The 57,671-nt window shown below is 60.9% G+C and carries 48 protein-coding genes and 6 pseudogenes (2 of these 54 cut by a window edge); 29 read left to right on the top strand and 25 right to left on the bottom strand.

The genetic code is table 11. The features are described 5' to 3' along the window. Positions 1-325: pseudogene (locus OKW38_RS02295) on the top strand (SET domain-containing protein) (its annotated part extends 63 nt beyond the left edge of the window); the annotation flags it as partial. 173 nt (positions 326-498) lie between these two features. On the opposite strand, the gene OKW38_RS02290 reads toward OKW38_RS02295, so the two are convergent. Beyond that, on the bottom strand, positions 499-657 hold the full coding sequence (locus tag OKW38_RS02290) for a hypothetical protein (protein WP_167368858.1): 159 nt from the start codon (positions 655-657) through the stop codon (positions 499-501). Positions 658-774: 117 nt separating this feature from the next. On the opposite strand from OKW38_RS02290, the gene OKW38_RS02285 reads away from it, so the two are divergent. The 4 genes and pseudogenes from OKW38_RS02285 to OKW38_RS02270 all read left to right on the top strand — a co-directional run bounded on the left by OKW38_RS02285 (position 775) and on the right by OKW38_RS02270 (position 4,622). Continuing rightward, a complete protein-coding gene (locus OKW38_RS02285; RefSeq protein ID WP_429359811.1) occupies positions 775-1,752 on the top strand; it encodes an IS5 family transposase in 978 nt (325 codons plus the stop codon). 239 nt (positions 1,753-1,991) lie between these two features. Then, positions 1,992-3,018, top strand: a pseudogene (locus OKW38_RS02280) (IS110 family transposase). A gap of 1,152 nt (positions 3,019-4,170) precedes the next feature. Beyond that, complete coding sequence (locus tag OKW38_RS02275; RefSeq protein WP_429360668.1) at positions 4,171-4,449, top strand: HU family DNA-binding protein; 279 nt, start codon at positions 4,171-4,173, stop codon at positions 4,447-4,449. Then, a complete protein-coding gene (locus tag OKW38_RS02270) occupies positions 4,446-4,622 on the top strand; it encodes a DUF1016 N-terminal domain-containing protein (protein ID WP_429332863.1) in 177 nt (58 codons plus the stop codon). The genes OKW38_RS02275 and OKW38_RS02270 overlap by 4 nt, the downstream gene beginning before the upstream one ends. A gap of 138 nt (positions 4,623-4,760) precedes the next feature. Here OKW38_RS02270 and OKW38_RS02265 read toward each other — a convergent pair whose 3' ends face one another. The 5 genes from OKW38_RS02265 to OKW38_RS02245 form a co-directional block, all read right to left on the bottom strand. Further along, positions 4,761-5,774, bottom strand: a complete 1,014-nt coding sequence (locus OKW38_RS02265; protein ID WP_429359809.1) for a tyrosine-type recombinase/integrase — start codon at positions 5,772-5,774, stop codon at positions 4,761-4,763. Next, positions 5,767-6,744, bottom strand: coding sequence for a tyrosine-type recombinase/integrase (locus OKW38_RS02260; RefSeq protein WP_429359807.1), 978 nt, complete (start codon positions 6,742-6,744; stop codon positions 5,767-5,769). Before OKW38_RS02260 ends, OKW38_RS02265 begins: the two co-directional genes overlap by 8 nt. After that, positions 6,741-7,994 (bottom strand): site-specific integrase, encoded by a 1,254-nt coding sequence (locus tag OKW38_RS02255; RefSeq protein WP_429359805.1) that lies wholly within the window; start codon positions 7,992-7,994, stop codon positions 6,741-6,743. The genes OKW38_RS02260 and OKW38_RS02255 overlap by 4 nt, the downstream gene beginning before the upstream one ends. Before the next feature lie 415 nt (positions 7,995-8,409). After that, positions 8,410-9,123: a hypothetical protein gene (locus tag OKW38_RS02250; protein ID WP_429359803.1), complete on the bottom strand. Its 714-nt coding sequence runs from the start codon at positions 9,121-9,123 to the stop codon at positions 8,410-8,412. 64 nt (positions 9,124-9,187) lie between these two features. After that, positions 9,188-10,180: a hypothetical protein gene (locus tag OKW38_RS02245; protein ID WP_429359801.1), complete on the bottom strand. Its 993-nt coding sequence runs from the start codon at positions 10,178-10,180 to the stop codon at positions 9,188-9,190. Positions 10,181-11,103: 923 nt separating this feature from the next. Here OKW38_RS02245 and OKW38_RS02240 point away from each other — a divergent pair. Together OKW38_RS02240 and OKW38_RS02235 are read left to right on the top strand one after the other, a co-directional pair. Further along, positions 11,104-16,620, top strand: a complete 5,517-nt coding sequence (locus tag OKW38_RS02240; protein ID WP_429359799.1) for a trifunctional serine/threonine-protein kinase/ATP-binding protein/sensor histidine kinase — start codon at positions 11,104-11,106, stop codon at positions 16,618-16,620. Positions 16,621-17,110: 490 nt separating this feature from the next. Then, positions 17,111-17,395 carry a hypothetical protein gene (locus OKW38_RS02235; protein ID WP_429359797.1) on the top strand — a complete coding sequence of 95 codons (285 nt, stop codon included), beginning with the start codon at positions 17,111-17,113 and terminating at the stop codon, positions 17,393-17,395. Between the two features lie 316 nt (positions 17,396-17,711). Here OKW38_RS02235 and OKW38_RS02230 read toward each other — a convergent pair whose 3' ends face one another. Further along, complete coding sequence (locus OKW38_RS02230; protein ID WP_429359795.1) at positions 17,712-18,782, bottom strand: helix-turn-helix domain-containing protein; 1,071 nt, start codon at positions 18,780-18,782, stop codon at positions 17,712-17,714. Positions 18,783-19,283: 501 nt separating this feature from the next. Continuing rightward, positions 19,284-20,678 carry a serine hydrolase domain-containing protein gene (locus OKW38_RS02225; protein ID WP_429359793.1) on the bottom strand — a complete coding sequence of 465 codons (1,395 nt, stop codon included), beginning with the start codon at positions 20,676-20,678 and terminating at the stop codon, positions 19,284-19,286. A 132-nt stretch (positions 20,679-20,810) separates the two neighbouring features. Between OKW38_RS02225 and OKW38_RS02220 the strand changes: the two genes are divergently transcribed. The 3 genes from OKW38_RS02220 (at position 20,811) to OKW38_RS02210 (ending at position 23,431) form a co-directional block, all read left to right on the top strand. Next, positions 20,811-21,994, top strand: a protein-coding gene (locus OKW38_RS02220; RefSeq protein ID WP_429359791.1) for an IS3 family transposase whose coding sequence is annotated in 2 segments (ribosomal slippage) — positions 20,811-21,081 and positions 21,081-21,994 — 1,185 coding nt in all. Because the reading frame shifts where the segments join, the coding sequence is not laid out codon by codon here. Between the two features lie 678 nt (positions 21,995-22,672). Continuing rightward, positions 22,673-23,026, top strand: coding sequence for a BON domain-containing protein (locus OKW38_RS02215; protein ID WP_429359789.1), 354 nt, complete (start codon positions 22,673-22,675; stop codon positions 23,024-23,026). 75 nt (positions 23,027-23,101) lie between these two features. Beyond that, entirely contained in the window at positions 23,102-23,431 is a 330-nt protein-coding gene (locus OKW38_RS02210; protein WP_429359787.1) for a hypothetical protein, read from the top strand. Positions 23,432-23,472: 41 nt separating this feature from the next. Here the strand turns inward: OKW38_RS02210 and OKW38_RS02205 are convergent, their stop codons facing one another. From OKW38_RS02205 to OKW38_RS02190, 4 genes are all read right to left on the bottom strand, one after another. After that, positions 23,473-23,613 (bottom strand): hypothetical protein, encoded by a 141-nt coding sequence (locus tag OKW38_RS02205; protein ID WP_429359785.1) that lies wholly within the window; start codon positions 23,611-23,613, stop codon positions 23,473-23,475. Between the two features lie 119 nt (positions 23,614-23,732). Then, a complete protein-coding gene (locus OKW38_RS02200) occupies positions 23,733-24,488 on the bottom strand; it encodes a hypothetical protein (protein ID WP_429359783.1) in 756 nt (251 codons plus the stop codon). Between the two features lie 260 nt (positions 24,489-24,748). Further along, positions 24,749-25,231, bottom strand: a complete 483-nt coding sequence (locus OKW38_RS02195; protein WP_429359781.1) for a hypothetical protein — start codon at positions 25,229-25,231, stop codon at positions 24,749-24,751. A 626-nt stretch (positions 25,232-25,857) separates the two neighbouring features. After that, positions 25,858-26,919 (bottom strand): IS110 family transposase, encoded by a 1,062-nt coding sequence (locus tag OKW38_RS02190; protein ID WP_429359779.1) that lies wholly within the window; start codon positions 26,917-26,919, stop codon positions 25,858-25,860. A 224-nt stretch (positions 26,920-27,143) separates the two neighbouring features. Between OKW38_RS02190 and OKW38_RS02185 the strand changes: the two genes are divergently transcribed. The 3 genes from OKW38_RS02185 to OKW38_RS02175 all read left to right on the top strand — a co-directional run bounded on the left by OKW38_RS02185 (position 27,144) and on the right by OKW38_RS02175 (position 30,386). Continuing rightward, positions 27,144-27,932 (top strand): hypothetical protein, encoded by a 789-nt coding sequence (locus tag OKW38_RS02185; protein ID WP_429332862.1) that lies wholly within the window; start codon positions 27,144-27,146, stop codon positions 27,930-27,932. Positions 27,933-28,499: 567 nt separating this feature from the next. Continuing rightward, the gene (locus OKW38_RS02180; protein WP_429359777.1) at positions 28,500-29,132 is read left to right on the top strand and encodes a malonic semialdehyde reductase; all 633 of its coding nucleotides are present in this window, start codon (positions 28,500-28,502) and stop codon (positions 29,130-29,132) included. A 117-nt stretch (positions 29,133-29,249) separates the two neighbouring features. Next, complete coding sequence (locus tag OKW38_RS02175) at positions 29,250-30,386, top strand: IS110 family transposase (RefSeq protein ID WP_429359775.1); 1,137 nt, start codon at positions 29,250-29,252, stop codon at positions 30,384-30,386. Between the two features lie 508 nt (positions 30,387-30,894). Here the strand turns inward: OKW38_RS02175 and OKW38_RS02170 are convergent. From OKW38_RS02170 to OKW38_RS02155, 4 genes and pseudogenes are all read right to left on the bottom strand, one after another. Further along, complete coding sequence (locus OKW38_RS02170) at positions 30,895-31,596, bottom strand: transposase (protein WP_429359773.1); 702 nt, start codon at positions 31,594-31,596, stop codon at positions 30,895-30,897. Positions 31,597-31,988: 392 nt separating this feature from the next. Continuing rightward, positions 31,989-32,693 (bottom strand): annotated as a pseudogene (locus tag OKW38_RS02165) (IS110 family transposase); the annotation flags it as partial. Between the two features lie 31 nt (positions 32,694-32,724). Next, positions 32,725-33,750 carry an IS630 family transposase gene (locus OKW38_RS02160; RefSeq protein WP_429359560.1) on the bottom strand — a complete coding sequence of 342 codons (1,026 nt, stop codon included), beginning with the start codon at positions 33,748-33,750 and terminating at the stop codon, positions 32,725-32,727. Between the two features lie 75 nt (positions 33,751-33,825). Then, positions 33,826-34,251, bottom strand: a pseudogene (locus tag OKW38_RS02155) (IS110 family transposase); the annotation flags it as partial. A 950-nt stretch (positions 34,252-35,201) separates the two neighbouring features. On the opposite strand from OKW38_RS02155, the gene OKW38_RS02150 reads away from it, so the two are divergent. Beyond that, a complete protein-coding gene (locus OKW38_RS02150; protein WP_429359560.1) occupies positions 35,202-36,227 on the top strand; it encodes an IS630 family transposase in 1,026 nt (341 codons plus the stop codon). A gap of 473 nt (positions 36,228-36,700) precedes the next feature. On the opposite strand, the gene OKW38_RS02145 is transcribed toward OKW38_RS02150, so the two are convergent. Further along, positions 36,701-38,083 (bottom strand): hypothetical protein, encoded by a 1,383-nt coding sequence (locus OKW38_RS02145; RefSeq protein WP_429359771.1) that lies wholly within the window; start codon positions 38,081-38,083, stop codon positions 36,701-36,703. 258 nt (positions 38,084-38,341) lie between these two features. Here OKW38_RS02145 and OKW38_RS02140 point away from each other — a divergent pair, with 258 nt between their 5' ends. Continuing rightward, positions 38,342-38,536: a hypothetical protein gene (locus tag OKW38_RS02140; RefSeq protein ID WP_429289665.1), complete on the top strand. Its 195-nt coding sequence runs from the start codon at positions 38,342-38,344 to the stop codon at positions 38,534-38,536. A 64-nt stretch (positions 38,537-38,600) separates the two neighbouring features. Here the strand turns inward: OKW38_RS02140 and OKW38_RS02135 are convergent, their stop codons facing one another. Then, on the bottom strand, positions 38,601-39,215 hold the full coding sequence (locus OKW38_RS02135) for a sel1 repeat family protein (protein WP_429332251.1): 615 nt from the start codon (positions 39,213-39,215) through the stop codon (positions 38,601-38,603). Positions 39,216-39,359: 144 nt separating this feature from the next. On the opposite strand from OKW38_RS02135, the pseudogene OKW38_RS02130 reads away from it, so the two are divergent. Next, positions 39,360-39,887: pseudogene (locus tag OKW38_RS02130) on the top strand (electron transfer flavoprotein subunit beta/FixA family protein); the annotation flags it as partial. Between the two features lie 26 nt (positions 39,888-39,913). On the opposite strand, the gene OKW38_RS02125 reads toward OKW38_RS02130, so the two are convergent. The 3 genes from OKW38_RS02125 to OKW38_RS02115 all read right to left on the bottom strand — a co-directional run bounded on the left by OKW38_RS02125 (position 39,914) and on the right by OKW38_RS02115 (position 41,391). Beyond that, complete coding sequence (locus OKW38_RS02125) at positions 39,914-40,384, bottom strand: hypothetical protein (RefSeq protein WP_187638694.1); 471 nt, start codon at positions 40,382-40,384, stop codon at positions 39,914-39,916. Between the two features lie 351 nt (positions 40,385-40,735). Next, a complete protein-coding gene (locus tag OKW38_RS02120) occupies positions 40,736-41,125 on the bottom strand; it encodes a type II toxin-antitoxin system VapC family toxin (protein WP_429332253.1) in 390 nt (129 codons plus the stop codon). After that, the gene (locus tag OKW38_RS02115) at positions 41,122-41,391 is read right to left on the bottom strand and encodes a type II toxin-antitoxin system Phd/YefM family antitoxin (protein WP_429332254.1); all 270 of its coding nucleotides are present in this window, start codon (positions 41,389-41,391) and stop codon (positions 41,122-41,124) included. Before OKW38_RS02115 ends, OKW38_RS02120 begins: the two co-directional genes overlap by 4 nt. Before the next feature lie 658 nt (positions 41,392-42,049). On the opposite strand from OKW38_RS02115, the gene OKW38_RS02110 reads away from it, so the two are divergent. Then, entirely contained in the window at positions 42,050-43,180 is a 1,131-nt protein-coding gene (locus OKW38_RS02110; RefSeq protein WP_090803864.1) for an IS110 family transposase, read from the top strand. Between the two features lie 283 nt (positions 43,181-43,463). Here the strand turns inward: OKW38_RS02110 and OKW38_RS02105 are convergent, their stop codons facing one another. Together OKW38_RS02105 and OKW38_RS02100 are read right to left on the bottom strand one after the other, a co-directional pair. Then, positions 43,464-43,949: a CcdB family protein gene (locus tag OKW38_RS02105; protein WP_429359770.1), complete on the bottom strand. Its 486-nt coding sequence runs from the start codon at positions 43,947-43,949 to the stop codon at positions 43,464-43,466. Then, positions 43,949-44,191 (bottom strand): type II toxin-antitoxin system CcdA family antitoxin, encoded by a 243-nt coding sequence (locus tag OKW38_RS02100; protein WP_244145174.1) that lies wholly within the window; start codon positions 44,189-44,191, stop codon positions 43,949-43,951. Before OKW38_RS02100 ends, OKW38_RS02105 begins: the two co-directional genes overlap by 1 nt. A 432-nt stretch (positions 44,192-44,623) precedes the next feature. Here OKW38_RS02100 and OKW38_RS02095 point away from each other — a divergent pair, with 432 nt between their 5' ends. From OKW38_RS02095 to OKW38_RS02085, 3 genes are all read left to right on the top strand, one after another. Next, positions 44,624-45,031, top strand: coding sequence for a DUF2384 domain-containing protein (locus tag OKW38_RS02095; protein ID WP_187630312.1), 408 nt, complete (start codon positions 44,624-44,626; stop codon positions 45,029-45,031). After that, complete coding sequence (locus tag OKW38_RS02090) at positions 45,028-45,639, top strand: RES family NAD+ phosphorylase (RefSeq protein WP_429359768.1); 612 nt, start codon at positions 45,028-45,030, stop codon at positions 45,637-45,639. The genes OKW38_RS02095 and OKW38_RS02090 overlap by 4 nt, the downstream gene beginning before the upstream one ends. 441 nt (positions 45,640-46,080) lie before the next feature. Further along, a complete protein-coding gene (locus OKW38_RS02085) occupies positions 46,081-47,037 on the top strand; it encodes a CsgG/HfaB family protein (protein WP_429359766.1) in 957 nt (318 codons plus the stop codon). 146 nt (positions 47,038-47,183) lie between these two features. Here OKW38_RS02085 and OKW38_RS02080 read toward each other — a convergent pair. Continuing rightward, positions 47,184-48,402 (bottom strand): annotated as a pseudogene (locus tag OKW38_RS02080) (IS3 family transposase); the annotation flags it as partial. Between the two features lie 81 nt (positions 48,403-48,483). Between OKW38_RS02080 and OKW38_RS02075 the strand changes: the two are divergent. The 3 genes from OKW38_RS02075 to OKW38_RS02065 are packed head-to-tail and all read left to right on the top strand — an operon-like array spanning position 48,484 to position 49,831. Continuing rightward, positions 48,484-48,798: a hypothetical protein gene (locus OKW38_RS02075; RefSeq protein ID WP_187630310.1), complete on the top strand. Its 315-nt coding sequence runs from the start codon at positions 48,484-48,486 to the stop codon at positions 48,796-48,798. Between the two features lie 2 nt (positions 48,799-48,800). After that, a complete protein-coding gene (locus OKW38_RS02070) occupies positions 48,801-49,160 on the top strand; it encodes a DUF4810 domain-containing protein (protein WP_187630309.1) in 360 nt (119 codons plus the stop codon). Further along, positions 49,157-49,831, top strand: coding sequence for a DUF799 domain-containing protein (locus OKW38_RS02065; RefSeq protein ID WP_429359764.1), 675 nt, complete (start codon positions 49,157-49,159; stop codon positions 49,829-49,831). The genes OKW38_RS02070 and OKW38_RS02065 overlap by 4 nt, the downstream gene beginning before the upstream one ends. Before the next feature lie 564 nt (positions 49,832-50,395). On the opposite strand, the gene OKW38_RS02060 is transcribed toward OKW38_RS02065, so the two are convergent. Beyond that, a complete protein-coding gene (locus OKW38_RS02060) occupies positions 50,396-51,172 on the bottom strand; it encodes a GntR family transcriptional regulator (RefSeq protein ID WP_429359763.1) in 777 nt (258 codons plus the stop codon). 526 nt (positions 51,173-51,698) lie between these two features. Here OKW38_RS02060 and OKW38_RS02055 point away from each other — a divergent pair. The 6 genes from OKW38_RS02055 to OKW38_RS02030 all read left to right on the top strand — a co-directional run. Beyond that, on the top strand, positions 51,699-52,427 hold the full coding sequence (locus OKW38_RS02055) for a maleate cis-trans isomerase family protein (protein WP_429359761.1): 729 nt from the start codon (positions 51,699-51,701) through the stop codon (positions 52,425-52,427). Continuing rightward, on the top strand, positions 52,424-53,914 hold the full coding sequence (gene hydA / locus OKW38_RS02050) for a dihydropyrimidinase (protein ID WP_429359759.1): 1,491 nt from the start codon (positions 52,424-52,426) through the stop codon (positions 53,912-53,914). The genes OKW38_RS02055 and hydA overlap by 4 nt, the downstream gene beginning before the upstream one ends. 94 nt (positions 53,915-54,008) lie before the next feature. Continuing rightward, on the top strand, positions 54,009-54,866 hold the full coding sequence (locus OKW38_RS02045) for a transporter substrate-binding domain-containing protein (RefSeq protein ID WP_429359757.1): 858 nt from the start codon (positions 54,009-54,011) through the stop codon (positions 54,864-54,866). Between the two features lie 34 nt (positions 54,867-54,900). Continuing rightward, on the top strand, positions 54,901-55,527 hold the full coding sequence (locus OKW38_RS02040; protein ID WP_262421591.1) for an amino acid ABC transporter permease: 627 nt from the start codon (positions 54,901-54,903) through the stop codon (positions 55,525-55,527). 4 nt (positions 55,528-55,531) lie between these two features. Further along, complete coding sequence (locus OKW38_RS02035) at positions 55,532-56,374, top strand: amino acid ABC transporter ATP-binding protein (protein WP_429359756.1); 843 nt, start codon at positions 55,532-55,534, stop codon at positions 56,372-56,374. A 22-nt stretch (positions 56,375-56,396) separates the two neighbouring features. Further along, positions 56,397-57,671 carry the 5' portion of an amidohydrolase family protein gene (locus tag OKW38_RS02030; RefSeq protein WP_429359754.1) on the top strand. Its footprint extends 78 nt past the window's final position, so 1,275 of the gene's 1,353 nt are visible here — the first part of the coding sequence; the start codon lies at positions 56,397-56,399; its stop codon lies off the right edge, out of view.

Genomic DNA, 57,671 nt, shown 5'->3' with positions numbered 1-57,671 from the left:
AGGGGTGAGGTGATTTCCTGGCGACGGGCCCGCCCGCGCAGCACCGGCGAGACGGCATCGAGGGACACACGTTCTTTTTCGGGCTGGAGGACGGCCGGGTGATCGACGGCAGCCGCGGGGGCAACAGCGCGCGCTGGCTGATCACTGCTGCTCGGCGAACTGCGAGGCAGTTGAGGAGGCGGGGCGCGTGTTCAACCACGCGATCCGGGACATTACTGCTGGCGGCGAACTCTTTATCGATTACCGACTGGAGACGGACGAGCCACTTGATGGTGACCTGTGTCGGTACTACGCGTGCCTGTGCGGTGGTGCCGCCGCACCATGCTCGGGCCCGGGAAGCGAGCGTTACCCGGGACGGGCCGGGTCATGCCGACGCTGGCAAAGTCCCGGAGCACAGCTCGTCCGGAGTGGAGCGCGAACGGCTGGCCCCTGTCGCTTGCGCTGCCGGAATTGCCCGCAATGGGTGGACAGTCAACAAGGCAGGTGTCTGGCTGTGCATCAAGGCCTGCGGTGCAACCAGTCCCGCATCGGATGGGTGTCCAGCCAGCGGAGTTGCCGGCTCCTGTGATGTTCACGTCGGTAGTGCTCCGTCACGAGGATGGCAGCCATGATCAGAACGATCACTCCCAGCATGATTCCCGAAATTGATTCGGCCATGGTGACCTCCTGTCGAGTCGCAAACATGCTTACAGTTTAGGGCAACGCTGATTAAGTCCACCGATCCGGTACCTCAAGCGTTATAGAAATCGGATTGAACGAAGAAGGCGAAACAGGATGAAGCAGCAGACGTTGGCGATGGCAGCCGATCAGGGGGCGGGTTTCGAGACCCACCGCAAACGCACGCGGCGCGACGAGTTTCTCGACACGATGAACGCAATCGTGCCATGGGCGCAACTGTGCGCGGTGATCGAGCCGCATTATCCGAAGCGTGGCAATGGCCGCCCGCCAATTGGTCTGGAGCGCATGCTGCGGATCCACTTCGTGCAACACTGGTTCAATCTGGCCGACTTCGCTTGCGAAGAGGCACTTTACGACAGCGCCAGCCTGCGTCGCTTTGCCGGAATTGACCTGGGTTGTGAAGCCGTACCGGACGCGACGACGCTGCTCAAATTCCGGCGCCTGCTGGAGACGCACAAACTGGGCGAGCAATTGTTTGCCGAAGTCGGCCGGGTGCTGCAGGCCAGCGGCATGAAGCTCAAAAGCGGCACCATCGTGGACGCGACGATCATCGGCGCGCCGAGCTCGACGAAGAATGAGCAGAAGGCGCGCGACCCCGAGATGCATCAGACCCGCAAGGGCAAGCAATGGTATTTCGGCGCCAAGCTGCACATCGGTGTGGACAGCCAGAGCGGCCTGGCGCACAGCGCGGTGCTCACGCCGGCCAACGTGCATGACAAGCATCCACTGCCGCAATTGCTGCACGGGCAGGAGCGGCGCGTCTACGGCGACAGCGCCTATGCGAGCCAGAAGGAGCTGATCCACAGCAAGGCGCCCAGGGCGCGCGACTTTACCAATCAGCGCACGCGCCGTGCGGGCGGCGAAGTCGACGAAGTGCAACGGGGCAAGAACCGCAACAAGTCGAAGATTCGCGCCCGGGTGGAACATGTCTTCGCCGTCGTGAAGCGACTGTGGGGATTTACGAAGGTGCGCTATCGCGGGCTGGCAAAGAACGCCAACCGGGCGTTCGTCGCGCTCGCACTGGCGAACGTCTACCTGTCGCGCAAGAAACTGATGGCACCGGTACGCCCATAGTGGGCGAAAGGCGGGCAACGCGCCCGCCCAACAGGCCTGCGAGGGCCGAAAAGCAATGACCTAAGCTCGGCCTCATGACTTGGCGACGTTCAAATTGCTGACACGCTGCCGAATTCGCGGCTTGTTCAGCGAATGAAAGGGACTTCCCCGTCCCGCGGCTGCGGTGGAAGCCGTAAATGGGCATCGACGTGTCATCATGAAGTTTCGAACGTTCACCACACCAACAAGAGGAGAAGTCCATGCCTGTTGTCACTGTCGGAATCGATCTTGCCAAGAACGTCTTTGCGGTTCACGGAGTGGATGAAGCCGGCAAGGCAGTATTGGTCAAACCGCGTGTCTCACGGGATCAACTGCTCGCGCTGATCGCCCAGTTGCCGCCCTGTCTCATCGGCATGGAAGCGTGCTCGGGTGCGCATCAATGGGCACGTATGTTCCAGCAGTACGGTCACACCGTGAAGCTGATGGCGCCGAAACTCGTGGCACCGTACCGTATGTCGGGCAAGCGCGGCAAGAACGACGCGGCGGACGCAGCGGCGATCTGTGAGGCGGTGACACGTCCGAGCATGCGCTTCGTGCCGCTGAAGGACGAACACCAGCAGGCGACACTCTGCCTGCATCGAACGCGGCAGGGCTTTGTCGAGGAACGGACCGCAATCTACAACCGGATACGTGGCCTGCTTTCGGAATTTGGCGTGGTGCTGCCGCAAAGCCCGGAGCGTCTGCGAAGAGAGATCACAGTCCATCTCGATTCTTTGCCCAGCTGGGCCAATCGCTGCATCAGCGATCTCCTTGAGCACGCAGGCAACATCGAGGCCCGGCTCGCCGAATACGACCGCGCGATTAGCCAAATTGCGCGCGATGACGAGCGCAGCCGGCGGCTCATGCAGTTGCGCGGTATCGGCCCGACCACGGCGAGCGCACTGCTTGCGAGCCTGGGTGCCGGACATGACTTCCAAAATGGTCGCCAGGTGGGCGCGTGGCTCGGATTGACGCCATGGGCAGCATAGCAGCGGCGGCAAGCAGCGGCTTGGCAGCATCACGAAGGCAGGCGACGCCTATCTGCGCTGTCTGCTGGTGAATGGTGCGCGCGCCGTCATCGCGAATCTCGGCGAGAAGCAGGATCGCTTCAGCCGTTGGGCGAGAAGCCTCGTTGAGCGGCGCGGATATTGGCGCGCGGCCGTAGCGATCGCAGCCAAGAATGCGCGAATGGCGTGGGCGGTCCTCAAGTACGGCGAGGACTTCAAGCACGAGCCAGCCGCCGGGTGAGTTCCACCGATGTATTCGTCAACCGTTCACCAACGAGAAGCAACGGTACCCATGAGCGATTAAATGATCACTTTGCACTGCCAGCGGTGATGTGAAGCGGTTGGACCCGCGCGAGGTATACCTGATAAGGCTACAGGGATTCATTCCCGGTCAGCGAACGAGGCCCTTGCGCGCGTCTTTCATCAGGGTCCGGGCCGTCAGCCCAACATGACCGGTTGTAGTACCGCAGTCCTTCACCTTCTCACACGACGTCGGCAAGGCAACATTGCGACAACAGAAAACCACATTTGTGCTTGCGCTCAATGGGGAAGCCCTTGTAGTAGCCTTAGGTGATGTGCCGGCGCGTCGGGTACTCTACCTGTTCCTTCTTGCTGCCGCCTCCTGCCGCCTTGCGCAGCCCAAACCGGGAAGGATTCGAAGAGGCTGCCACGAGCATGGGCGCGTTGATGACCCGGGTTTAGCGCTGCTTGTCCTACTCGGCAAACGGGGGCGCTACCAGGGGCAGCCTGGTCTGCCGAACGGTGATCTTGTCATCATCGCCGATCGGCTCCACATGGCATCCTCCTCGACCGACCACATTCGGCTTCGCTCGTTACGCAGACTGAAATCTGGAGGTTCGAGTATCGATTCGACCCTGACATGTGCGTTCGACGCTCTCATAAGGGCGAATTCCTGCCGTCCCGATGGCAGATCCGCGTGTGACCTCATAGGACCTCCGGCGCAAAGGCGCCAAACGATTTGCCCGGCGCCATTACGTGCCGCCGCATCGCCAAGGCGCCCGATGCGGTTAGCGATGTCACGACGGACTGCAGGAGGAAAGCCTCAACGTTCCAGTGTCCGCGCTCCTGCAAAAGCTCGCCTTACCGGTTCATTTAATACCGAATGACGCAACTAACCGTCATGTTCGCCTGGTCCGCCCCTCCAACGTCGAGGCCGTTTCGCAATGACGGAGCCGCACACACCGACTTTTACCGCAGTGCCGCGACAGCGCTGCTGGCCGCTGGACGATTTTCCGTCTGTCACGCTCCGGCAGCCCGCGCTGGCCGGGAAAACGGAGGGGGCGGGCGCTACCTTGGGCACGTGCGTGCGCGTTTGCGTTCGGACCGCCCGTTGCCGTACGTTGCGGGTCTGGCCAACAACAACCGATCGAACATGAATAAACAGGAACTGATTGACGCGGTCGCAGCCCGCACCGGCGACACCAGGGCCGCCACCGGCGAAGTCATCGATGCAGTGCCAGGCGCCATCACGCGCGCGGTGACCGCTGGCGACACCGTGCAACTGTTCGGTTTCGGCTCGTTCCCGACGGGACAGCGTGCGGCACGCACCGGCCGCAATCTGTCGACGGGCGCTGAAATCCAGGTTGCCGCGGCAAAGTCGGTGAAGTTCACTGCCGGCAAGGTGTTCAAAGACGCGGTGAACGCACGGTGACGAAGACCGGCATCGCACCGGCCATCTACGCGGGCCTGCAGCGTGAAATCGCCGACGTAGTGGAGTCCGCGCGCGCGGCCGCCGCCCGCCGCGTCAACGCGTTGATGACGGCGACCTACCGGGAGATTGGCCGGCGCATCGTGGAGTTCGAGCAAGGCGGCGAACTCGGCTAGGCCAGCGGGTCGGTGGCACCCGGTCAACTGTCTCAGCTCGACCCCTATGTATAGATCTCAACTATGTATAGGTTGGCTCGAAGGCGGGTATCGGCCCCTGTTCCGCAGGGCTTGAGGGGCCGACGGATCTTTACATAGTTATAGCGTCTGTAAGAAGCGGATGAGCGAATCCGGCGCACGAAATCGCCGCATCTTGGTCGCGGGAGCTTCCAGCCGAGCGAGTGCCTTCTCCTTGATGGCGAGGTCTGCCTCAACGTAGCGGTGAGTGGTATTGGTGCTCTCATGTCCGAGCCAGAGTGCGATCACGTTGAAGGGCACGCCCGATTGCAGCAGGTGCATCGCCGTGGTGTGACGCAACGTATGCGGTGAAACCTGCTTGTTGGCAAGGCTCAGCAGGCTGGTCGCGGCGCGGGCGACGGCAAGATCCAAGCGTTGCCCAACATTACAGCGAGTCATCGCGCGCCCGTCGCGATTAGGAAGCAAGGCTGCTTCAGTTCGCAGTTGTGGGTTGAGGCGCAGCCATGCGCGGATTTCCTGCACAGTCGTCTTCCACAGCGGTACCGATCGTTGTTTGCGACCCTTGCCCTGCAGGTGCACGCAAGCCGCTCCGTCGAGTACGACATCGCTCACGCGCACGCCGATAATCTCGGACACACGAGCGCCGGTGTTGTAGAGCATCGCCATGAGTAGATGGTCGCGCTGCGAGGACCAGGTCGGTCCGGGTTGCCCCAGGACTGCCACCATCTCTTCGCGAGTGAGGAAACCCAGCATCGGGCGTTCGAAGCGCTTCATCGGCACCGCCAAGGCTCGCTCTACAACATGTAGCGAGGCGACATCGCGTCGGCCGGCAAACTTCAGGAATGCGCGCAGCCCGGTCAGCCGCAGATTGCGGCTGCGAACCGAGTTGTTCCGCTCGCGCTCCAGATGATCCAGGAATGCCAGGATCAGATCGGGCTGGATGTCCACGAGTTGCATCGCGGTCGGCTCCTTGCCCAGCTTGCGCCCGGCGAAGTCCAGAAACAGCACCAGGGCGTCGCGGTAACACGCTACCGTGCGCGAGCTGAGCGCGCGCTGTGTGACCAGGTATTCGGTAAAGAACTGCTGCACGAGCGAAGCGAATGAAGGCGGCTTGGGTGCGACGGCATTACGCATCGGGCACCTCCACCTGGGGCATGAACGACTCGAATCGCTCTGCAGCCAAACCCATCAACTCCGGAACCGCCGAGAGGTACCAATACGTGTTGGTCACCATGGCGTGCCCGACGTAGGTCGACAGCGATAGCATCGCCTGATCGATATCAACACCCTGCGTGTGCCATCGCATGATGCGGTGCACGACGAAGGTGTGCCGCAGATCGTGGATACGCGGGGCGTGATGGGTCCCGCGGTTGCGCCAGTTCAGGTTCTCGCGTAGCCCTTTGAAGACGCGATGTACCTGGCGCTCGCCCAGCGGCAGTCCCCGGCGTTGACCGCGCGTGCCGACGAAGAACGGTGCGTCCTCCTGCACGGACTCGCCAGACAGGTCACGCGTCAACCGATAGCGACGCAGGGTTTCGATCGTGGTGGGGTGCATAGGTACCTGCCGCGACTTGCCGAACTTGGTCTGGTGGATGGTGAGCATGCCGCGCGTGAGGTCGACATCCTCGATGCGCAGCGCCAGCGCTTCTGAGATTCGCAGCCCCGTGCTGGCGACCAGTCCGAACAGTGTCTCGAAGATGATTCCGCGCAAGCCCGGGGCCGGCCCAAGCTGTCGAGCGGCAGCCAGCAGATCAACGATCTCGCTCTCGCTATAGATATGCGGTGCCTGTCGCTCCGGCAGGCGACCGAAGATCGCATCGTCGGGAACCTCGGTACGCGGCTCGAACTGTTGCAGCCAGCGCATGAACGAGCGCAACTGTTTGAGTCGTCTCGCCCACGTGTGCGGGTCGCTGCTGCCATGGCTGTCGCGTCGCGCCCAATCGGCCATGACCTCCACAGTCAACGGTCCGCGGTGACCGATGGACTGAACGTGCCGTGCGAAGCTGCGTAAGGCATAAGCCGGGCTGCGTAGACCAAACCCGAGGCCGCGGCGCTCAGTAAGGTAGCGCTCAACGTACGCGTGCAGAGAGAGGACGGCGCTCATGATGGGCTCCCCGGCCACGGCAGCGCCACCTCGACCAATTTACGGCTGTCGAGCTTGGCGTAGATTAGTGTCGTGTTCAGGGACCGATGGCGCAGCACGTCGGCCACCTCCTTGAGGGAGGAGCCGCTTGCCAGCAGTCGGTTTGCCATGGTGTGGCGAAGCAGGTGTGAGCCTGTGTATGGCAGCCCAGCGCGAGCGTAGGCCTGGCGAATCGTCTTGCGCACGAGATCGGGGCCTGCGGGCTCGCCGCGTGGGGCGACGTGACGTACGAAGACAGCGCGATTGCGGGTCTTGGGACGTTCATCCTTCAGGTACGCGGCAATCGCTGCGCCGGTGGTCGATGGCAGCGGCAGTACGTCTTCCCGACGCCCCTTGGTGTGCCGGAGTGTGATCGTACCGGCGCGCCAGTCGATGTCATCAAGGCCGAGCCGCGCAACTTCACCGCTGCGAAGCCCAAGATCAAGGGCACATCGTACGATGGCGGTACGCCGCATCGGGCAGCGGCCGGCTTGGCCGAGAGACCCGATCAGCCGCTCGACTTCTTCGGTCGTCAGGGTCTTGGGCAGCGAAGCCAATTGCCAGTTGGCAGGATACGAGAGCGCGCCGATGAGCCCATGTACAAGATCGCCGAGTGACGCGCGGTAGCGGAAGTAGCCGCGCAGCGCGGCCACCACTGCGCCGGCACTCGCCGGCTTGCTGTAGAGCTTTGCCTCTTGGGCGAAGAAGCGGCGCACGTGCTCAGGCCTGACCATCGGGATGTCGATGACGTAGTCGCCGAACCGCGAGGTCAGGAACCGACCTACGATGCGTAGTGCCGACTCCCGGGTCTTGGGAGCGAGGCCACGAACATGATCCATGTACTCGTCGTACTGGCGTAGTTCTTCGCTTACCGGCGCTTTGCTCACGACCGGTGGGGTGATCACTCCTCGAGCGCGTAGCACTACCAGCAGATGCCCTAGTGCAGCGCTCAGACTGGGTCGATGGCGTTGAACGACACCGTCGCAACGGCAGGACGGAAGGTGCTCGTTCAGAAACTCGGCGAGCACTGATTCGTCGATGCGACAAACATCCACACGACGGCGATGAATCCATTGCGCAAAATGATCGATGCTGCGCACGTAAGTGGCAAAACTGTTCTTGGCGTAACCACGGTCCGCCAGATATTGCACGAACGCATCGACATGAGGCGCCAAGGGCCCCACGTCGAGCCAGTTGCTGAAGCTGCGTTGAGGCAGTCGGACGTTTCCCATGACGGTCTCCTGAAGTGGAACCACCACTGGACTCCGATACCAAAACTATGTCTAGAAGATCGCTGACCGGCCTGCCACCAGCCGCGCTGCGCCTACATTACGCGAATTCGAAGCCAGCAAACTATACATAGTTGAGATCTATACATAGGGGTCGCTATGCAAAGCTTTACATAGCGACCCTAAGCTGCCCCTCGCTGCCTTGAACTCGACGACAGCTGTGCGGCGGGAGCGGCCGGTGACCGCCTCGCCCTGTACTCGCGCTCGGCCACACAACCGTCATCGGTGGTGATATTGGTCCCGAGTATCCCCAATACCTTGAACAGCATGCCCCCTTCTTACCCCGCCCGGTTTTTGAGCGCGGGCATTCTGCTTGGAGAGCGCGGCGCTTGAGTAGCGGCAGAGCGGCGTGGGGCGCTTAGTCTGTTTCCCCGCTAAACCGCGTGAAGCGAAGCCGCTGGGCCCCCATGTGGGGATGCCAAGCAACTTTGAGCCCCTCGCGTTGTTGTCCCGGCAGGGCATACATCACGTTCACCGCCAAGTCACCCACGTGGTATAGCCACGTGGCAAACGCTACCTTGCCTTCCAGCTGCGCCGTATGGACGTCGGACCCACCTGCCATGACGACCGGCAGCGGCAGATGGCCAAAGGCAAGGTAGAGGTGCGGATGCGGGCGACCGCTCGTAATAGCTTCGCTGAAAGGCGCGATGTCGATGGGCATTCCGCCTTCGATCACCAGACAACCGAACAGCTTCGTGAAGTACAGGTGCACGAAGCGCATGGCGCGCCGCGTGTCGTAGGGAAATAGCCAGTTGGCGCGGAACGAGCCCTTGGCCAGCAACCTTGGCACTGCCGCGCGCAGCTCCCCCGAGCAGAGCTCCCAGGCGTAGTCATATGGCTGAGTGCGCGCGCTGTTGCAGGTCAGGCAGATGCGATGCGCGAATTTCAGCGTGTCCGACTTCAGGCTGCCGACGTGGATGTTGCGGCGTCTGGGCATTCCGGGGCGGTCACTGGCGTGGAAATAGAGGGGACGGCGCTGGGAGGGCTTGCCGAACAGCGCCTTCAGGTCAGATGCCTTGGCGAGGTGCTCGCGCGTTGCCGCCTCTTCCGCACCACAAATCCAGCATTTCATGGTCACCTTGGGTTGAGCATGACGAGCGCCGAAACTTCGGCCACTTTACCAGAGCGGGTTCAGTTCAACCGCACGGCACGAAATGACCGTCCTGGTCATACATGCCGTAGGCGAAGCGGACATGCCAGGCGGCCTGCACATTTTCGGGCAGCAACCCCACGGACATAGGCATCCCAGCGAACGGCTTCATGTGCTTGGCGCTCATATGGGCGACGAGCATCTCGAACGTGTCGAGAAGATGCGTCCTGACCTGCTCCATGAAGGAGGTAATCGGGCAGCGCGCGAGCAAGCTGCCCCGAAAGTCAACCTCGATGGTCGGTGGAGCAATCCCGCCGCCGGGGTCGGGCTCGAAGTCGCGAATGGTCGCGCCGGGCAAGTGATGCTCGAGGCAGTCGCGGGTGTTGCGCACGAGCTTCAGCACAGGGACCGCTAGTTCAAGCACCTTGCAAAACGGGTCGCCCTCGCCGTAGAGACGCTTTGCTAGCGACCGGAGGTCGTCCCAATTCTTCCCCTTCTGCTCGGGGAAAAACAGCCGCACGATGTCCATGAGCTTCACTACGAAGTGGTCGGCCTTCTGGGCAAAAGTCTTGCACTGGCTCTGAACGCCACCGATGGCAGGCACGGTCTGGCTTCTATCCTTCGCCGGGCTCGCTCTCACCTTGTCGATTGCGGCTTGCTCCGACGCTGCGAAGCTTTCGCAAGTCTCGTGCAACGCCGCCAGTTCCGCCAGCGCTTCGAGCGTCAGCTCCATTGCCTTCTCGATGTCGATGGATAGGAACTCCTTGCGAAACAAGACTTTCGCCTGCATGAATGTCCGTCGCAGCAGCTCGGAGTCAGTGCCAACGTCGAAAAGCTTTTGCTGGAAGACGGGGGGGAGGGCAGGATTTTTCCGGTCGGGGTCTACTTGGTCTGCCATCTGGACGCGGTAGGTGCACTTTTCAGTGACGATGTAGAGGAACTTGCCGAGCGACAGCATTTCCCTAATGGACGTCTTGTCGTCGGGATTGTTCAGGGTGAACGAACCTCCGGCATCTCTGCTATGGCGGGGATCTGTCATGGCTTCTCCTGATTCGCAACGACGCACAGCGTGGCTCCGGGCAACGACTTCCGCCGATCCAGCGGCCGCAATGGGGCGCCAATCAGCGCGCCAGCGCCGAGACGCGATGGACCGCTTCGGCCTTGACTTGCCACCGGCACCCGCTCGGTGTCCGGCAGCTCCTGGCCGACTGCTGCCTGCTGGCGTTCAAGGCTGGATTGCGTCGTCGCCGAGGCTCTGCATCAGAGTCTTCGCGTTACGCTGCCCCTGGTCCTCGTAATTGTTGTTCTCTACACCGACAACCGTTACCGGCGACATCGGAGGACCGTGAACGACCCACTTCTGCCGTTGGACGCCTCATCATGTAGACGGCAGCTTCCGAGGCGCAACGGTCATCCGTGCCTCCGCGGCTGCCAGTACGCTCCCTGCCTTTACCTACGGTCGCAGATCGCAAAGATCGTGTCTCACGGCTTTGTCCGGTGGCGTTTGCGAGCCGGAAAATTGTCGAGAGATGGGCCACGCTGACGGCACCCGCATGAAGTCTGAGGGAGGGCGGAGGGTCACGAACCAGGAGCGCCTCTGCAGCGAACCTCCGCGGCCCGGTTCGGGTCGGCCTTGGCCACGGCGCCGAAGCCGCGTCGGTGGCGCGCCAGGCCCCGCCCGCGCCAGCCCCCCCATTCGACGGCACAGTCCGAGTAGCGTGCAGATCCTCACCGCGGCCCTCCGACCCAATCCCGATGGCGCCGCGGTCGCCGAAGTGTATCCTGACGAGACGCTTGCGGCTGTAGAACGTTGCAGTCCATAGCGATGCCGTCGCGCGACTTCCTTTTCGAGCGCACCCGGCCCGTTAGGCGGACGGATGTTAACGTCCTCTTAACTCAATAACAGGCAGCAGTCCGACGGCAGAGTGCGACAGATAAACGCGTACGTATGGTTCCGGCGCGATGCGTAACAGCTTTCAAATCTTGTGGGACGATGGCGAGCGCGTCTTCTCTCGAGGGCGGCGCCCGGGCGATGGCGATGGCGACAACGTCCTGATTGCGCGGCCCGCCGCCGAACATCCACCACCGGCCAGCCTCGTTCGCCTCGCTCACGAGTTCGGGCTGAGGGATGAACTCGATGGCGGGTGGGCAGTGCGACCGCTGGAGCTGGTGCGCGAAGGCGGCCAGACCCTGCTGGTGCTTGAGGATCCTGGCGGCGAGCCGCTCGCGCGGCTGCTCAGCGCGCCCATGGAGGTGGGCAGTGTTTTGCGCCTCGCCGTCGGCATCGCCGCGGCGCTCGGCAAGCTCCATCAGCGCGGCCTCGTCCATAAGGACCTCAAGCCGGCTCATATCCTGGTGAACTGCGCGGACGGCCACGCGCGGCTCACCGGCTTCGGCCTCGCCTCGCGGCTGCCGCGCGAACGACAGGCGCCCGCGCCGCCCGAGACCATCGCCGGCACGCTCGCCTACATGGCGCCCGAGCAGACCGGCCGGATGAACCGCTCGATCGATTCGCGCAGCGACCTCTATTCGTTTGGCGTCACACTCTATCAGATGCTCACCGGCGCGCTGCCGTTTACGGCCGCCGACCCCATGGAATGGGTGCACTGCCATATCGCCAGAAAGCCGGTGCCGCCAAACGAGAGGGTGGAGAGGATCCCGGTTCCGGTCTCCCAGATCGTCATGAAGCTGCTCGCCAAGACGGCCGAGGCGCGCTACCAGACCGCGGCCGGCGTCGAGCGCGATCTGCAGCACTGCCTGGCCGATTGGGAGCGTCAGCACCGCATCGACGACTTCCCGCTGGGCGAACACGACACGCCCGACCGGCTGCTGATCCCCGAGAAACTGTACGGGCGGGCGCGCGAGATCGAAACCCTGCTCGCGTCCTTCGACCGCGTCGTCGAAGGCGGCGCACCGGAGTTGATACTGGTGTCCGGCTATTCCGGGATCGGCAAATCCGCGCTCGTCAATGAGCTGCACAAGGTGCTGGTGCCATCGCGCGGGCTCTTCGCCTCGGGCAAGTTCGACCAGTACAAGCGCGACATTCCCTATTCGACGCTGGTGCAGGCGTTTCAAGGCCTGGTGCGGCCGCTTCTCGGCAAGAGCGACACGGAGCTGGCGATCTGGCGCGGCGCGTTGCTGGAGGCGCTGGACCCGAATGCGCGGCTCATGACCGACCTCATCCCCGAACTGAAGCTCATTATCGGTGACCCGCCGCCGGTCCCGGAGCTCGAGCCGCAGCACGCGCAAAGCCGTTTCCAGCTCGTATTGCGCCGATTCATTGGCGTATTTGCCCGACCGGACCATCCGCTGGCGCTCTCTCTCGATGATCTGCAATGGCTCGACGCGGCGACGCTCGACCTGCTGGAGGACCTGCTGACCCGCTCGGACCTGCAACACCTGATGCTGATCGGCGCTTACCGGGACAATGAGGTCGATGCCCAGCATCCGCTGATGCGCAAGCTTGAATCGATTCGAAACGCCGGCGCGAAGATCGAAGAGATCACGCTTGAGCCTCTCGCCCCTGATGACCTCGAACAGTTGATGGCCGATGCGCTTCACTGCGAGCCGGAGCGCGCCGCGCCCTTGGCGCAACTGGTGCATGACAAAACCGCGGGCAATCCGTTCTTCGTGATCCAGTTTCTGCACGTACTTGCGGACGAGGATTTGCTCACCTTCGATTATGACGTGGCGTGCTGGTCCTGGAATCTCGATCGCATTTACGCCAAGGGTTACACCGACAATGTCGTCGACCTGATGGTTGGCAAACTGACCCGCCTGCCGGCCGACACGCAGCAGGCGTTGCAGCTACTGGCCTGTCTCGGCAACACCGCCGCGATCACGATGCTTGCGATCGTTCTCGGGACTTCGGAGGAGCAGGTGCATGCGGCGCTGTGGCCGGCGGTCCGTGAGGAACTGATCGAGCGCCTGGAAGGTTCGTACAGATTCATCCACGACCGGGTCCAGGAAGCCGCCCATTCGCTGATCCCGGAAGCATCCCGCGCCGAGGTCCACCTCCGGATCGGTCGCTTGCTCGCGGCACACACACCTCCCGGGAAGCGGGAGGAGGCGATCTTCGACATCGTCAGTCAGCTCAACCGCGGCGCCGCGCTGATCACCGACCAGGAGGAACGGGACCAACTCGCCGAGTTCAACCTGATCGCAGGCAAGCGCGCCAAGGGGGCCACCGCCTACGCCGCGGCGCTCGCCTATCTCGTCGCTGGTGCGGCGCAGTTGGCGGAGGATTGCTGGGCGCGACGGCATGAGCTGATCTTTGCGCTGGAGCTGAATCGGGCCGAATGCGAATTCCTCACCGGCCAGTTATCGGTCGCAGAGGAGCGATTGGCGGCGCTGTCGACTCGTGCCACGACAACGGTCGAACAAGCGCTCGTCGCGTGCTTGCACATTGATGTCTGCATGGCCCTCGATCAGGCCGGCCGCGCGACCGCCGTTGGTCTCAACTACCTCCGGCATGTCGGTATCGCGTGGTCCCCCCATCCGGAAGACGAGGAGGTGCGATGCGAATACGAGCGCATCTGGTCACTGCTTGGGAGCCGGACGATCGAGGAACTCATCGAATTGCCGCCGATGCGAGACGCGGCATCCTTCGCGACCGTCGAGGTTCTGAGTAAGCTCGTGCCGTCGGCCGTGTTTACGGATGCGAACCTGGCTGCCCTGACGACCTGCAAGGCGGTCTGTCTGAGCCTCGAGCGCGGCAACTGCGATGCTTCGTGTTACACCTACGTTCAGCTCAGCAAGATTGCCGGACCGTGTTTTGGCGACTATCAGGCCGGATTTCGATTCGGCCAGCTCGGCTACGAGCTGGTCGAACGACGCGGGCTAAAACGCTTCGAGGCGAGCACCTATCTTTGCTTCTCGCTTTTTGTCGTGGGCTGGACAAAACACGTACGGGCTTGCCGTGATCTGCTGCGCCGAGCGTTCGAAGCGGCGAACCGGATCGGGGACCTCACGCATGGGGCCTACACGTGCAGCCTTCTCAACTCGGACCTGCTCTTCGCCGGCGAGCCGCTGCCCGCGGTGCAAGGCGAAGCCGAACACGGCCTCGCGTTCGCCGAGAAGGCGCGGTTCGGCCTTTCAATTGACATCATTACAACGCAACTCGCGCTGGTACGGACGCTCCGCGGCTTGACGCCAAAATTCGGTTGCTTTGACGACGGGCAGTTCGCCGAGCTTCGCACCGAAAACCATCTGTCCAGCAACCCGGCCCTGGCGATCGCTGCGTGCTGGTACTGGATCCGGAAGTTGCAGGCGCGCTATATGGCCAGCGACTATGCGGCGGCTGTGGACGCCACATCGAAGGCGCAACCGCTGCTCTGGACCTCAGTTTCGTTCTTCGAGGAAGCCGACTATCACTTTTACGGCGCGCTGGCCCGAGCCGCATACTGGGACTGCGGCGACGCCGCACGAGCCAGCGATCGGCAGCAGCACCTGGACGCTGTGGCTGCGCATCACAAGCAGCTGCAGGTCTGGGCGAAAAACGGCCCAGAGAATTTCGGGAACCGCGCCGCGCTGGTCGGTGCCGAGATCGCCCGCATCGAAGGCCGCGTGGTTGATGCCGAGCAGTTGTACGAACAGGCCATCCACTCGGCCCAGGCAAACGGCTTTGTCCACAATGAGGCACTCGCGAACGAACTCGCCGGGCGGTTCTACGCGGCGCGCGGTCTTGAGAAGATTGCCCGTCTGTATTTGCGGGACGCCCGCTATGGCTATCTGCGTTGGGGCGCCGACGGCAAGGTGCGACAACTCGAGGAGAGGTATCCGCACCTGAGGACAGAAGAGTCCGCGCCCGACCCGACAAGCACGATCGCGACGCCGGTCGAGCACCTCGATCTCGCCACGGTCATCAAGGTGTCGCAGGCGGTCTCGGGCGCGATAGTGCTGGAGAAGCTGCTGGATACGCTCATGCGCACGGCCACAGAGCAGGCGGGCGCCGAGCGCGGCCTGTTGATTCTGTCGGACGGCGGCGAACAACGGATAGCAGCGGAAGCGACGACCGGCGGCGACGCGACCCAGTTGCAGCTGCGCGATGTGCCGGTGAGCGCGGCGATGCTGCCGGAGTCGGTCCTCTACCACGTCCTGCGCACCCGCGAGAGCGTCATTCTCGACGATGCCGTGGCCGAGCCCCCGTTTGCGACCGATCCTTACATCCGTGAGCATCGTGCCCGTTCAATTCTCTGCCTGCCCCTGATGAATCAGGCCAGGCTGACCGGCGCGCTCTACCTCGAAAACAGTCTGACTGTCCGCGTGTTCAGCCCGGCCCGGATCGCCGTGCTGAAGCTGGTGGCCTCGCAGGCCGCGATCTCGCTGGAGAACGCCCGTTTGTACCGCGACCTCGCGGAACGCGAAGCGAAGATCCGGCGCCTCGTCGACGCGAATATCATCGGCATCGGCGTCTGGAATGCCGAAGGTGACATTCTTGAGGCCAATGACGCATTTCTTCGCATGGTGGGATACGAGCGTGAGGACCTCGTCTCGGGTCGCGTACGCTGGACGGACCTCACTCCCCCGGAATGGCGCGAGGGCGACGAACGAGCGCTGCGAGAGATCGCGGAGACGGGGCGCGCGCAGCCGAGCGAAAAGGAGTTCGTCAGGAAGGACGGCAGCCGTGTGCCCGTCATGATCGGTGCGGCCAGTATCGAAGCAGGTGGCAAGGAATGTGTCTCGTTCGTGCTCGATCTGACCGGGCGCAAGCGGGCGGAGGAAGAAGCCCGCGAGAGCGAGCGGCGCTACCGCGAGGTGCAGACGGAGCTGGCGCATGCGAACCGCGTGGCCACTATGGGGCAGCTCACGGCCTCGATCGCCCATGAGGTCAACCAGCCGATCGCCGCGACGGTCACCAACGCCCAGGCTGCGCTGCGCTGGCTGAGCGCCCAGCCGCCTGCGGTGGAGAAGGTCCGGCAGGCGCTTAGCCGGATCGTCAATGACAGCAATCGGGCGGGGGATGTGATCGGCCGGATCCGTGAGCTGATCAGGAAGGCGCCACCACGGAAGGAACGGATGGACCTCAACGAGGCGATCCGCGAGGTGATCGAGCTCACGCGTGGCGAAGCAACGAAGCGCGGCGCCTCGGTGCAGACGCGACTCGCGGGGGGGGTGCCGCATGTCGAAGGCGACCGAGTGCAACTGCAGCAAGTCCTCCTCAACCTGGTCATCAACGCGATCGAGGCCATGAGCAGCGTCAGCGATGGCGTGCGAGAAATGCTCGTCAGCACAGCGGAAGCCGACTCGGGCTATTTGCTCGTGGCGGTGCGCGATTCGGGGCCGGGCTTTACCGCGGACAGCGCCGAACACGTTTTCGCCCCGTTCTATACAACGAAGCCGACCGGTTTGGGGATGGGACTGTCGATCTGCCGCTCGATCATCGAAGCACACGGCGGCCGATTGTGGGCGAGCGCGAACGTGCCGCGCGGCGCTGTCTTTCAGTTCACCGTGCCGGTTTATCCAGAACTTTCATCGTGATTGCACGCAGCACGAGCACTTTTCTGGCGGTTGCGGTCCGCGAGCCGGCTGAGCCGGCGATGCGGCAGCTAGGGTCGATCGGCCAGCGTCCGCTGTCTGGCTCGAAGCCGACGTTGCAATGTCCGCCGCGGCGCGCCTACGAGTGTCTCAAGATGGCCGATCGGCGCCGATGCGGCAGCCTGCCCTCGCACTGAAATGACGGGCCGAGGACATTTTGTCAATCAAGGAGCTCTACGGGTGAATCTGACACGCGACGCCGCGTTCGTATCAGGCGACACGCGATTTGCACGGCCCCTCGGAAGTTTGTGAGACACACGGTAAAGCGTACCAAGGAAGCCGCGGTATTGTCGTACGGAAGAAGGCTTTTCCACCAGATAAGGGACTCCCGCATTTGCCCGGGAAAACTCAGGGGCCGTCGCGATGTTGTGGGCGAACGTTGGCCATGGCATCGCTTTGGCGGAAGGTGCTAGACGTACGATCAGAGATAGCCATGAGCAGCACGAAAAAAAAACCGACTTCGACGGACGGGGGCCTGTTGCCGGCCAGCCTCGCCGACGCGCAGCTCGACCACTTCGAACGCATAGCCCAGTACGTCACGCGCGTGAACGCTGAAAACACTTTTCGTGGGCTCGATCACGAGTATTGGGAAAGGCGCCTTGGCAGGTTGGCGGAAACACATGACCTTGTAGCCGTTCAGCGGCGCCGGGTCTTCCGGCTCCTCGACCTGCTCAAGCGGCACGCATCGGTCAGCATATGCAACCGCACCGCTGCCTGACGCCGGCCGGGGAAAACCGGACGTCAGCCTGGGGGCCGATAAGAGAACACGGTGGCGATTCCGATCCGGCAAACGGGCGCTCGCGGATAATGTCCATCTACGGTTCGTCCCTGTGGACCGGTCAAGTACGCCGCTAATCATGCGCCGTGTACCAGTCGGGTGAGGAGGAGTCCATCCCATTGTTCCTGGCCGGCTCCTGCCGATTTATGCCGCGGCTACAACCCGCTCCCGGCAACCTGACTTTACAGACCCCAGTCCGATCGGCGCGGGAGTCACCGCAGTCGAATAGCACCGCGTGCTCAACCTTCTTGCGCATTTATGTGGTGCCTGCCGCCGGCCAGGTAGCATGTCGCTCCAGCCTGTCCTGTTCGCGTCGGAGCAGCGGGGCATACCCGTGCAAGTCCCGCGGCGCGATATCAAAGGCGCGACGGAATGCGCGCGTAAAACTCGACGCACTATTGAAACCAAGCCCCGAGGCAATGTCCTGCACTTCGAGATGAGGAAAGCGGACCAGTTCATCAGCCGCCATTCGCAGCCTGCGGCTGGCGATATAAGTGGCCAGGCCGCCTTCATGCTCGAACAGTCGGTACACGCTGGCGCGCGATAAATGAAGCGACGCCAACACGCTGTCAGGCGACAAATCCGGGTCGTGCAGATTGGCCTCGACATAGCGCCGAACTTGTCCGTACGCTGCGGCGCGCACCGCAGCGCGAGCGTTACCGGATAGGCCCGCTTGTCGGCTGAATGCCGCGGCCAGCAGTTCGACCGCGGTGAGAAAAGACTGATGTGCCTCGTCTTTGCTCAGGCCGACGATTTGTCGATTGAGCGCGACCAGATGAGCAATCAGCATGCGCGTCAAGGGCGTCGTGGCTTCGACCTGGCGGCCATGCAGCGACGCGGCGTCGGGGAACGCTTTTTCGACCAGGGCGCGCGGCACAAAGAACAGCAGTATCCGGCTATGAAAACTCCGGACTGTGCACGGCTGATCCATGTCCAGCGCGAGGATGGTCGGCCCGGAAGATAACTGCGGTGCGTCGCGCCGTTGCTTGCCGCCCAGGAATTGGCCGGGCAGACCCTTCAGGAACACGCTGAAGCTAACGTCGCGTATGCTTTCCGTCGACACTCGTCCCAGCGACCGCACGGCCAGATTGGGACTGGTGCGGAAATCGAAAAAACTCAGATTGTCGATAGTGTAGCGAGAGAGCGCCGCGTCGAACGTCTCGTCACCGTGCTTCGAGGCAGCCTGGATGTCGTAGACCGGATTCATGCGCTCCTGCCAGGCGAGGAAGCTGTGACGGGCGTCGCCTTGCACGCTGAAATTGCTGTGCACGATGCCCGGCGCAAGCTTGGGCGGCTCCGGCGGTAACAACAAGTGGCTCAATGGCATACGGGCGGGCGACAGTTCGTTGGTCCATTGGTGCGCATCGCTGGTTTCCGTCCAGTTGTGGTCCGCCCGGTGCGGCGAGTTTCCATGTCAAGTCAGAAGGCCGCCCCGTGCGCGCCTATTGGGTGACAAAGAAGAATATCCTGTCCGGGCTGCCGAAGCCATGGAAGGCTTAAAGCGACCCAGGCGGTTCTTAGCCTTCATCCAGCCGGTCCATCAAGAGAACAAATCGACAATCGGATCGTGCAGCTAGGGCGCATTCTATCTGGCAATCCGCGCGCGAAGGTCAGCTGTCTGGGGCAATTCGACGTTCGGATGTCCGCTTGAAAGCGTTGGTCAGCGTCCATAGCTGGCCGACCCGTGCCTCATGCGTCCGGCATATCGCGACCCACAGCGGTCTTTCGACGGATTCCAGAGCGGACATTCCAACTTCATCTTCGACGGTCGTGCCGGCCGCTGAAGCAGATTCAGCGGAGGGCAGCTAGTTGCGAGAATCGAGACAATTCAAAAATATATTTGGTCAACTAGCTCGTGTAGGCGCCGTGATAGTTCCAATGCTCCAAGGTCGTAGTTAGACAACACAACTGTAACAAAACCGCCATTCAGTTGAATCTTGAAGTCTGCGCTGATGCCCGGAAAACCACCAGCGTGGCCGACCTTTAAGTCGCTCCCCTCACCACTTACAAAAAATCCGTACCCATACTGCGCCCCGATGTGATCTCTCCACAGCAAATCACGTGTCTTGCGACTGATCAGGCGATCGGACAAGAGCGACGTGGCGAATCGGTGAAGATCTCGAACGGTTGAGAAACCGCCGCCTGCCGGTCCGCCTTTGGCAACGTGGGTGAATATGTTTTCGCGCCACCCGGACCGATTCTGCGATGTGGGAACATAGCCCATCGCGAGATTTTCGATGGGGTCGTCGATGTCGTAGCAGTCGGTGTCAAACATTGCGCACGGAACAAATATTCGATCGCGAACATAACTAAAGTAGTCCGTACCAGTTACCCGTTCAATAACGGCACCTGCCAGCAACATACCGCTGTTGCTGTATAGAAACTCACTTCCAGGCTCGAACGCAGGGCTGTCGTCCCGAACGAGTACTTTGAAGTCGTCTATGCTGCGGAAAAGATCGCGGGAAGTCTTGAAAAATGTCTCATTGAAGTAACTTCCCAATCCAGAGGTATGGGTAAGAAGGTGTCTTATTTTTACCCCGCTCGACACGGAGGCAGGAAGCCACTCATCGCTCAGATAATTGTCGAGAGAGTCCTCAAAACTGAGCTGACCGGTTTCTGTCAGCTGCGCGAGCGCAACGGCAGTGAACATCTTGTTCGCGGACCCAAGGTTGAATTTGGTATCCGGACCATTATTAATGTGAAAGCGCTTGTTTGCGTGACCACATGCATATTCGAACAGAACCTCATCCCCGTGCGCGATGAGCACTGCCCCGGAAAACACACCGGCATTGAATCCTTTCACGCAGAGTTCGAGTGCCTGCTCAGCCAAATCCGTCGTGGCCAGTTGTGTCCGAGTTGCGTTTCGCGTGAGAGTTGGCCTCGCGGTCATCTCGAATATGCGTCCTGACCCACCAGATTCCATAATCAATCGAATTTCGTGCCATCCCGCGTACACTCGGTCCTCGACGGTGACCACCACCGTCGAGTTACTCGTATCTTCGGCCACGGACAGTAAGTCCACGCCCTGCGTAATTCGGAAAAGGCCAAGCAACCATTCGAGATCGTTTCGGGCAAGATGTTTTTGCGAAGCCGGCGGGGAAACGACGTTTTTATCCAGAAACGCTCGAACTGCAAGGCGGTCGTTTGAGTTAATCGCAGCGAGTAATTCTGTGATTTTCTGCCCGATAGAGTCCGGAGCGGCAGCCTGGGTATTCTTGTCCATTGATTTGCTGTCCCTTAGGCGCGCGCCTGAACGAAATCACGGAAAAATAATGCCATTGGCACGTAAGCATGAGCTTGCCCCCGAAAAACGAATCCCTTGCTGAGCAGGTAAACTCACGCAAGGAGAAGAACGATGACAGGCAAGGCAAAGCGGGCACAGTACACGCTCGAATTCAAGCTGGAAGCGGTGCGACTGGTCAAGGCCGGGCAAAGCATGGCAGCAGTGGCGGCGACACTGGGTGTGGTTGAACAGACGCTGTACAACTGGGTGAAGGCTGAGCGGGAAGGCAAGCTGGCGGGAGCTGGGACAAGGCCAGTAAGCCCGGAACAGATGGAGCTGGCCCGGCTGCGTGCGGAGGTAGCTCGCCTGAAGATGGAGCGAGATATTTTAAAAAAAGCCGCTGCGTACTTCGCCAGGGAATCGATGTGAAGTACGCATTCATTGAGCGCAATCGACGCCACTGGCCGGTCTCGGTGCTGTGCGAAGTGCTGGAGGTCAGCCCCAGCGGATATCATCAGCGCCGGCAACGCGCCGCGCAGGGCAGGCCGCACCGAAGCCGCGTGAGCGACGATGCACTGCTCGCAAACATCAAGGCGATTCACGCGCAGGTCAAGGGCGAGTACGGCTGGCCGCGCATGTGGAAGGAACTGCTCGCGCGTGGCGTGCGCGTGGGCAAGGAGCGGGTTCGCAAGCTGATGGCGCAGCATGGCATTCGCGCTCGCCACAAGCGCAAGTACATCGCAACGACGAACTCGAACCACGATTTGCCGGTGGCGCCGAATCTGCTGGAGCGCAATTTCACCGCCACTGCACCGAACCAGGTCTGGACGAGCGATATCACCTATCTGGCGACAGCCGAGGGGTGGGTGTACCTCGCGGTCATCATCGACCTGTTCAGCCGGCAGGTGGTGGGCTGGTCGATGCAGCCGCACATGAAGGCTGAGCTGGTCACGGACGCACTGCGTATGGCGTGGTTCCGGCGCCACCCGGAAGCCGGCGTAATCGTGCACAGCGACCGGGGTAGCCAGTATTGCAGCGGCCTGTTCCAGGACACGTTGAAGGCCTATGGCATGAGTTCGTCGATGAGCCGACGCGGCGATTGCTGGGATAACGCGCCGACCGAAAGTCTGTGGGGTTCGCTGAAGGTAGCACGCATGCATGGCCGGCACTTCGCCACGCGGCGTGCCGCAATGGATGAGGTGATTGACTGGCTGGGCTTTTACAATGCACGCCGGTTACACTCGACACTCGACTACGTCAGTCCCATGACATTCGAGAAAAACTGGTTCGCAGCCCAGCAAGGCGAGGCTGCGTAATTTCCTCGGTTAAGGGATTCGCCAAACAGGGGCAAGGTCAGCAGTTCTTTTCCGAGATAAGAGTCTACACAACGTTTTGAAGAAAAAAATAGCAACGATTGCAATCTTGGCTACACCGTTCGACGTCGTTCCCGAGCGCTGATAGGTACGGTTTGATAAGGCGCGGCATGCGGCGGGTGCGGGTGCGCAACCGCCGCACGAGAACGGCTCTCCCACGAGGGAACCGATTGTCGGCGATTCGATCTACATCGATGGACGTCGGCTTTTGGCCGAACCCAGCCCGATGCGGACCTCGGTCTACCGCCGCTCGATGCCGATATGCGACCGGCATAAAGCGACCCTGAGCGGACCGTGGACCCATCACCACATATTCGGCAGCTTCAAAGACTACGAGCGTCATAACCACGCGGGCGCAGCGCGTTGAGGCGTAACCTTTCAGCACGCGGATCGTGCACGGGGTGAGGTGGCTTCCAATGCGTCACGCGTTCGGATCTGCGGTGAAGCCTCGCTAGCGATACTGCGGCTGCTCATTCGCGAACTCGCCCGATGATCGACCTGCCAGCGGGCGCGCGTCTGGATACGGGCTTTCCTCCCTTAATCGTGCAAGCAGCTTTGTTAGAAGCGGAATGTTGGCTATCTTTGACTCACCATCTGCCAGGCCGAACGAGAGAGGCAATCATGAAAGCATGGAACGTCGTGAATCTGCTCGTCGTCGTGGGATGCGTGACGTTGACGTCGAACGTCTACGCGCAAGCCAGCAACGCTATGCCGATGGGCTCGAGTCCGGCTGCAAGTTCAGGCAAGGCGACGCCAGCGGACAAGAAGCTGGCTCGGGATGTACGCAAGGCGTTGTCGAAAGCGCCCAACTTCAACGTGTCGAACGTATTCGTCAAGGCGCGGGGCGGCGTCGTGACATTATCCGGCAGCGTGCCGGACGGTCCTCAGATCCAGCAGGCCGCGGAAGTGGCGAAGGGCGTGCCGGGTGTAACGTCGGTGAGTAACCATCTGACGCTCTATACGAAAGGGTATTGACGCTTCGAGGCGGCGCCGGGAAGTACTGGCCGTTTTCAGCCGTGAAAAGAGGAGCCGACGCTCTCGCAGGACAAGATGTTCACCGTGCGTCCACCCGCCTCGCACTCTCTCGTGATCGTGCCGAGCGTGATCAGCAGACATTCGTGGAACCTAGGATTTGGCTATCTGATCGATGTCAGGCGCGGATCGAGCGCAAACCGCTCGTCACTCCTGAGCCCGAACTGTCCGGCCGCCGTCGTGGTGTTGATCAGCACGCACCGACAAGAACAAGGAGCAACCGTCCCAAAATTGCGCCTGATGGCGGCCGCCGTGTCACTCGCAGGCAGCCTGCGGGTTATGTTCGGCGATGACGCCGATGAGCTCGGTCAGGTCCTTCGGGCGCGGACGCGCGCCATTCGATGGTGAGCAGGCGGAGGTATCGAGTCGCAATCGGCTCTATTGAGCCGTCACGACCGTATAGCCGCCCGTTTTCGCTCGGCCGCGCGGATGATTACCTCCGTATCGGCCATCACCTGATCGTGCGCGACCGCGGGGCGCGTGTCGGCGAGCGACGATTGAATCTTGGCGCACCCAGCTGTGGTACGCATCGGCGCTCTGCAGCCGTCGCGAATTCCGACTCGATGGGGCGGAAGGATTGCGTTCGTCGTCCCAGCTCCGGCCATTCGCCGCGCGCGATACCCGTCGCGCGGTGCGCCGCACGCCCGGTTCAATGCGATCGGCCGTGGCCGCCGCCACCCCAGTAACGGCCGCCGCCCCAGCCGCCACCGCCACCACCGCCCCAGCCGCCACCGCCGCCCCAGTTCGCGTGACCGGCGCCCGAAGCGCTGCTGCCGTAGCTACCACCTCCCCAGCTGGCGTGACTGCCGCTCCACGCACCCTGTCCATTTCCAGAGTAGGCGCGGCTGTAGTAGCCGTGTCCGTAATACCCGTGGCCATAGTACCCATGGCCCCAGTAGCCGTGGGCGGCCCAGTAGGTGTGATGGCCATAGTGGTAGTGGCTGTAACCGCCGCAACACCCGCCCCAGAAGGCGAACGACACCGACGGCCACCAGTAGTAGCCCGGCCAGTACCCGTAGTACGGGTATGGATACGCGTAGGGGTAGGCCGGTGGATAGGCGATTGGATAGTACGCCGGCGCGCCATAGGCAGGCGCGGGGGCGAAATCGTACGTCGATGGCGGCCCGTCGGGCGACCTGCCGTCGGGCATGTTGAATTCCTCTGGCGCCGGAGCCTGCTGCGACGGCTCCCCGGGCGCGACGGGCACGCCATGCTGCGTGGCCGCCGTCGGCACGGCGGGATAGCCATTCGGATAGGCAGTGGAATAGGTAGCAGGATAGCCCGGGTAATACCCGTAGCCTGGATAGTAGCCGTACGGTACGTAGTAACAACCAGACAGCGCGCCGGACAACGCAAGAACTGCAACGGCGCTGCCGGCGCGCAACGTTGCATCGAGCGGGTTCATGACATGCTCCCTCGTTATTCGCGCGGCGACATGCGCCTCACACTTTCCATTCAGCTTATGTCAGGGTTCCATGTTGCACGTTATAAAGTGGTAACGGCGTATTTCAGGTAGTGACCACCCCCGGAGATTGAACTGAACATCGCGAAGTCGTATCCGCCTTCAGCTTTTCGCTGATCGCCCAGATTTCCTTGAGCTTCAGCGGAGGCTTCTGATCAGTGAGCTTTACGCTGGGCCGCGTGCAAGGCACCGTGAGGCCCGGACTAGCCTTTTTGCATCCAGTACTCGCCCTCGCATTTACTCTCATTTAGGTTCTGTGAGACGTCCGTGTTGGTCATAAAGTGAAGGATGCCGCAAATGCCACGCAGCTTCCCCGTGCCGCCGGTGAGCACCGTGCTTCCTATGACGGTGCGGACATCGGCGGACTGGCCGGTTGCAGATTGTGAGATCCCGTCAAACTTGCCGAGAATCTTGTCGCCGCCTTCCAGGTTGTAAAACCCATAGCCGATGACGGTGCCGTTGCCATCGACGGTGTCCACGGTGCCGCGCATCCATTGCTCCGTGACGCTTACGCCAGCAAACATCAACGCGCCCTTGGGAAAGGTGCGATGCAGTTCATAGAGTGCGAGCGAATGCCCCGGTATGTCTTCAACGTCCAGCAGGTGAAGCAGCGTGTATTTCGAATTTTCGCCTGACACCTCGTAGAATATTTTCTCCCGCCTTTGAGCGGAACTTGACTGGTTCATAGTCAGCCTCCATTGCGTAGTCCGTTCACCTTGCCGATGACTTTGCCACTAACTTCGGTAGCGGGCACCCGCAAAGCACTTTCAGTATCGGACGCGCCGTGGCACCCGCAAGGGATTTTCACATCCTTTCCGGCGTTCCGCCTTAACACCGTTCGGAGACCGTAGACGACCCACATCTGCCCTTCGACCCGACGCGATCGCTACGGCAGCTTTCAAAGTGGAACAGCCATTCGAGCAGCCGTCTTGGCCGGGAAGTTCTCGGCCTTTATAGCTGCCTATAAGGACTTCCCTTTTTTTGCAAGCTGGGGTTGATTTATCCATCCATCCTCGTCCATCCATTCGATTGCCATGTCATCGGGGTACACATTCGGCATTCAGCGGCGAGACAGACTGCACACCTATAAACGGCCTTGTTGAGCACTATCATTGCGGGTGCCCGGGCCCGGATAGTAACCGCGCAGCAGGACTCCATCCGTTGGACGGCGAATACATTTCGTGTAGCGCCTCACAGCTTTTCGAGTTCGCCCGCTGCCGGTCTGACCTGTCGCTATCCTTGCCTTTGCGTCCTGGATTACGAAGTCACGCTTTTAGGTGACGCTGCGAATTTACCTGTTCATGCTGTTGTCCTACCGTGGCTGGCCCGGTGTTGAGGGAGTGGAGACATACGAGGGATCGAAGCGCTCGCCCTTGGCCAGAATTGCCCAGAGGATGCGCGCGTGCTTGTTGGCGACAGCCACCAGCGTTCGATACCAACCCACGCGTGCCTGGAGCTGAACGATCCAGCGCGAGAGCCGGTCGGTTCGTCGATGGGCGCTCGTTACTGCCGAGCGCGCGCCTTGGAACAGCAGCGTGCGCAGATACGTGTTGCCCTGTTTGGTGATGCGGCCCAGGTGGGTCTTGCCGCCGCTGCTCTTCTGTTTGGGCACCGTGCCGATCCAGGCGGCAAATTGGCGGCCGTTTTTGAACAGGCGAGCGTCGCCGACGGTAGCCACCGTGGCCGACGCGGTGAGCGGCCCGATGCCGATGACCGCCATCACGCGCTGCGCGTTGCTGTCGTGCTTCACGTGCGTGGCGACTTGCGCGTCGCACCAGGCGATTTGCTGGTCGAGGCCCTGCAGGTGCTCCCAGCCTCGCAGCAGCGCAGTGCGCGCGACACCGTTCAGTTCGGTGGCCCCGTCCTCCAGTGCCTCGACGAAGTGGGCACGAAATGCATTGATGCCTTGCGGCAGGAACACGCCGAACTCGACCAGCTCACCGCGCAGCCGGTTGACGAGCGCGGTACGCTCCTCAACGAAACCGTCCCGCATCCGGTGCAGCAGCAGCACGTTTTGCTGCTCTGCCGTTTTGACGGCCACGAAGCGCATGTGCGGTCGGCCCGCGGCCTCGCAGATGGCCTCGGCATCGAGCCTGTCGTTTTTCACGTGTTTGCCGCCCTTGCGGTAGGGCGCGGCGAGCTGCGGCGCGATCAGCCGAACCTCGTGGCCGAGCGCGCGCAGCTTGCGCCCCCAGTAGTGGGCTGCGCTGCACGCTTCCATTGCGACCAGGCACGGCTCGAGGTTGGCAAACCATTCGAGAAACTTCTGCCGTGAAATGGCTTTCCTGACCACCACGCGTTCCATGCTGTCCACGCCGTGTACCTGGATGATGTTCTTGGCCAGATCCACGCCGATACGAGTAATCTTGTCCATGACTTTCCCCTTCCCAGATGAGTTGTCTAGCACCAACCATCCTGGCATATCGCTATGCCACGAGATCGGGAAAGTCCTTACTAATTCGTTGGGATTGCTGAGCTGACGAAGAACGGACCAAGCCGGTGCCTACGGCCGCTGTCGCGCGCTCGAGTTGACCGTGCAAGGCTTTGCGATAGACTGCCTTGATCCTAGAGGGGTTTGTCGTGGCTGATCTTAAAACCATGTTGGTCCGTTCGAACGCCGCTTGCGCCCTGATTTGCATGTCGCTGCTGGCGCACGCCGGGACGTCGGCAGACTCAGCCACTGTTACCCGTGCGACTGAGCCTGAAACTTCTGCCTCTGCAGATGTCCTGTCGACTCGGCCTTTCGTTGGCGACGACCCGGTTGCCATCAGGGACGCCTTGGCGGACCAGAGCTTCAATGCCAACTCTCCTTCGTTGAGCGATCGCATCAGGAACCTGATCCACGTCCCTGTCCTTAAGGCGCCAAGCGATCTCGACTTGCCGAAAGCCAGTCTCGACCGCGAGCTGGCTTTCGTCGTACCGGCGCCCTACGGAATACGATATCAGTCAAAGACGCACCTGTTGACGGTAAACGTAGATCTATCCGATGACGACAATCCGGGAGTGATCCTGCTCAAGAAGACCATAACCGGACCACGCGGTCGAGGGCTTGTGGTGGCGCCGGAGGCGAAGGCCAAGGGGTACATCCAACATATCGATCTGATTGAGCTCAAGTCCGGCGAACGGAGCAAAACCAGGGTTCACGGACGCGTGACACTCTCGCAGTCGGCGTTCTACGAAGCGAATGGAGACTTCGCGATTGTGCTGATGTGTAGCATGGCGCCGCCTTACCTGACCGACCGACGCGAACATAGCGATCCCAGCGACGACGAGCCCACAGACATCACAACAAGAACCTCGACGCTGTACACCAACATTCACGCCATCTGGCTGGTGAGCCCGCAGCGGGGTATCGTGCTATCGAAGAAGCTGCATCTGTCGAAGTAAAGAAGTAAAAAACCCTGGATTGTTTTTCGACACAACCTCTCTCGGGGCGCCGGTTTCGAATCAGACAGAGGAAGCCGCAGCTGCTGAGTGTCACCAAGCCGGATTGTGCGCGGGAGACGCCGCTACCTGGAATAGCGGCATTGAACATTAGCGTGAGACAGCGCAGGGACATCTGACATACTCTGCTTGCACGGAGCTGGATCGCGGCGCCGTGATGGTCGCGCGTAAGCTGCGACCCTTTGCAACGGTTAATTGAGGCGGGCAACGCGTCGCTACACCTTCTCTCGTTCGAAAGTGATCGGAGTCAGACTGATCTGCATCGGAAATGCCGACTTCCTTACAGTCCAGCAGGGTGCTCCCCGAAGCGTCACTGGTACCCGACCGCGCAAATTTTTCCATGGACGACGCGTGGTACGTCTATAACACCCGAACGGGGGCTGCGCTCAGATCATCGATGATCTGCTGCGTGATGTTCACGAAACGCTTGGACGGCGTACGGCCCTCCAACAATTCGTGGTTGTTGATGCAGGAAGGCAACTTGCAACGTCCGTTTCCGCTGGGAGGCAAATGGAGAAACGATTGAATGGAGAAGGGATGGATCTGCTGTTCCGTCAGGCTCGAACCCACAATAGCTGGCTGCCTAAGCCGGTCAGTGATGACACATTGCGCGAACTCTACGAGCTGATGAAGTGGTGCCCAACGAGCGCAAACTGCAGCCCAGCACGTATTCTGTTCCTGCGCACTCAGGATGCGAAGCAACGACTTCTGCCGGCATTGGCACCAGGCAATATCGACAAGACGATGAGCGCACCGGTGACAGCCATCATCGCTTATGACGGCAAGTTCTATGACAAGCTGCCCAAACTCTTCCCGCACGCAGATGCGCGAGCCTGGTTCGCCGACACACCGGAACTGGCAGAGGTCACGGCACGGCGCAATAGCTCGCTACAAGGGGCCTATTTCGTCCTGGCTGCCCGCTCGCTCGGACTGGATTGTGGTCCGATGTCCGGGTTCGATCATGCAAAGGTTGACCATGAATTTTTTCCTGCGAGCGCACAGGAGGGCACCTTCCAGCAGGAGTACTTTCCCGACAGCCACATCAAGTCGAATTTCCTCTGCAATCTGGGCTATGGTGATCCGGCAGGGCTGTTCCCGCGCAGCCCACGCCTAGATTTTGACGAGGCCTGCAAATTGCTCTGACCAGGAGGAACCCGGCTTCGCCGTCCGTTGACTAAAGCGGAGATGCTATGTGGGACTACCCAAGCCAGACCCGTTTAGCTAAAACGGAGTTTCCAACCCTGTGCAAAGGAGACGGAAATGTCGGCGACCCAGACAGTCCCACAAGGCAATGATACGGCGATCCAAGTCCAGCTCTACATGAGCTTCGAACTCGGCGACAAGTCGTGGAAGTTGACGGCCAGCGATGGCCGGCGCGGCCCGAGCCGTTTCAGCGTGCACGCCGGCGACACGGCTGCGGTGCTCGACTGCGTGCGCCGCGCCAAGGAGCGCTGCCAGCTCGAACCGCAGGCCCCGGTGCATTCGTGCTATGAGGCCGGCCGCGATGGCTGGTGGCTGCATCGCTGGTTGAGCGGGCAAGGCATTGACAACCTCGTGGTCGACCCGGCGAGCATCGAAGTGAACCGACGCGCCAGACGGGCCAAGACCGACCGGCTCGACGGCGATAAGCTGCTGGTGATGCTCAGGCGCCACCACGCTGGCGAGCGCGTCTGGTCGGTAGTGCACGAGCCCGCGCCCGAGCAGGAAGATGCGCGCCGCACGCACCGTGAACTGGCCCGGCTGAGCCAGGAGCGTACCGCCCACACGAACCGCATCCGCTCCCTGCTGGTGCTGCACAACCTGCGTGTGCCGGTCATCGTCGGCGGGCGCGACTGGGCGGCGTGGTGGGAGCGCCATCGCGAGCAGGTGCCGCCGGTGTTGCGCGGCGAGATCGAGCGCGAGAGCGCGCGGCTGGCGCTGGTCAGGCAGCAGCTCAAGGTGCTGGAAGCGGCGCGGCGCCAGGAACTGGCCGAGGGCAAGCATCCGCTGGTGGCGCAAATGGCACGGCTGCGCGCGATCGGCCCCAAGGGCGCCTGGGTGCTGGTCAAGGAAGTGTTTGGCTGGCGACGTTTCGCCAACCGGCGCGAGCTGGCCGGCAGCCTGGGGCTCACGCCGACACCCTACGACAGTGGCGGCAGTCAGATCGAGCAAGGCATCAGCAAGGCGGGCAACAAGCGAGCGCGCACGATGCTGGTCGAACTCGCCTGGCGCTGGCTGCAGCTGCAGCCCGACAGCCTCCTGACCCAGTGGTTCAACCGGCGCTTTGCCGGCGGCGGCAAGCGCATGCGGCGCGTGGGCATCGTGGCGTTGGCGCGGCGCCTGGCTATCGCGCTGTGGCACTACCTCGAGCACGGCGAGATTCCGGCCGGAGCCTCGCTCAAGCCGGCAGCTGCCTGAAATTCCGGGCAGCACGGGTACCACGCAACGCCTTCGCACGCAACACGTCATCATGATCCAGGGTCGACGCGCCCGGAACGTCGGCGGGTCACGGCACCCCGTGACCGTCTCGCAGAGATGGGGCGCGCCCATAACCGGGGTTTGCCAGCGCGCCTTGCGCGCATGCTGCATGAGGTGCAGGGTGTTGGCGCCCTGCACGGATAGAAGTTCGTTCGGGCACTGGCTCGAACGCTCATCACACCCCGACCCCGGACCAGGATGGCACAGCCATGTCGCGCCAAGGCATCACGCGCTCAACAACCTACAGGAGCCACCATGAAATCCAAGCCCTTCACGTGATCAAAAACGGCTTGACATACAAGTCCCCATAGAAGCCGACGTTCGAATGTCTGCCTGAAAGCGCGTGCGAACGTCCGAAGCGGGCCGGTCACTGCCTAACGGCGAAATACCGCATTGCGGCCACCAGAGGTGGGATTTGAATGACGACTTCACGCCCTGAGTCCGTCCGTCAAGTATTTCGAGGGGGCAGTGCGAGGCTTCCGAGGAGAGGCGAGCCCCGCTTCCTCAATGCATTCAGATGGACGCTCTCGTCGTACAGTGTCCGTGTTTGCCAGCAGCGGTAGAGGATCCGTATCCACTTGAACGCCAATGCCCTGACGGCGGCCTGATACGAACTGCCCTTCGCTCTCTGTTGCAGGTAGTAAGCGCCCGCCCAGAATGACTTGTTAATTGTCTGGCCGGCCCATTCCACGAATGTCTGGCGCAGGAACGTCGGACATTGCCAGCGCCAGTGCACCCAGCATTTCTTGCCACTGCGCTCAGTGACCGGCGCAATGCCGGAATACTTCTGCAGTTCAGCAGCGTGCCTGAAGCGCTCACGCTGCTCGCCGAATGCGGCAAGCAGCCGCGGTGTCAGATGTGGGGCCGCTCCCGGCAGGCATTCAAACAGGGCGAAGGCAGGTAGCGTTCGCGCGACCGTCGCAATCTCGCTGTCGAACACATCGATCCCAGCGAGAGCCGCTCGCAGTTGTGCCACCAGCGCCAACGCGTGCAGCCGGCAGGGTGAGAGGATGCCGGGATCTTCAGTCAGAGGGGTGGCCGAGCGAATGGACTCCAGACGCATTTCGATCAGCCTGGGGCGGCGGCAGTTGTGCGCATGGAAGAACGCCTCAAGGGTACTGCGGTGGGCGCGTTTGACGGCCGAAAGCATCGGCCAACGCGCGATGAAGTCGCAGAACAGTACCGTGTCGATGTGCGCGAACCACTCCGGCGCCTGCGGGTAATACTGTTTGAGCGTATTGCATAAACGGTTGATATGACTCCGCTTGTCAAGAGGGGATCGGTTTTGGGTTTTGAGCTGCCATCTGAATTTCCTGAGGGCGACGTAGCAGTAAATCTCGACGGTGGATCATGCTGATATCCGCGGGTTGGTTACCGCATTACAGAAGTCCGCCCAGCGAGCCTGCCGCTATCTAGTGCCGCAAGTCGAATCAAATCCGTTGCCTAACCGTCTCGCGGGTTGCTCGGGTGCCGGGCTACGCCGCTTTCAGGAAACTCTTGCTCGGGTGGTGAGGTTGATTTACTTGTTGCTCAAGGGTTCGGTCACGCCATGCGCACCTCGGGCCGTACGGAGAGCGACATGGCGAGCTGGCTGATGTCCCAGATGAAACCGGCGAGTTCGCGAGCGACCGCGACCACCGCAATATTCTTCTGCTTGCCGCGCGCGAGGAGCTTCCGGTAGCGCCGGCACAGGCGCATCTGCGCGTCCCAGGCGCGGTCAACGATGGGCTTGGGGATGCCTTCGTGGCGGCGCTGGATTTCGGGGCTCACGCGGGCCGGATGCTGGTAGCTCCAGGCCGCTTCCACCAGCAACTTTCTTGCATAGCTGTTGCCGTTCTTGGTGATGCTGCCCTGACGGCGCTTGTCGCCCGACGAGTGTTCGGATGGCGTCACCCCCAGCCAGGCCATCAGCTGGCGCGGGTGGGCGAAGCGTGACAGATCCCCGAGCTCAGCGAGCATGCCCACTGCCGTGGTGAACTGCACGCCGCGCATCGTCTGCAGGCCCAGCACGGCAGGATAGAATCGCCAGTTGACGACAGCCTCGCGCAACGCGGCCTCCAGCCGGTCGCATTGCGCCAGGCGATCCTCGATCGTGCGCCGATACTCCTCGAACGCCAGTTGCTGCCAGACGCTGTCGAAAGCATAGGCGCTGAGCCAGCGCCGGTGCGCAGGTCCCCAGTCGGCGCGGCCGGCATAGCGCACGCCATGCAAGAGCAGAAAGGCCTTCAGCCGTTGCCGCGCACGCTTACTAAGCCGAAACAAAGTAACCGGACATGGGTCAAGCCGCGTAGCGGACTGACGGATGTTGAAACATGGATCGGACCAAAGCCGGAATCTTTTGCAACGAGCGCAGAACCGCTCGAACACGCTGCTTGAGATGCCCGGGACCTTTGATGGCAAGCTTGCCGATCTTGTGATGTTTGAGATAACCCCATACCAACTCGTCCGGGTTCAGGTCTGGCGAGTAAGCAGGAAGGAAGAACAGACAAAGGCGCCCATCTGATTCCGCGGCAAGCTGCCGGATCGCTTTGCAACGATGTACCGGATGACCATCGGCAATCAGGAAGACAGGCGCATCGGCGGTGAGCATCAGCCGTTTGACGAAGTCGACGTATACGGAGATCTTGAAGCTGCCTTCGAAACACATGAAGCGAAGTTGGCCACGCGGGCTGATCGCTGAGATCAGGTTCACCTTGAAGCGCGCGCCAGTGACTTCGACTACCGGAGTTTGACCGACCGGCGCCCAGGTCGTGCCGCTGTGATAGTCCGATCGTACCGTCGATTCGTCGACGAAGAAGATCTGTGCCCCGACGTGTTTGGCCTGCCCGACAATGGCCGGGTATTCGTCCCGCATCCACGACTCGACCAGTTCAGGGTCGCGTTGGTACGCACGCGCAAGCGGTCGCTGGGGCGAAAGCCCGAGCTTGCGCAGCAGTCGACCGACCGACACCTCGGAGAGCCTGACGTTGAAATGTTCGCGAATCAACTCCCGCACCATGTCTCGCGTCCACAATGCAAACTCGAACTTCATCTGCATGGGGTTCTTCGTTGTGACCGTCTGATAGACGAAGCGGATAGCCTCGGACGACAGCTTCATCGGTCGACCAGGGATTGCCTTGGCTCGTAACGCCTCGATGCCCCCTTCGCGCCAGGCCGCCAACCACTCGTAAATACGCGCCCTCGAGAATCCGAGCGTGCGGATCACGTCCTCCGGCGACTCGCCAGCTTCGACGCGCTTGACCGCACGAATACGGATCTCTTCAAGCGTTGCATGTGAAAGCTGCCGGCCGTCGTCCTCTCGCATCTCGCCTCTCCCTAAACCCCTTAAAGCTTAGACCATGGCGTCGATTTATGTTCGCTTACTTACGCACTGGTTAGTAAGATCGTCCTTGGCGCTGACCCACGCGCGAGCCAGATCGCGGAATGCTTCGTCTTCCACGCTTGGCACGTACACCGCTGACAGGTCGCCGGCGCGCAGCGACCGCACCAGCTTGATCGCATCACGCCGGTCAGTCTTGACCCGATCGCCCGGCTTTTTCGGAATCAGCGACGGCGCGCACACCAGGCAGTCGAATCCCTTCTGCACGAGCTGACGATAAAGTCCATAGCCGCACGGGCCCGCCTCGTAGACGATGCGGATGTGCCGCGCCTTCGATTGCAGGCGCGTACACAGCCGATCAATATCCGTCTTCGTCGTGCCAATCTTGCCGAGCAGTTCGACCTCGCCTGTGCCCAGCGCATAGGCAACCGTGATCGAATCCTTGTGAACGTCGAGCCCTACGTACAGTGTGATATCTTTTTCCACGCTGGCCTCCGTGATGGATATCGCCGGGTGTGGCCCTGTCCACACCGTGCGGCTCTGGCAGAAATACTAACCCGCGTTTGAGTCCTCGCGGCGGGCCAGCCTCTACCTCGCGGAGTCATACTGACTAGCCCGCATTCAGTCCTCGGCACTGCCGGACGCGGCAAAAGCAGATGCGGGTGGAGAACGGCGCAGGCTAGGCAACCGTTTTTACTCGGACAAGGGGCTGGGAACAAATTCATGCAAAATTCGGGAACAAAAGTTTGCAAACCAACGGGAGCCCAGATCGATGCGAGTTCGTGAAGTGCGAATTTGACATAAAAGAAATGATCGATATTTGGTAGGAATCCTATATATCGTTCGGCCATGAACGTTCAATCAATGACGCTAGTGTCGGCCTTCACGTCTGAGCATGAGGCGCTCGGCTTGGGCCCACACACCCACAAACTTTTGCTGCATCGCAAAAGTTGCCCCTCCGCGACGATAGGCGAGCGTGCGGTTCCTGCGAGAAAATCCTTGAGTCGCGCTTCGGCGTGAAGTACCGCATGCAGAGGTGCGGGCGAGTTGCGCGTCATATGGCGCGCGCGGACCGAACTGGCCGCGAGCACGGCCCATTTGGTTCTTTCTACAACGCCGAGTGTTACGATTCAACGGACCATACAACCGCAGACAGAGTCGTTGCAAACACGGACGATGCATTAGCGGGCGAGGCTTGCGGTTGGTATGTCGACCGCTTTGAACGGCGTAATGGCGAATGGCGGGTCGCCCATCGTACTGTCGTACCTGAGGCGCTGTCGAGCTACGTTGCACAGGGCGGCCGGCGCATTGAAGGGCGGCGCTGGGGGCAACGCAACCGTTTGGACAGACTGTATGAAGTTACTAACCAGTGCGTAAGTAAGCGAACATAAATCGACGCCATGGTCTAAGCTTTAAGGGGTTTAGGGAGAGGCGAGATGCGAGAGGACGACGGCCGGCAGCTTTCACATGCAACGCTTGAAGAGATCCGTATTCGTGCGGTCAAGCGCGTCGAAGCTGGCGAGTCGCCGGAGGACGTGATCCGCACGCTCGGATTCTCGAGGGCGCGTATTTACGAGTGGTTGGCGGCCTGGCGCGAAGGGGGCATCGAGGCGTTACGAGCCAAGGCAATCCCTGGTCGACCGATGAAGCTGTCGTCCGAGGCTATCCGCTTCGTCTATCAGACGGTCACAACGAAGAACCCCATGCAGATGAAGTTCGAGTTTGCATTGTGGACGCGAGACATGGTGCGGGAGTTGATTCGCGAACATTTCAACGTCAGGCTCTCCGAGGTGTCGGTCGGTCGACTGCTGCGCAAGCTCGGGCTTTCGCCCCAGCGACCGCTTGCGCGTGCGTACCAACGCGACCCTGAACTGGTCGAGTCGTGGATGCGGGACGAATACCCGGCCATTGTCGGGCAGGCCAAACACGTCGGGGCACAGATCTTCTTCGTCGACGAATCGACGGTACGATCGGACTATCACAGCGGCACGACCTGGGCGCCGGTCGGTCAAACTCCGGTAGTCGAAGTCACTGGCGCGCGCTTCAAGGTGAACCTGATCTCAGCGATCAGCCCGCGTGGCCAACTTCGCTTCATGTGTTTCGAAGGCAGCTTCAAGATCTCCGTATACGTCGACTTCGTCAAACGGCTGATGCTCACCGCCGATGCGCCTGTCTTCCTGATTGCCGATGGTCATCCGGTACATCGTTGCAAAGCGATCCGGCAGCTTGCCGCGGAATCAGATGGGCGCCTTTGTCTGTTCTTCCTTCCTGCTTACTCGCCAGACCTGAACCCGGACGAGTTGGTATGGGGTTATCTCAAACATCACAAGATCGGCAAGCTTGCCATCAAAGGTCCCGGGCATCTCAAGCAGCGTGTTCGAGCGGTTCTGCGCTCGTTGCAAAAGATTCCGGCTTTGGTCCGATCCATGTTTCAACATCCGTCAGTCCGCTACGCGGCTTGACCCATGTCCGGTTACTTTGTTTCGGCTTAGTAAATTGGAAATCTTTGGGTCCGCTAAGCTCCGTGGCACGCAATTGTTATGTCGATGCGGCAGCGGGTGAATGCGTTTGTTTACACAGAACTCGACTTCATGCATGCCGATGTATTGACGTGAGCAGCGTCGATCCGTGGCGCAGTCGTCAGCTCGACCGCCTCATCAGACCAAGCCAGGTAGGGGCAGACCTTCGCGATTATCTGGACGGCGTCGTTTGCGTGGCCGCTTTGCACACAACACAGGTTGTTGGCCGCTTTTCTCGAATCGACCCGTGGTAGCGCCCTCGGCGCCGGTCATCGCGCGAATTACGCGGTCTGATTGTGCGTGAGGCGATGGGTCATCAGCAGGACTTGTCCGTCCTGCCCGTATCGATGCACTTGGAATGCCATCACGTTCGTGGCGGCTCACGACCGGTCAACGCCTGCCACGCTACCACTTACTCACAACAGGACAGCTTGCTGCAAAAGCTCGAGCGCTTTCAATTCGTCCAATTGTCCCGTGCGTGCTTTACCTGCAAGCGTCTTGATCAATGCTTCCGCTATCGGTTCAATACCATGAAGATTGTCCAGGCTGGTCATGCAAGCGAAGGGGACCAGTACCGGGTTTGGCTGCGGTATGGCGGAGGCGGGGAGCGACTCAAGGGTTGCCGGTGTGGTTGCCGCGGCTTCCCCATTACTTTCTTCAAGTGAGTGACTGGCAAGATCGTCGGGGAAATCACTTGCATGATCTTGCGGGCTGACGACGATCGTCTCATTCTCTGCTGCAACATCCGCCGAAACAGGTGAGGGCCTTTCCAGATCGCCCAGGGCGCCCGCCCGCGCGCGCCCCGTGCGCGCCTTCGCATTGGCGAGCTTTCCTGGTACGCCATCATTTTCAGCGGCCGCAAGCGGCTCGTGTTGTTGAACCGATACGCGACCGCGCGAAGCAGGCGTAAGCATACGCGACACCGACTCTGGGATCTCGGCCTCGGAGCGCGGCGTGTCCAACCAGCCAACTGGCAATCCTAACTGCTCCGTGAACCGGTTTGCTTCGACACTGTCCATGCGCTTCTTGCCATGTAGTCGATCGGCTATGTTGAATCCACTCATCTCCATGACCACGCCAAGTCTTACTTTCGATCCGTTGCGACTCGTGAGAACGTGGAGGTTAGCGCGTCGGATGTTCTCCACCTCAGCGCTGTCGCTCAAAGCCAGCGGTTGCTGTTGGGGTGTCTTAGGAGACGTCTTGTATTTCGAAGGCGAAGCTTTGAGCGGCGCGTGAGGTTTAGTCTCTCCGGCCATTTCGCTTCGACTATTCTTGACGGCTCTGGGTGACACGCCAGTTGCTTTCTTTGGCATTTGCGCTTCCTCGGACAAACTATCTTTAAGAAATGATTGCTGATCGACGTTCAGGGCAGAAGCCCGCGTGGTTGCTTCAGGCACGTTTGATTCGTCGTCCGTTTGAATGAAGTCGAGCGGTGACTTCAGACGAGTGATTGTCTCTGCCGCGAGTACGGGATTGGGCTGGTCAAAAAAGCCGTGCGGCAATCCAAGCGTGGTTTCCATGTGAAAGGCGGTCTCGGGCGTGAACCGCTCGCCCTTCATCAGTTCGGCCACGCGCGTCATGTTCGATTCAAGTGCTATCGCGATATTCTCCGCGCCCACCGCATCGACCAGAAACTGAAACGATCTTGTTTTGAAAATTGAGGCAGTCTGGGCGGGGTCTCGAGGAGGCGCCTTCACATACGGTTGTCCCTGCCGGCTGGGCGGGGATTTTTTTTCGTGGCGAGGTTGGCGTTGGCCGCTGTCCCGGGATCCCGCATATCGCCCGCGGGCTTGACTCATAACGTAGGGCTCCATGCGATGTTGATACTCTGAATATCTTGATTATAGAGGCGACGTTGTCATCTAATGCGTCAGTTGCTACATATGCGTCCTCCGCTACCGGCCTCCAGCGCCCAAAAGACCGCCCTCATGCTGTCACATTTCGACGTTAAGCTTTTTCGCCCCCGGTAGTAAGCCCACCGTTGTGGGTGGTCACCGGACGCCCGTCACCGGAACACCTGACGACGATCGTTTCTCTCTTTGCATCAGGAGCATCCCGTGCTGAGCGCCCACGAATTTGCAACATTGATGCTGGTCAAGGACTCCGCCGATCACATTGCCGATCGCGAAGAACTTGGAACATTGCTTGAACGCCAGCTTGTCGCACTGGAGCGACTTGCGGGCGGGGCAGTACGCCCTCGCATCACGGAGGACGGGGAGTCTCTTCTCCGTAACCTTGCTTTTATCAATTGATGAGAGAAAACCGTCGGGTGCCTCTCAGGATTTTCCACCCGCCCGACTCGCAGGCGGTACTGCCTCAACGCAGCGCTTCCAGGCGACGTTGGCAACGTTTGTCGTCTCCACCGCGTCGATAGCTCTGCATGGCCTTGGTGCGGTCCGGGGCAACGCTCCTGTCTTCTGCGCCCCACACGCCTTCCCAGAAAAGGCCGAGATTGTGTGCCGAGGCTTTATGCCCCAGTTCAATGGCCTGCTCGTAAAGCGAGCGCGCGCGGCTCACGTCCACCTGCATGCCTCTTCCGAGGCGCGCGCTATCGGCCAGCGCGGCGGCGGCCATGCCGCGCAGACGACCTTCGGCGGTTTCATCCTTCATCACATCCTCGAGAATCGCGTTACCTCTTCCCAGGTCCGGCTCCGCTCCAGTCGGGGTGACCAGAGAAATGGCCATTGCCAGTCGCCAGGCTGGATGACGGTTCGCGCCAAGGCGCTCGAGTAACCAGCGTCCCAGATCGGGTGCGCGGTTTAACGTGCTGGTGAGCAGCGCATTTGCGATGGCAGCGAGCGACTCCGGTGACAGGAATCCAGTCTTGTTTGCCGCAATGACGTGACGGGAGAACTTTTCGACATCCAGTGTAGGGTCGGCGCGGCGCAACTGATGCCATTCACGCTCGATGGTCCCAACCCAGCTTTCCATTTGCACGGTGAGCAATCCGTTGGTGAAGAATGCACCTGATTCTAGCTCACCTTTTGTCGATTGCAACCTGCGGATCAGATAGAGACTGCACGAAGACCCTGGCGGTGCGATTTTTCTACATAAGTGGTACCGCGATGAAGATCGATGGCTGCAGCGCGGTGCCCGTCATCAGAAGAGCGCGTTGAAAATACCTGGGGCAGTCAACGGGTGGTTGACTACAACGTGAAGGTCCGCGTGAAGTCGGACAACACGGGTGTCGACATTGCGAGTGTGAAGGTGTCGATGAACCCGTTGGACGAAATCGCCGTTGAAGAGGCGGCACATCTGAAGGAAGCCGGCGTGGCGACGGAAGTGGCCGCAATGTCAGGAAACGCTGCGCACGGCGCTGGCGATCGGCGCGTACCGCGCGATTCTGATCGAATCGAATGAAGGCCTGCAGTCGCGAAGCTGCTGAAGGCGCTGGTCGACGAGGAGCAACCGCAACTGGTGAACCCCGGCAAGCAGGCCATCGACGACGATTCGAACCAGACGGGCCAGATGCCGGCTGCGCTGGCGAATCTGCCGCAGGCGACCTTCGCGTCGAAGGTTGTGGTGGCTGACGGCAAGGCGACGACGGCGTCGCGTGAAGTCGATGGCGACGCGGAAACGTTGTCGCTGAAGTTGCCCGTTATGTCGCAGTCCGGACGATAATATTGACTTCATCGCAACGGTGGCTGTTTTATCCCATCCATAAATTGGACGGTCTCGTAGTCACGCACGAGTTTTTCGAAACCGCGGACGACGTCGGCTTCCATCGCGTGAAGACCTTTTTCGCCTTGAAAGTTGGATCTGAAGGCTTGATTGAACCGGTTGTTCAAGTAGGAACTGACTTCCTCAATCTTTTCGGGACTCCCTGAGTTCGTGAAGAGAACTGACCTTGGTGAAGCAGCGTCATAGAAAAGGTTGTGCGGCCACTTGGGTACAAAGTTCGCGGGCCTCTCGTCGGTGATCCACATGGAACCGATAAGCTTAAGCTTCCCTTTCATCCCCTTAGGCGTTATGAACGTCCACACCTTGCGCGGCAGCCGCTCCTGAAGTTCAGCCAGCTTGTGAGTATCGGCGCCAAGTGTACCTATCCGCCCTTCGTTTACATCCGATACGAAGTCTTTCCAGTAGTAGAAGATGTCCAAATCTACTCCGTTCTCAAATTGACGATTTCGGGTCAAACGTCGGGACGGTCGACTGGAGGCCGACGCCTGGCAATTCAGTTCCCAAAGGCGCCTCGAATCTTCGAATGACCGGCGCAGCGGACCTGCAGACGGTGGAAGCGGCTCGCGACACCTGGTACCTCTACCGCTTGAACCGTATCCGGTCGAAGCCATCCGGGCGTACCTGAAGGAACATGAGATTGCACAACCGGTGCCCTACGCATCTTCCCGAAGTCAGTGACTTCGCGCGCCGACGGCTGAAGCCGATGCAGCGTCGCCCGAGTGCGCGGCGACACCCGTTAGAGCGAGCCGGTGTCAAGCAAACAGGCGAAGTCAGGCTTGCAGCATCAGGGTGGGGTGGTAGCGCCACACCTTCGGGTCGGCGCTCAGCAGGGGCATCCCCTCGTGCAGCGCCTGGGCGATCATGAGGCGGTCGAACGGATCCGCGTGATCCGCATGGGAAGGAAGCGTCGAGACTGCCTCCGTATGTTCACCCGTGATCGGCAGTTCGACGAAACCGGACAGGCGGAACGCCGAGCGGGCATCGCGCGGATGCACGCGCAGGTTGCCTTTCGCATGCTTGATGGCAATCTCCCAGATCGCGGCTGCGCTGACCAGCAACGTATTGGCCGGATCCTCGATCAGGCTGGCGGCCTGCGGTGACAGCTGTGGCGCACCTTCGGCGGCCCACAGCGCGATATGCGTATCGAGCAGCACTTTCACGGAGTGAGTCCCTGCTGCGCGCTTGCCTCGAAGTCGGCGGCGATCGCGTCATCGGCGGCGTTGAACGCCTCGATGGTGGCGGGCACGGCCAGGCCGGCCAGCAGGTGCCGCGCGGCGCCGATGCGCCGCGGCGCCGCGAACGGCAGCAGCCGCGCGACGGGCGTGCCGTTGCGGGCGATGATGACCTCGTTTTCCTGGCCGACCTCCAGCCGCTCGACCAGGCTTGATAGTTTCGACTTGGCGTCGTGCATGTTGATCGTGAGCATGGCACCACCTACGTATTAGCTAATCAATATTAGCTAGTATGCAGGCATGGGCCGCCAAAGGCAAGCACCAGCATTACGGACAGGTCGCGGCATCGCATGGTTCAGCAGGCGCAATTTGACATAATTAAGATTCACTTTTCGTGAACGTTTTAGTTAAAATTGTGCGCTCCGGATCCGATTCTGTTTTTCCTGTTGAGCCAACCTACCGCGGGCGGAGCCTGAACAGCGCGGCGCTGCCCGTCAGCACGCGGCAGCGCCCGTCGCAGGCTAACGGACATGCCGGGCAGGGCGCGCATTCGTGGTGACTTTCCCGGATGCGGTCAAGCGGGAACGGCTGCTTCCTCGGTGACTGATTCAGACGGGCAGTTCCTGGCCGGAGATGCCTGAACTGCCACGACAGAATTCTTTAACTTCCCACGCAGGGTGCAGCGATTCGCGCATTGAGCGCCCGGGTTTCGATGTTCCGGTTGGCACACCTTACTCCTGTAAAAGCTCACCATTTGCAAAGATTAACAATTGCAGATTCGCAACTAGTCAGTATGACTCCGCGAGGTAGAGGCTGGCCCGCCGCGAGGACTCAAACGCGGGTTAGTATTTCTGCCAGAGCCGCACGGTGTGGACAGGGCCACACCCGGCGATATCCATCACGGAGGCCAGCGTGGAAAAAGATATCACACTGTACGTAGGGCTCGACGTTCACAAGGATTCGATCACGGTTGCCTATGCGCTGGGCACAGGCGAGGTCGAACTGCTCGGCAAGATTGGCACGACGAAGACGGATATTGATCGGCTGTGTACGCGCCTGCAATCGAAGGCGCGGCACATCCGCATCGTCTACGAGGCGGGCCCGTGCGGCTATGGACTTTATCGTCAGCTCGTGCAGAAGGGATTCGACTGCCTGGTGTGCGCGCCGTCGCTGATTCCGAAAAAGCCGGGCGATCGGGTCAAGACTGACCGGCGTGATGCGATCAAGCTGGTGCGGTCGCTGCGCGCCGGCGACCTGTCAGCGGTGTACGTGCCAAGCGTGGAAGACGAAGCATTCCGCGATCTGGCTCGCGCGTGGGTCAGCGCCAAGGACGATCTTAAGCGTGCGCGGCAACGGCTGAAGGCCTTTCTGCTCTTGCATGGCGTGCGCTATGCCGGCCGCGCCGACTGGGGACCTGCGCACCGGCGCTGGCTCAGCGCCTATGCTTTCGACAGCGTCTGGCAGCAACTGGCGTTCGAGGAGTATCGGCGCACGATCGAGGATCGCCTGGCGCAATGCGACCGGCTGGAGGCCGCGTTGCGCGAGGCTGTCGTCAACTGGCGATTCTATCCTGCCGTGCTGGGCCTGCAGACGATGCGCGGCGTGCAGTTCACCACGGCAGTGGGCATGCTCGCTGAGCTCGGGGATCTGTCACGCTTCGCCCACCCGCGCCAGCTGATGGCCTGGCTGGGGGTGACGCCATCCGAACACTCGTCGGGCGACAAGCGCCGTCAGGGCAGCATCACCAAGAACGGCAACAGCTATGCAAGAAAGTTGCTGGTGGAAGCGGCCTGGAGCTACCAGCATCCGGCCCGCGTGAGCCCCGAAATCCAGCGCCGCCACGAAGGCATCCCCAAGCCCATCGTTGACCGCGCCTGGGACGCGCAGATGCGCCTGTGCCGACGCTACCGGAAGCTCCTCGCGCGCGGCAAGCAGAAGAATATTGCGGTGGTCGCGGTCGCTCGCGAACTCGCCGGTTTCATCTGGGACATCAGCCAGCTCGCCATGTCGCTCTCCGTACGGCCCGAGGTGCGCATGGCGTGACCGAACCCTTGAGCAACAAGTAAATCAACCTCACCACCCGAGCAAGAGTTTCCTGAAAGCGGCGTAGCCCGGCACCCGAGCAACCCGCGAGACGGTTAGGCAACGGATTTGATTCGACTTGCGGCACTAGATAGCGGCAGGCTCGCTGGGCGGACTTCTGTAATGCGGTAACCAACCCGCGGATATCAGCATGATCCACCGTCGAGATTTACTGCTACGTCGCCCTCAGGAAATTCAGATGGCAGCTCAAAACCCAAAACCGATCCCCTCTTGACAAGCGGAGTCATATCAACCGTCTGTGGCAACTGCTCACACCACAAAAGCAAACCCGGCTTGCAGCGAAAGGGGTGATTCTGAAGATCGAACCAGGCGCCTTGTGACCGGCGATCACAGCGCCGGACCGGCGCTGAATCGTCACGTCGCTGGCTATCGCGCTGCATTGCTGTCGGTCGAATGCACCGAAGATCCGGTCGAGCGCCGCCAGGATGGCTTCACGTTCATCCGAAAGAGAACCGATGCGTTTGCCGAGCGCGTTCAGAGGAACTGCACTCATGCCGGGCGTATCAAGGAAACATTTTTCGCCGTTAACCTCGAAAACCGGCAGCAGATCGGATGGTTTGCCCGAAAAAGCGAGATGCTCGACAGGTCGCAGAGGGATCACAATGCGCGTCGGCAAAATCCCAACGTGCGCGCTCTGTATGTCGAGCAGGTACGGCGCGAGTCTCCGCGTCTCTTTGTCGGGGTTGACGTAGAGATCGAACCGCGCCATTAGAACGTCCTGAATTTCGCTAGCGGAAGCCCGTCGCGATCGACCATCGCACTGTAGGCGGCGACCAATTCGGCGTTGTCATCGGCCCAACGGCGAGCCTCCGCCTCCTGAATTTCTTCCCGCACACCGCGCTCGCTCGCTCGCGAAAGGTTAATCCCCAGCTCCTTGGCCCGATCCAGGACTTCAGGCGGCAATGTGACGTTTGTGGACTTGCGCGGTCGAACTTCGAGTGCCTTACCCATGTGCCCATCCACGTTGCATTTTATGTGCATTATGGTCCACACAAGCGACCCGCGGCAAGTCTGCTTGATTCGGACTAGCTGCGTCCTGTTTCCATCAACACCCCGGGCATCCGTCTGATCCATTTTGGATGCGGGATCAACCCGTGACCTTCGTCGCTCCGCCAGCACGGCCGAGTTGGTCCACGACGTCATTTTTCGAAGCACGGTTCAGGTCAGCAAATTGAGTCGTGTTCCTGTTGAGCCGGGTAGTCAGACCTTTGGCGCTTATAGAGACGTACCATCAACAGCGGATCCTTGATGTTTTAAATGCACCACGAAATGGTGATAAATTATATTATGTCAAATCTAAGATTCGCGACCGCGCGGAGCCTGTCACCCGCGATGTCGACCCTCGTGCTAATATTGTGCACATATTGTGCACGGAGTATCGAGATGAACCCGGAACCCGTTCTCATTAGTCCGACCGCAGGCGCCAGCTTCGAACAGTTTATGGCATCGCTGCGTGACCCGGACAGTCCCGCGCCGGTCGTCTCCGCCCGTCGCTTCGGTGAGGCCCTGCATATCGACCTGCAGACGCTGGCCCAGCAGGCGCATGTGCATCGCAATACGCTCAGTCGTCAGCCCGCCTCGGAAAGCGTCCAGCGGTTTCTGCGCGAAGCCCTCCGTGTTATCCGTGCAGCGACGGACATTTGTGGGGACGTGAGCCAGGCCCTGTTCTGGTACAGGAATGAACCGTTGCCTGTATTTGACTACAAGACGGCGGAGCAACTGGTTTCCGATGGCCGGACTGACGACCTCCTTCGCTACGTTTCATCTCTGGAAGCAGGCGCGGCAGGATGATCCTCGCCGCCATTTCCGGCATCACGGCCTACCGGATGCACTCGCCCAAGTGGGCGGTCGCACCTACGAGCGGCGCTGGCGCGGGCAAGCATGGAGGACGGGCAAACCGCATCGGACTTTCCGCCCTCTATCTTGCGCTGGATATCAACACTGCCATACGGGAATATCAGCAGGTCTCGCCATTGATGCCGCCCGGCACGCTCGTCAGTTACCAGCTGACCATCGATTCTGTCGTCGATTTCACCGGTGGGTGTCGGGCCGGCCAATGGGCTGCGCTGTGGGAAGACTTTTATTGCGACTGGCGTGGTTGCCGGTTTAATCAGCGCATCGAACCGCCGAGCTGGGTACTTGGTGACGAAGTTGTGGCTGCCGGTGCAAAAGGGATCATGTTCAGGTCACGTCTGTCGCCGGAGGGTGTGAACCTGGTTCTCTACGTGGATGAGCTCGGGTCGACAGACCGGCTTGAGGTGTACGACCCGCAGCGCGCGCTTCCCCGAGATCAGTCGTCGTGGATAGAAGGCCGTACAGCATATGGCTCCCTCCTCCTAATGGCGCTGCAAACCGACGGCACTCGATATCGCTCCAGCCAGGTCCGACCGGCGAACTGAGAGGCAAGAACTCACTGCAACCGTCCAAAGTCGGCCTTTCCTTACGACCGCTCCAAGAGCCCCGACGGCCACCGATGGTTCGGTTGGCCACGACCAGCGTCCCGCTTGCAACAACGTAGCGTAGCGCCCGTAACTTGGCCCACTTGCGCGGCAGGGATCACTTCGAGCAGTTCTTGGTTCATGCGGCCATTCGATCAACCAGTATCCTTATCGTGGCCTGTTCTGGAGCGGCTATCTAATGCGGAGATTTCCACTCGAGCGTCTTCAATGGGCAGCCTCTAAAAGAATGTGTCGGCCGAAGACCGATTGACGGCCGGGAGGCTTCTTAGCCTTTCCGCACTGTTGTATTTCCCGTCAAATCGGGACACGACACGCTTGCTTGTAACTGAATGTAACCATAGACTGTGGAAAAAATTTACTAGATGTGGTCTCCGGGGAACAATGAAAAAAGCTCTAGCCATCAGCGCAGCGGGTGCGATGCTCGCGGCCTGCGCAACCGTATCTACGCCTCCTCAAGTCAAGGAGGCGCCCACTCCCAGAACCCAGCAACAGGCAGCACAAGCCGTCAGCTTGGTGACTGACGAAGAGGCGGCGGTTAAACGAAAGATCGCCATCGGACGTTTCAGCAACGAAACCCGCTATGGCCGCACCTTCGTCACCGATGCAAATCTTGATCCACTCGGTAAGCAGGCCAGCGACATCCTAGCAAGCCGCCTGGTGGCGTCAAAGCAGTTTCTCGTTTTCGAACGCCCCGATATTGCGAAGGTGGCCGCCGAACAATCTCTTTCGAAAGACGCGGGCCTGATCGGTGTGGACGCGCTGATTCTGGGCTCGGTAACCGAGTTTGGTCGCAGCACCACAGGCAAGGCGGGCTTCCTGAGCGCGACGAAGGTTCAGAATGCTCATGCGAAAGTCGAACTCCGACTGGTCGATGTCAAGACAGGATATGTCTTCTTCTCTGCCTCCGGTACCGGCGAAGCTTCCACCGAGTCGGGAGAGATCGCGGGATTCGGGAGTCGCGCCGACTACGACGGCTCGCTCAATGACAAAGCAATCTCCGCTGCGATCTCCGACGTCATCGGCCGCATGATGACCAAGCTCAAGGAGCGCCCCTGGAAGTCTGACATCCTCAAGGCAGACGGCTCTATCGTCTACATCAGCGGCGGCGCGCTGCAAGGCATCAAGCCCGGTTCAACTCTCCACGTCTACAAGGCGGGCGAGTCGATTCAGAGCGGGCAAACGGGCTTCACGATCACATTGCCCGCGACTCCCATCGCGACCATTCGCGTGACTTCGAATTTTGGCGACAGCGAAGTGAATGAAGGCTCTGTGGCCCTTGTGACAAGCGGGGCCGTCACGAAAGACAAATCTCTGAGGTTGACCCGGTTCGACGGATAGATTTGCAGTTGAGTTTAATGCGGTGTGGCACCTCCCGATAAGATCAAATCGCAGGTTGTCCACGGCCGGGCGGCGGGTCGCCTGTCAAGACCACGACGCTGCCCGGCGGTGGGCAACCCGCGCGACGATAAGCTTTGATTTTGCGCATGCAGGTTTTCGAATTCGAGCGGCGAACAGTAGCCGATGCTGCTGTGGAGGCGGCGTATGTTGTACCAGCTCTCCAGAAACGAGAACAGACGCCGCCTTGCCTGTTCGTGGGTCGCGAAGTGTTCGCGACAGAGCAGTTCGGCTTCGAGCGTGCCGAAGAATGACTCGCACATCGCGTTGTCATAAGCGTCGCCGGTGGTCCCCATCGACGGTTGTACGCCGGCTTCTCGGCAGCGCCGCCCGAAGGCAATGGAGGTGTATTGGGCGGATTCAACCGGTCGTTGCAACACCTTTGATCGAGGAGGTGTTGCAACGACCGGTTGAATCCGCCTTGACAGCCTTGATCGGAATGTAGAATCACACCGTCATGGCGTCGCTGCTGCAACGCCATGTCCAGGGCGCGTAGCATCAGTTCGGTGTACAGATGGCTGGACATCGCCCAGCCGACGACGCGACGGCTGAATACATCCAGCACAACCGCCAGATAGAGGAATCCTTCACCCGTGGGTACATAGGTCGCGTCTGCGACCCACAGCACGTTTGTCGCCTCGGCACTGAAGTGCCGGCGCACCAGATCAGGCGCACGCCGGGCGCCTGCGCGTGGCCGTGTGGTGCGCGGCCAGCGCCGCCGGCTTGCCCCGCACAGACCCGCCATACGCATGAGGCGCGCCACCCGCTTGCGCCCCACGTGTATGCCTTCGCGCGCAAGCTGCGCATGAATACGCGGTGCCCCATACGTGCCGCGCGAGCTTGCATGGAGCGTGCGGATATGCGCGAGCAGTTGCGCATCGCTACGCGTGCGCATCGCGGGCTCCCGCACCAGCCATGTGTAATAGCCGCTCGTCGAGACGCCGAGCAGCCGTGCCATCATCGCGATGGGCCAGCGGGCCCGGTTCGCTTTCATGAATCCGTACCGCCCTTCGGTGGAATGGATCCCGTCTCCCTCGCGAACCAGGCTGCCGCGTGAGAGAGTATGTCGCGTTCCATCTTCAGTTGCCGGACTTCGCGACGCAACCGTGTGAGCTCCTGGCGTTCGGCTGTGGTCAGACCGTCATGCCGCACACCTGTGTCGCGATCAGCCTGCGCCACCCAGTTGTAGATGGTCTGTGCAGTCGGCTCGAACTCCTTTTCCAGTTCCTCCGGCCTGCGTCCGGCCTTCACCAGCCCGACCATTTGCGCCCGAAATTCCGCCGGGTACGGGGTACGATGCTTGGCCATAATCGGCACCTCCTTCTCCAAAGGATAGATGTCCGTTTTTGCGGGTCAACTTCACTCTCTTCGTAGCCGAGTAACCAACAAATGATGCGATCCATTTGCGTGACAACGCTTGCCGTTGCCCTCGCGGGCTGCGCTATGCCCCATAGCCAGGTCGTTTCGGGCAGCGCTCGTCCAACCCTTAGCCTTGTCGGCGCTCCGAGCGACAGCGAACTCGTGCTCGACGGGCAGCTGATCGGACCAGCGAACCAGTACAACGGAGTCAACGGCGTGATGTCTATTGAGGAAGGCCCGCACTCCGTTGAAGTGCGTCACGGCAACGCGGTGCTGACAAAGAAAAGAATCCTGGCTGCCAGCGGAGAAGCGGTCGCAGTGGACGTAACGACTGGAGGGCAATAACAATGAAAGTCTGGAAATTTGCAGTCGTGCTCACGGTAGCCGGAATGACCGCTGCCTGTGCTCCTCAGACGAAATACGCCTGGGGAAACTACGAGTCGTCCTTGTACGAACACTACAAGACGCCAGGCGACACTGCGGCATTTGCTCAACACCTGGCTGATACGATCAGCAAAGCCGAGGCATCGGGGAAGAAGGTGCCTCCGGGAATCTACGCTGAATATGGTCAAGTCTTACTTGAGTCCGGTGACTCGAAGCAAGCTGCTGTCTTCTTCGAAAAGGAGAAGACAGCCTGGCCTGAGTCGACCGTCTTCATGACGACCATGATCAGGGTTGCCTCCAGCACGAAGGAAACGAAGCAATGAGCGCAGCAAACCGCCTCCTGAAGCTCACTCTCGCCGTAACGTCTGTAGTTGCGATGGCAGCGTGCGCGCCAGTTCCCGTCCACAACAATTACACAACGTTCCGGCATGCTGATCCGCATTCGATTCTTGTTGTGCCAGTGATCAACCGCAGCGTCGATATCGATGCGCCAGACTATTTTCTGTCAACGATCAGCCGGCCGTTGGCAGAGCGCGGCTACTACGTCTTTCCGCTGAACCTCACGAAGCGAGTCATGGAGGATGATGGGCTCGGTGACGCGGATCTCGTTCACGCCAACGATCCGACCGTTCTGGGCAAGATGTTCGGTGCAGACTCGGTAATGTACATCACCATCAACCGGTGGGATGCGAAGTATGCGGTTCTCGCGACATCGGTGACAGTAGATCTCAGCTATGCGCTGAAGAGCGGCACCACTGGCGAAACTCTGTGGACGCACAGACAGACCATGGTCTACTCGCCGCAAGCCGCAAACGCGGGTAACCCGCTTGCGACGTTGATAGTAGCGGCAATCACGGCGGCGATCGCCAAGGCGAAGCCGAACTACGTCCCCTTGGCTCAACAGGCAAACGCGATCTCCGTCAATAAAGCCGGCCAGGGACTGCCCGCTGGCCCTTATGACGGTCACTACAAGTCTGACGGCGCGACTTTCTGAGACGATTGGCGCCGTTCGAGAATGAATGTTCCCGCGAGAGCAAACCCGGGAACAATTTCGAGGTGGGACAACCATTAAACTTCTTCCGCGCAATGCGTTATATCCGCGAAGTTGTTGCGGGACGTCGTAGCCGACCCGTTGTCCGCGGTCGAGCCGTCAGAGGTGAAAAGGCAGGTATCGGAGCCCGGCAGACGCTCGGTACGGCCACTCAAGGACAATTGGTCGGCCAGAGCAGTCGCTCACCAAAGTGGCGCGCGGGTTGCCGCGAATGACCGCTACCAGAAAATTCGAATGCCCGTAGTCGGGCCCGCCTCTGACGTTCGATCAGGTTCGGTGAAGGCCTCAGGCTCGTTCAAACCAGCCTGGACATAAAAACAGGCATTGGACTCTCCGGATTTGTTGAAATTGGTGACTTGGCCAGATTGTCGTCGACACGTGCAAAGCAAGGGTCTACGAGAAGCCGACCCTTAACCTCGCGATGCGCGACGCGATCATCAAGACATGCCTTTTTCTGATAACACCAACGGTCTCGACCAACCGGCGCCGACGCGAAGCCTCGCCTGCTCAGGAAAAGATCGCCTCGATATCCGCCGACGCGTCCTTCACCTCATCGAAGTTCAGCGTCGCTTCGATATGCTGCAGATGCTCCAGCATGCATGCGGCGGCACGCGCTTCATCGTGCGCTTCGATCGCATCGATCAGCTCGCTGTGCTCGTGATGCGGGCACGCCGGTGCGTTGGGCTTGTCATAGAGGGTGATGACGAGACAGGTCAACGGAGCGAGTTCACGCATCATCCGCAGCAGGATTTCGTTGCCAATCATCTCCGCGATCAGTACATGGAACTCGCCGGACAGCCGGATGATCGCAGGCCGGTCATTCTGTTTGCGCGCATCGCTTTCCTGCCGCACGTGCTTGTACAACGCGCGTACCTGCGCGGACGTGGCGGTGCGACTCAGGAGCCGGACCATTTCCGGTTCGATGATACGCCGCGTGACGAACACATCCCGTGCCTGCTGGACACTCGGACTTGCGATAAAGGCCCCGCGATTCGGCACCAGCTCGACAAGCCCCTCATGCGCAAGCTTGTTGAGTACTTCCCGGATTTTCGTTCGGCTCACACGCGAGACTTCCGCCAGCCGCTCCTCGATCAACTTGGTGCCGGGTGCAAGGCGATGTTCAAGCACGGCCTTCTGGATGCGTCCGTAGATTTCCTCGTTGGTATACGGCGTTTTGGACGCGACACTCTTACTGGCAGGCATGACGGAGGCTCGGCTCAAAGTGTTTCTCGCAGCTGGGAAATAAATCGATGATAGAACAATCGCGAGCGTTTTTGTGCACATAAATTCGCCGCGTCACTATGCCTGGTTGATCGCCGCGCAGCGTACTCCGATCGTCCCACAAGGCCAACCGTGCAATGCGCCGCCTCATCGTGCGGTCGTTCAGACTTGTGTTTCGTGTGCGGATACTCGTCCGAGATCTGGCGTGAAGCGACGCGCGACCAAATGAATTGGTAACTACTTTGTATACAACAATTTATAAATATGCATTGCGATCTTGGAGCAAGACGCACCGCGCGATGTGCGCTCTGATCGAGCTCATCAATCCCAATTTGGTGCGGGCGCGCACCATCTTCATGCAACTATTGCGGCCGTTCATTTCGTCGCGGTCCCCATGCGCTGGCTCAGTTTGAGGCGACCAAAAACCGGCCGGGAGCACCATCTGATCGAGACATGCGATTGCATACAATTTTCTTTTTTTTGAGTACAAACACACTTATTTATGTTGGCATAAAGATTGCGTCATCAAGCGTCGAGCAAGCACCCTTCCAGCCCTGCTTGCCAGAAGGCTACCCCTGATATGGAAATCATGACGCAACGCACTTTGATTGGCATGTTGACCCCATCTTCCAACACGGTTCTCGAACCGGTCACCTCGACGATACTTTCGGGCGTGCCAGACGTCAGCGCGCATTTCGGCCGCTTCCGTGTGACCCAGATCGCGATGTCCGAGCAGGCGCTGGCACAGTTCGACGACGAGGAGATTCTCGCGGCAGCAACGCTGCTTGCCGACGCCAAGCTCAATGTGATCGGCTGGAACGGGACGTCATCGGGCTGGCTTGGTTTTGAAGCGGACGAGCGTCTATGCCGCAGCATCACCGCGCGCACCGGCATTGCCGCATGCACCTCGGTGCTGGCGCTCAACGAAATTTTCGCCACGACCGGCGTGCGTCGCTTTGGACTCGTCACACCGTATCGCGACGACGTGCAGGCGAAAGTCGTGTCGACCTATAGCGGCGCGGGCTTTGAATGTGTCGGCGAGCGTCATCTGAACAAGCAGGACAATTTTTCGTTTTCGGAAGTCAGCGCGGACACATTGCGCGAGATGGCTCGTGACGTCGCGAAAAGCAAACCCGACGCCATTACGATTTTCTGCACCAATTTGCGCGGCGCGCCGCTCGCCGAAGAGCTCGAAGCGGAGCTCGGCATTCCGGTGTACGACACCATCTCGACGGTGGTCTGGAAAGCGCTGCGGATGACCGGCATCGAGACATCGCGTGTCAAAGGCTGGGGGAGCTTGTTCCGGGAGGTCGCATGAGCGACGCGGCGGGGTTCGACCTTGTGATCCGCAACGCGGATATAGCCACCGCGGCCGACCGCTTTGCCGCCGACATCGGCGTGCGCGGGGGGCGCATCGTCGCGCTGGGCAGCGCACTGGCCCCGGGCGTCAGCGAGATCGACGCGGCCGGGCGGTTAGTCACCCCCGGCGGGGTGGACAGCCACTGTCACCTGGACCAGGACACCGGTGACGACAGCGTGATGGCCGACGACTTCCTGAGCGGCACCGTGTCCGCCGCCTGCGGCGGGACCACCACTGTCATTCCATTTGCGTGCCAGCAAAAGGGGCAAACCCTGCGGGCGGCCATCGATACGTACCATCAACGCGCTGACGGCCGTGCAGTCATCGACTACGCATTCCATCTCATCGTCACCGATCCCACGCCGCAGGTGCTTGAGCAGGAGTTGCCGCAACTGATCGAAGAGGGCTACACGTCGTTCAAGATCTACATGACGTACGACGCGCTCAAGCTCAACGATCGCCAGATGGTCGAATTGCTGGCGCTGGCTCGCGCCCACGGCGCCATGGTGATGATCCATGCCGAAAACGCCGATTGCATTGCGTGGCTGACCGAGGCATTGCTCGAACAAGGCATCACCGCGCCGATCGGTCATGCACTGTCGCGCCCCATGTTGGTCGAACGCGAAGCGACGCATCGGGCAATCAGCCTCGCGCAACTTGTCGACACACCTGTGCTGATCGTGCACGTCTCCGGCCGCGAGGCGATCGAGCAGATTCGCTGGGCGCAGGGCCAAGGTCTCGCGGTCTATGCCGAAACATGTCCGCACTATCTGCTGCTCACCGAAGACATGCTCGAAGACGGCCCACGCGGATATCAATGCATCTGCAGCCCGCCACCGCGCGATGAAGCAAACCGCCAGGCCGTCTGGGACGGTCTCGTGAACGGCACGTTTCAGGTGCTCTCCTCCGACCATGCCCCGTTTCGCTACGACGGCCCGCACGGCAAGCAGGTAGCTGGCGAAAACCCGTCCTTCGATCAGGTGCCCAATGGCATACCCGGCATTGAGACACGTATGGCCTTGCTGATGTCGGAAGGCGTGATGAACGGACGCATCGATATCCATGCCTTTGTCGCGTTGACTGCGACCAACGCCGCGAAACTGTACGGCCTTTATCCGCGTAAAGGTTCGATCGCGATCGGCGGCGACGCCGATCTGGTGATCTGGGATACGGATCGAGCTTTCACGCTCACCAACGATGCGTTGCATCACAACGTCGACTACACGCCGTACGAGGGCTGGCGGATGAAGGCATGGCCAGCGCTGACGCTTTCGCGCGGCGCGGTGGTCTGGGACGGCTCACAACCCTGCGGCACGCGCGGCCGCGGCGAGTTTCTGCCGGCCCTGCGGCCGCAACCCGCACAGCCGCACCGGCCGTTGAACCCGCGTATCGAAGCTCACCGGGTGCTGCCGCGGTTTGCCTTTCCCGCCGTCTATCGCGGGTAAGCAAGGTTCTGCCGCGTAGCGCTCCTTGCGTACTTCGCTGCGTCTCGCACGCTGTCTTAACTCGTAGGTACCTTGATTTTCTCTGGAGAGCCTGATGTCCGAACGATTTTCGCGTCGCCAATTCCTCCACCGTGCCGGCGTGGGCGCGGCCCTGGTGTCGATCGGTTTGCCCCGCTTTGCGCTGGCTGCCGGGCTCACGCTTGACGAGGTCAAGAAGTCCGGCGTCCTGCGCATCGGCTGTGAAGCGACCTATCCGCCGCTGACCTATCGCGACGCGAGCGGCACAATGATTGGCTACGACGTCGATCTTGCCAACGCGTTTTGCCGCAATCTGGGCGTCAAGGCGGAGTTTGTCGACACCGTCTGGGCGGGTGTGATTCCGTCGCTCTATACGAAGAAGTTCGATCTGGTCATGAGCAGTCTGAGCTATACGGCCGAGCGCGAAAAACACGTTGATTTCTCGGTGCCTTACGTCGAAGCGTCGCAGGCGTTGCTGATTCGGGCAGCAGATCAGAAGAGCGTGACCAGTCTTGCCGGGATGAACGGCAAGGTGCTGGGGCTCAAGCTCGGTTCACCGGGTCAGACGCTCGAGCCGAAGCTCGACGCTCAATTGAAAGCGGCTGCCGGAGCGGGCTTCAAAGAAGTGAAAACCTTCGATGACCATCCGGCCGCCTATATTGCGCTAGCCGAAGGCAAAGTCGACGGTGTGCTCAATACCCTGCCGACGCTCGCGCTCGTGCTCAAGAATGCACCAGGAAAATACGCGATCGTCAAGGGTATCGGCGCGGACAACTGGGCAGGCATCGCGGCGCGTACCGACGACACCGCGCTGATCGGCTTTATCGATCAGCAACTGCGCAAATTCAGGAGCGACGGCACGCTGCATGCGCTGCAGCAGAAGTGGTTTGGATTCGACATGAATTTGCCGGACGCGATTCCGGCGCTTACCTGAGAGCCCGGCGCCCATGGACTGGAGCATTATTGTCATGGCCATGCCGATTCTCGCGGTCGGCCTGCTCGCTACGCTGAAGGTCTGCCTCGCGGCAATCGCGATCGGCATTGTGCTCGGCTTCGCGCTGGGCTTTGGTGCGCTTAGCCGCTTCAGGGCGGTCCGTATCGCGGTGCTGGCGTATGTCGATTTCGTGCGCGGCACGCCGCTGCTGGTGCAGATCTTTCTCGTCTATTTTGCGCTGCCGGTCATCGGCATCAACTTCAACGAATATTGGGCCGGTGTCATCGCACTGAGCCTGAATGCCGGCGGGTTCATCTGCGAGATCGTAAGGGCGAGCATGCAGTCCGTCGATCGCGGCCAGACCGAGGCGGCCCAATCGATCGGCATGCGCCATGGCCAGATCATTGTGCATGTGCTCTTTCCGCAAGCGTGGCGGCGCATTCTGCCACCGCTCACCAACGAACTGATCTCACTAATCAAGGGCTCAGCGCTGCTCTCTGCGATCTCCGTGTACGAGCTCACACACGCCGGGCAAGAAATCATAGCGACATATTTCTCGCCGTTCGAGATCTTCCTGCTGATCGCCCTCTACTACTACGCATTGATCTCGGCGCTTGCGTGGCTGTCGCGCTACCTCGAGCGGCGGCTGCCGCAATACTGATTCCATGAACTCTGGTCCCACCATGTCTTCCATCATCACCGCCCCCGAGCTACCCGCGGCGCTCGCCGCTGCGCGCGAGCGTGAAGCCGCCGGTTCACCGCTGCTAGCCATCGAGCAACTGCATAAGCGCTTCGGCGACAAGGTCGTGCTGCCCTCGGTCTCGCTACAAGTGGGGCATGGCGAGACGGTGGTGCTGATCGGCCCCTCGGGTTCGGGCAAGACCACCCTGCTGCGCTGTATCAACTTCCTGGAGAAACCTGACGACGGCACGATCCGACTCGGCGGTCAGCGCATCGGCCTGTCCGAAAACGGCCGTGCGCTACCCGAGGCCGAACTCGCCCGGCAACGCAGCCGTTTCGGATTCGTCTTCCAGCGCTTCAACCTGTTCGCTCATCTGAGTGCGCTCGACAACGTCGCAGCGGGCCCGCAGCGCGTGCTGGGGCTGTCGCGCGATGCAGCTCGGGATCGCGCGCAACAGGCGTTGGAGCGAGTCCAGCTTGCCCCGCACGTCGGCAAGCGACCCGCGCAACTGTCAGGCGGACAGCAGCAGCGGGTGGCGATCGCCCGCGCACTCGCGATGGAGCCGGAAATGATCCTGTTCGACGAGCCCACCTCGGCGCTCGATCCAGAACTGGTCAACGAAGTCCTCGAAGTCATGCGCGATCTCGCCGCAGCCCGTACGACGATGATGGTCGTCACACACGAAATGAGCTTCGCGCGCAACGTCGCCCATCGGGTCGTCTTCATGGATGGCGGCACGATCGTCGAGCAAGGCGCGACCGGCGAGGTTTTCGGCCGTCCGCGCGAAGAACGCACCCAGCGTTTCCTGCAGCACCTGCACACCTGAACTGAACCGGATGAGTTGACTAATGACTGCCCTACCTGTCGACCTTGACCTGCTGTTGCTGGATGCCACCGTTGTGACGATGGACCCCGCCCAGCCGGTGTTACATGACGCGGCCATCGGCATACGCGGCAACCGGCTTGCCTTTGTCGGCCGCGCGCAGGACCTGAGCCTGCAAACGCGCGCGCGTACCACGCGACGGCTAGGCGGACGCCTTATCGTGCCGGGCTATGTCAACGTGCATACCCACGCCATTCTGACGATGGTGCGCGGTGTAGCCGAAGATCTGGGCTTCGCGCCCGCGTACACGCCAGGCATTCCGCACGGCCACGACGTGCGCCCGGACGAAGCGGTCGCGCTGGCTCGTCTCGGCGCGCTCGAAGCGATGCTGTTCGGCTCGACGCTGATCAACGATAGCTATGTTCATGCCGACCTCACAATGGAGGCAATGGCCGACCTTGGCTTGCGCGTGTTCTCATGCGGACGCCTTCACGACGTCGATTTCTCCGGCGTGGCGAACGGGCGCTGGGAATACCATGCCGCGACCGGGGAGCGTACGCTCAACGACGCACTGACGCTCGCCTCGCGCTGGCATCGCAAGCACAACGGCCGCACGGGCGTGCAACTGGCCGTTCACGCACCGGATACCTGCTCTGACGACTTTCTGCGTCGGATCGCCGATGCGGCACGCGCGCATGACCTTGGCGTAACAACTCACCTCGCGCAAAGCCGCACTGAAGTGGGGCAAGTGAAACGGCGTTCGGGCAAAAGCCCGGCGCAGCTACTCGACAATGTCGGACTGCTCAATGAACGGTTGGTGGCGGCGCACTGTCTGTATCTGGACGACGGCGACATCGAGCGCGTCGGACGCGCCGGGATTACGGTCGCACACATTCCAAAGGGCAACGCGACGGGGGGGACGATGGCGCCGACGCCGCGCCTGCGCGCCGCCGGCGCCCGCATCGCGCTCGGCACGGACAACATGCACGCGGATATGACCGAGGTCATGCGCTGGGCGCTGGCCATCGCGCGCATCCAGTTGGACGAGGTCGCCCCCGACTGGCAGCCCGCCGATGCGCTGGCGATGGCCACCCATAACGGCGCCCTTGCGATGGGCCTGGGCGACCAACTGGGTCGGCTGCAGACGGGCTGGCTCGCGGACCTCGCCGTATTCGACTTCCGACGCGCGCATCTGGCACCGCACCCGAATCCGCTGGGCACGCTCGTGCATACGGGACTCGGGCGCGATGTGGAGATGGTCATCGTGGATGGAGAAATCGTGGTGGACGGCGGTGCTCCC

It is taken from the genome of Paraburkholderia sp. MM5496-R1, assembly GCF_050436205.1.
In the GTDB taxonomy this organism is placed as follows: domain Bacteria; phylum Pseudomonadota; class Gammaproteobacteria; order Burkholderiales; family Burkholderiaceae; genus Paraburkholderia; species Paraburkholderia tuberum.
Note: the sequence above shows the minus strand (reverse complement) of the source record. Positions and strands in the feature narration are given on the sequence as shown.

Bases quoted from the DNA above. Each gene is read 5' to 3' on its own strand.
- OKW38_RS02060 (WP_429359763.1), bottom strand. From the start codon at position 51,172: ATGTGCACAAAAACGCTCGCGATTGTTCTATCATCGATTTATTTCCCA.
- OKW38_RS02175 (WP_429359775.1), top strand. From the start codon at position 29,250: ATGTCGGCGACCCAGACAGTCCCACAAGGCAATGATACGGCGATCCAA.
- OKW38_RS02215 (WP_429359789.1), top strand. From the start codon at position 22,673: ATGAAAGCATGGAACGTCGTGAATCTGCTCGTCGTCGTGGGATGCGTG.
- OKW38_RS02095 (WP_187630312.1), top strand. From the start codon at position 44,624: ATGAACCCGGAACCCGTTCTCATTAGTCCGACCGCAGGCGCCAGCTTC.
- OKW38_RS02225 (WP_429359793.1), bottom strand. From the start codon at position 20,678: ATGGACAAGAATACCCAGGCTGCCGCTCCGGACTCTATCGGGCAGAAA.
- OKW38_RS02085 (WP_429359766.1), top strand. From the start codon at position 46,081: ATGAAAAAAGCTCTAGCCATCAGCGCAGCGGGTGCGATGCTCGCGGCC.
- OKW38_RS02160 (WP_429359560.1), bottom strand. From the start codon at position 33,750: ATGCGAGAGGACGACGGCCGGCAGCTTTCACATGCAACGCTTGAAGAG.
- OKW38_RS02035 (WP_429359756.1), top strand. From the start codon at position 55,532: ATGAACTCTGGTCCCACCATGTCTTCCATCATCACCGCCCCCGAGCTA.
- OKW38_RS02245 (WP_429359801.1), bottom strand. From the start codon at position 10,180: ATGACAGATCCCCGCCATAGCAGAGATGCCGGAGGTTCGTTCACCCTG.
- OKW38_RS02040 (WP_262421591.1), top strand. From the start codon at position 54,901: ATGGCCATGCCGATTCTCGCGGTCGGCCTGCTCGCTACGCTGAAGGTC.
- OKW38_RS02090 (WP_429359768.1), top strand. From the start codon at position 45,028: ATGATCCTCGCCGCCATTTCCGGCATCACGGCCTACCGGATGCACTCG.
- OKW38_RS02150 (WP_429359560.1), top strand. From the start codon at position 35,202: ATGCGAGAGGACGACGGCCGGCAGCTTTCACATGCAACGCTTGAAGAG.
- OKW38_RS02170 (WP_429359773.1), bottom strand. From the start codon at position 31,596: ATGCTTTCGGCCGTCAAACGCGCCCACCGCAGTACCCTTGAGGCGTTC.
- OKW38_RS02240 (WP_429359799.1), top strand. From the start codon at position 11,104: ATGCGTAACAGCTTTCAAATCTTGTGGGACGATGGCGAGCGCGTCTTC.
- OKW38_RS02195 (WP_429359781.1), bottom strand. From the start codon at position 25,231: ATGAACCAGTCAAGTTCCGCTCAAAGGCGGGAGAAAATATTCTACGAG.
- OKW38_RS02265 (WP_429359809.1), bottom strand. From the start codon at position 5,774: ATGCGTAATGCCGTCGCACCCAAGCCGCCTTCATTCGCTTCGCTCGTG.
- OKW38_RS02205 (WP_429359785.1), bottom strand. From the start codon at position 23,613: ATGCGTACCACAGCTGGGTGCGCCAAGATTCAATCGTCGCTCGCCGAC.
- OKW38_RS02285 (WP_429359811.1), top strand. From the start codon at position 775: ATGAAGCAGCAGACGTTGGCGATGGCAGCCGATCAGGGGGCGGGTTTC.
- OKW38_RS02260 (WP_429359807.1), bottom strand. From the start codon at position 6,744: ATGAGCGCCGTCCTCTCTCTGCACGCGTACGTTGAGCGCTACCTTACT.
- OKW38_RS02075 (WP_187630310.1), top strand. From the start codon at position 48,484: ATGATGCGATCCATTTGCGTGACAACGCTTGCCGTTGCCCTCGCGGGC.
- OKW38_RS02145 (WP_429359771.1), bottom strand. From the start codon at position 38,083: ATGAGTCAAGCCCGCGGGCGATATGCGGGATCCCGGGACAGCGGCCAA.
- OKW38_RS02100 (WP_244145174.1), bottom strand. From the start codon at position 44,191: ATGGGTAAGGCACTCGAAGTTCGACCGCGCAAGTCCACAAACGTCACA.
- OKW38_RS02185 (WP_429332862.1), top strand. From the start codon at position 27,144: ATGTTGGTCCGTTCGAACGCCGCTTGCGCCCTGATTTGCATGTCGCTG.
- OKW38_RS02250 (WP_429359803.1), bottom strand. From the start codon at position 9,123: ATGAAATGCTGGATTTGTGGTGCGGAAGAGGCGGCAACGCGCGAGCAC.
- OKW38_RS02210 (WP_429359787.1), top strand. From the start codon at position 23,102: ATGTTCACCGTGCGTCCACCCGCCTCGCACTCTCTCGTGATCGTGCCG.
- hydA (WP_429359759.1), top strand. From the start codon at position 52,424: ATGAGCGACGCGGCGGGGTTCGACCTTGTGATCCGCAACGCGGATATA.
- OKW38_RS02190 (WP_429359779.1), bottom strand. From the start codon at position 26,919: ATGGACAAGATTACTCGTATCGGCGTGGATCTGGCCAAGAACATCATC.
- OKW38_RS02105 (WP_429359770.1), bottom strand. From the start codon at position 43,949: ATGGCGCGGTTCGATCTCTACGTCAACCCCGACAAAGAGACGCGGAGA.
- OKW38_RS02230 (WP_429359795.1), bottom strand. From the start codon at position 18,782: ATGCCATTGAGCCACTTGTTGTTACCGCCGGAGCCGCCCAAGCTTGCG.
- OKW38_RS02275 (WP_429360668.1), top strand. From the start codon at position 4,171: ATGAATAAACAGGAACTGATTGACGCGGTCGCAGCCCGCACCGGCGAC.
- OKW38_RS02070 (WP_187630309.1), top strand. From the start codon at position 48,801: ATGAAAGTCTGGAAATTTGCAGTCGTGCTCACGGTAGCCGGAATGACC.
- OKW38_RS02255 (WP_429359805.1), bottom strand. From the start codon at position 7,994: ATGGGAAACGTCCGACTGCCTCAACGCAGCTTCAGCAACTGGCTCGAC.
- OKW38_RS02135 (WP_429332251.1), bottom strand. From the start codon at position 39,215: ATGGAAAGCTGGGTTGGGACCATCGAGCGTGAATGGCATCAGTTGCGC.
- OKW38_RS02200 (WP_429359783.1), bottom strand. From the start codon at position 24,488: ATGAACCCGCTCGATGCAACGTTGCGCGCCGGCAGCGCCGTTGCAGTT.
- OKW38_RS02115 (WP_429332254.1), bottom strand. From the start codon at position 41,391: ATGCTCACGATCAACATGCACGACGCCAAGTCGAAACTATCAAGCCTG.
- OKW38_RS02055 (WP_429359761.1), top strand. From the start codon at position 51,699: ATGACGCAACGCACTTTGATTGGCATGTTGACCCCATCTTCCAACACG.
- OKW38_RS02235 (WP_429359797.1), top strand. From the start codon at position 17,111: ATGAGCAGCACGAAAAAAAAACCGACTTCGACGGACGGGGGCCTGTTG.
- OKW38_RS02065 (WP_429359764.1), top strand. From the start codon at position 49,157: ATGAGCGCAGCAAACCGCCTCCTGAAGCTCACTCTCGCCGTAACGTCT.
- OKW38_RS02045 (WP_429359757.1), top strand. From the start codon at position 54,009: ATGTCCGAACGATTTTCGCGTCGCCAATTCCTCCACCGTGCCGGCGTG.
- OKW38_RS02180 (WP_429359777.1), top strand. From the start codon at position 28,500: ATGGAGAAACGATTGAATGGAGAAGGGATGGATCTGCTGTTCCGTCAG.
- OKW38_RS02290 (WP_167368858.1), bottom strand. From the start codon at position 657: ATGGCCGAATCAATTTCGGGAATCATGCTGGGAGTGATCGTTCTGATC.